Raw genomic sequence first — 55980 nt, forward strand, 5'->3', positions numbered from 1 at the left:
TGGTGCTTCGTGTGGAGACCGGGCCCATGGAGCTGGTGGCTGGGGTCGCGGCGCTCACGGAGTGGTGGGCGACCCAGGGCTGAGCCGGAGCCGTCGATGTTTCACGTGAAACATCGACGGCGCGGAGAACGAGAGGGGTGATGTTTCACGTGAAACATCACCCCTCCTTCCGTCGGCGCAGCAGCATCAGCGCGGTCGAGGCATAGAGCACGGCGACCAGAACGACGAGCGGGGCGGAGCGGCCGTCCGGCGGGAGCATCAGGGCCGCGACGGCGGCGGCGCCCACGAAGGCCACGTTGAACAGGACGTCGTAGAGCGAGAAGACCCGCCCGCGATAGGCGTCGTCGACCGACGTCTGCACGACGGTGTCCGTCGCGATCTTGGCGCCCTGGGTGGTGAGCCCGAGGATGAACGCCGCGACAAGCAGGGGAGCCTGCGCGAAGGGCAGCCCCAACGCGGGCACCAGGACAGCGGCCGAACCCGCGCACACGGCCATCCAGCGGAAGGCGCCGAGTCGCCCGATGGCCCAGGGGGAGATGACGGCGGCCGTGAAGAATCCGGCACCCGAGATGCCGACGGCCAGCCCCAGCAGCGCCAGCCCCTCCGCCTCCGTGGTGCTCCAGGCATAGCGGCAGAGCATCAGCACGGTCACCGTCAGCCCGCCGTAGCAGAAGCGCATCAAGGTCATCGCCGTCAGCGCACGAGCGGCGGGGCGCCGCTCGGCCAGATGGCGCAGGCCGTCCTTGAGGCCGCGGGCCGTCGATGCCAAGGCTGCTCCGAGCCGGGGCTGGATCATGTCCGGGTCGGGGCCGAGGAGGTCGCGGGCCATCCGAAGGGAGGCGAGAGCGGCACAGAGATAGAGGAGAGCGCCCAGCGCCACGACCGCGGCGTCGGATTCCTCGGAGATCAGCCGTACCCCGAAGGCCAGGCCGCCTCCCACCGTCGCCGCCACGGTGCCGGCGGTCGGAGAGAGGGAGTTGGCCACCACCAGACGGTCGGCGTCGACGACCCGGGGCAGGGCGGCGGAGAGTCCCGCGAGAACGAAGCGGTTGACTGCGGTCACCGAGAGGGCCGAGGCATAGAAGAGCCAGTCGGGCACGGAGGCCAGCATCAATACGGCCGTGCCGCAGGCGAGGAGCGTCCGCAGCAGATTCCCGTAGAGGAAGACCTGTCGTCGCTGCCAGCGGTCCAGAAGGACTCCGGCGAAGGGGCCGACGAGGGAGTACGGGAGCAGGAGCACGGCCATGGCCGAGGCGATGGCGGTGGGAGAGGTCTGTTTCTCGGGTGAGAAGACGACGTACGTGGCCAGCGCCACCTGGTAGACGCCGTCGGCGCACTGCGAGAGCAGCCGGACGGCGAGGAGGCGGCGGAAGTTCGTCAGGCGCAGGAGTACGCGCAGATCACGTACGACGGACATGGCAGCAAGACTCACATACGAAGAGGGCCCCCGGGCGAAAGACCGGGGACCCTCGATCGAAGAACTCGATCGGCGCCTTAGCGCTCGACCTCGCCCTTGATGAACTTCTCGACGTTGGCGAGGGCCTCGTCGTCGAAGTACTGAACCGGCGGGGACTTCATGAAGTACGAGGACGCGGAGAGGATCGGGCCACCGATGCCCCGGTCCTTGGCGATCTTCGCGGCGCGCAGGGCGTCGATGATGACACCGGCCGAGTTCGGGGAGTCCCACACCTCGAGCTTGTACTCCAGGTTCAGCGGAACGTCACCGAAGGCGCGACCCTCCAGGCGGACGTACGCCCACTTGCGGTCGTCCAGCCAGGCCACGTAGTCCGACGGACCGATGTGGACGTTCTTGTCGCCCAGCTCGCGGTCGGGGATCTGCGAGGTGACGGCCTGGGTCTTCGAGATCTTCTTCGACTCGAGGCGGTCGCGCTCGAGCATGTTCTTGAAGTCCATGTTGCCGCCGACGTTGAGCTGCATGGTGCGCTCAAGGCGGACACCGCGGTCCTCGAACAGCTTCGCCATCACGCGGTGCGTGATGGTGGCGCCGACCTGGGACTTGATGTCGTCACCGACGATCGGGACACCGGCCTCGGTGAACTTGTCCGCCCACTCCTTGGTGCCGGCGATGAAGACCGGAAGAGCGTTGACGAACGCGACCTTGGCGTCGATGGCGCACTGCGCGTAGAACTTCGCGGCGTCCTCGGAACCCACGGGCAGGTAGCAGACGAGCACGTCGACCTGCTTGTCCTTGAGGACCTGGACGACGTCCACGGGCGCCTCGGCGGACTCCTCGATGGTCTGGCGGTAGTACTTGCCGAGGCCGTCGAGGGTGTGACCGCGCTGGACCGTGACGCCCGAGTTCGGGACGTCGCAGATCTTGATGGTGTTGTTCTCGCTGGCGCCGATGGCGTCGGAGAGGTCGAGGCCGACCTTCTTGGCGTCGACGTCGAAGGCGGCGACGAACTCGACGTCACCGACGTGGTACTCGCCGAACTGGACGTGCATCAGGCCGGGCACCTTGGTCGCCGGGTCGGCGTCCTTGTAGTACTCGACGCCCTGCACCAGCGAGGCGGCGCAGTTGCCCACGCCGACGATGGCTACGCGAACCGAACCCATTCCGGTTGCTCCCTGTGTGATCGTGGAAGCCCTGCGAGGATGCAGGGTTTCACTTGGCGGTGTCGTCGGACGGATCCGGCCGGGTACTGCCCCCGTGCCGGGGCAGGCCGCCCGTTTCTCCAGAATCGTTGTCGTGCCGAGCGGCGCCCTCGGGGGCGTCGGGGCCGGATCGCTGATCCCGCCCCGCCCGCTCGCTCTCGATGAGCTCGTTCAGCCAGCGCACTTCGCGCTCCACGGACTCCATACCGTGGCGCTGCAGCTCGAGTGTGTAGTCGTCGAGGCGCTCGCGCGTCCGGGCCAGAGAGGCGCGCATCTTCTCCAGGCGCTCCTCCAGCCGACTGCGCCGGCCTTCCAGAACTCGCATCCGCACCTCGCGCTCGGTCTGACCGAAGAAGGCGAAGCGGGCGGCGAAGTGCTCGTCCTCCCAGGTGTCCGGGCCGGTGTGGGAGAGGAGCTCTTCGAAGTGCTCCTTACCTTCGGCCGTCAACCGGTAGACGATCTTGGCGCGGCGCCCTGCGAGTGAAGCGGCGAGAGCGTCCTCGGGGGCGCTTCCCGGCTCCTCGATCAACCAGCCGTTGGCGACCAGCGTCTTGAGGCAGGGATAGAGGGTCCCGTAGCTGAAGGCCCGGAAGATGCCCAGCGAGGTGTTGAGCCGCTTGCGCAGCTCGTAGCCGTGCATGGGTGCTTCTCGGAGCAGGCCGAGGACGGCGAACTCGAGGATTCCCGAGCGTCTGCTCATCCGCCGCCTCCTCCGCCTTCAGGGTCCTTATGCCGCACTGATGTATCGACTCGATACATCATGACGATAGAACGGACACTCTCCTGCGACAAGTGGGGCCACAGTGACCGGCATCACATCGTCAATTCACAGCAATTGACTTGCCTGATTTGGGGTGAACTTCGCCGCTAGGCAGGTTTTGACCGTGCGTAGTCTGTGCGGCATGCAGAGCACCGGGAACCGAGCGACGCCGCAGGGCGTCAGTGCTGCGGGTGACCGGCTGCGGTTCGGACGGGTCTTCGATGAGGCTCGGCCGTCCGCATTTCGGGGGGACCGGAACTCAACTGCCGCTTCCAGGCGTACGCGCCTGCCCGAGGAGTAGTCGTTCGATGAGCGAGCACCGTCGCAAAATGCCGCAGTCGCAGCCGCCCACTGGCGGCCGCGCGGCGGCGAGACGCGCTGCCCAGCAGCCCACGGGCCGCAGGTCGGCCCAGTCGCGGGACGTGAGTACGGGATCCCCTTCGTACGGGTACGAAGAGGAGCGAACCTACGGAGGGCGGGCCGAGGCCCGCCGCGCGGCACAGCGCGGCGGCGGCCGTCGGCGCGCCCCCGACGGAGGCGGCGCGGGCGGTCACGGAGGTGGCGGCCGGCGCGGTGGCGGCGGCGGAGGCCAGGGCGGCCCGGGCCGCGGTCGCGGTGGAGGCCGTCCGCCGGGCAAGAAGCGGATGATCGACTACCCGCGGTACGGCAAGTACGGCTGGCGCCGCTGGGTGCCCTCCTGGAAGCTCGTCACGGGACTCTGCCTGGCGTTCTTCGGCAGCCTGATGGGCGCGGCGACGATCGCGTACTCCCAGGTGGTGATCCCCGAGCCGGCGGACGCCGCGACGGCGCAGAACAACGTCTACTACTGGTCCGACGGCTCGCAGATGGCCGCGACCGGTGGCGAGGTCAACCGCCAGATCATCGACATCTCGAAGATCCCGGTGCACATGCAGAACGCGGTGATCGCGGCCGAGAACAAGACGTTCAAGGACGACTCGGGCATCGACCCGATGGGTATCGCCCGTGCCGTCTGGAACATGGCCAAGGGCGGGCAGACCCAGGGTGGCTCGACGATCACCCAGCAGTTCGTGAAGAACAACATGCTCAACGACCAGTCGCAGACGCTGACGCGAAAGGTCCAGGAGCTCTTCATCTCCATAAAGGTCGGTGCGGAGATGGAGAAGCCCGACATCATGGCGGGCTATCTGAACACCGCGTACTACGGTCGTGGCTCCTACGGCATCCAGGCCGCGGCCCGGACGTACTTCAACAAGGACGCCGAGGACCTCAACGTCAGCGAGTCCGCCTTCCTCGCCTCCCTGCTCAAGGGCGCCACCTACTTCGACCCCGCGGGCTCCACCGACATCGACACGAAGGCGACGGCCGAGGCGAACACGGCCCGTGCCACCGAGCGGTGGAAGTGGATCCTCAACGAGATGGTCAACGACGGCAGCCTCCCCGCCGCGGAGCGGGCGCAGTACCCGAACTTCCCCAAGGTGCAGCCGCCGAAGAAGAGCGCTCAGCTGACCGGCCAGATCGGCTATCTCGTCGCCACGGCCAAGGCCAACTTCATCAACAAGCACCCGGGGATGGACGCGAAGAAGCTGGCCGAGGGCGGATACCAGATCTACACGACCTTCGACAAGCACAAGGTCAAGGCTCTCGAGGACTCCATCAAGAAGATCTACGACGGGTACATCGACCCGAAGAAGCGGCCGAAGACGGACACGCACGTCCAGTTCGGCGGTGCGTCGGTCGACCCCAAGGACGGCGCGATCGTCGCCATCTACGGCGGCACCGACGCCACCAAGCACTTCACCAACAACGCGGACGAGACCGGTGCCAAGGTCGGATCGACCTTCAAGCCCTTCGTTCTCGCGGCCGCCATGACCGATGGTGTGCGCGACCCGAAGGACCCCTCCGTCCGGACCCCCGTCGACCCCGACAAGACCTTCTACAGCGGCGTGGACGACTACAAGGTCAAGAAGTACGACGGCTCGGTCTGGCTGGACGAGAACGACAAGCCGTGGCTCCAGAACAACGATGAGAACGCGAGCGTCAAGAAGGCCGACCTCCGGCTGGCGATGATCAAGTCCCTCAACTCGCCCTTCGTGCAGCTCGGCATGGACGTCGGCATCGAGAACGTCCGCCAGGCAGCACAGAAGGCGGGTCTCCTGGAGACCTCGCTGGTCAAGGGCGAGGTGCCGTCGTTCTCCCTCGGTATCTCCTCCCCGAGCGCGATCCGGATGGCCGGTTCCTACGCGACCTTCGCGAACAACGGCGAGCAGAACGACCCTTACTCCGTCAAGGAAGTGAAGCAGAAGGGTCAGACCATCTACACGCACAAGGCCAAGCCGGAGCGTGCCTTCTCCACCGCCGTGTCCAGCAACATCACCGACGTCCTCACGGACGTCGTCGAGAAGGGCACCGGTAAGAAGGCCAAGCTGGACGACCGGAAGGCCGCCGGCAAGACCGGTACGACCGACGGCAACGAGTCGGCGTGGTTCGTGGGCTACACCCCGCAGCTGTCGACGGCGATCGACATGTACCGCTTCGACGACGACGAGACCAAGAAGGGCCGCAAGTTCGAGGAGATGTACGGCACGGGTGACCAGCCGAAGATCCACGGTTCCTCGTTCCCGTCCCAGATCTGGCACGACTACATGACCGCCGCGCACAAGAACGCCCCGGTCAAGTCCTTCCCGGAGCCGGAGGACCTGGACCTCGACCCGGTCTTCGGCGGCGGTCTGACCAGCCCCACGCCGACGCCTTCGGAGACGCCGTCCGAGACGCCGTCCACCACCCCGTCGCAGACCCCGTCGACGAGGCCCAGCAACTCGCCGAAGCCCGGCAAGACCTGTGACGTCTGGAACTGGCCGTGTGACGACAACGGTGGCCAGGACGGTGGCGCCACCTCGGGCAACGACAGCGGCGGGGCCTCCGACGGCGGTCCGACCTCGACGCCCACGTCACCCTCGCCGACAGCCACCGACGACAGCGGTGGAGGCAGGCCCAACGGCGGAACATGGGGGCTGAGCGGCGGCTGACCCGCCCGCCGGACCCCACCCGGCACGGTCCTGAGGGCCGCCGTACCCGACACGTACCCCAGGTGCGTGGCCGGGTACGGCGGCCCTCACCGTTTCCTGGGAGACGTACGGCAGGATGTCCCCCATGCCGAGCCTCGACAAGACGAGTCCGTCCCAGGACCGCCCGCAGGGCACGCCGGTCGTGTGCCCGACCCAGCGCGACGAGGTCGCGGCGGCGGGCAGTGAACTGATCGGCGGGCCGATGGGCCGCCGGGCGCTCCTCGGCACGAGTGCCCTCACCCCTGTGCGGGTGATCGCATTGGTGGCCATCGGGATGTTTGCCCTCGGGATGGTGCAGAAGATCCCGTGTTACGACTGGGCCTGGTTCCGCGGCACCACGTCGCAGTACACGCACGCCTGCTACTCCGACATCCCGCACCTCTTCGCGGGGCGCGGGTTCGCCGACGGCATGGTGCCGTACTTCGACCGTCTGAACAGCGACATAGAGTTCCTGGAGTACCCGGTCCTGACCGGTCTGTTCATGCAGGTCGCCGCCTGGCTGACACCGGGCGGCAGCGACCTGATGCACCGTGAACAGATCTTCTGGATGGTCAACGCGGCCATGCTGATGGTCTGCGCCGTCGTGATGGCCGTCTGTGTCGCGCGCACCCACCGCCGTCGGCCCTGGGACGCTCTGCTCGTCGCCCTGGCGCCCGCGTTCGCACTCACCGCCACCATCAACTGGGACCTGCTGGCCGTCGCGCTGACCTGCGCCGCCGTCCTGATGTGGTCCCGCGGCCGGCCGCTCGCCTTCGGCATCCTGATCGGCCTGGCGACCGCCGCCAAGTTCTACCCGGCCCTCCTCCTCGGCCCGCTGCTGCTGTTGTGCTGGCGGGCCTGGCGGTGGCGGGAGTACGGGGCGGCGCTGCTCGGCGCCGCGGCGGCCTGGCTCGCGGTGAATCTGCCGATCATGCTGCTCGCCCCCGAGGGGTGGAAGCAGTTCTATACGTTCAGCACCGACCGAAACGTCGACTTCGGGTCGTTCTGGCTGCTGATCAGCCAGCGCAGTGGGGAGCCGATCGCGCCGAGCACGGCGAACACCTTCGCGATCCTGCTGATGCTCCTCGCCTGCGCGGGGCTCGCCGTCCTGACGCTGACGGCACCCCGGCGGCCCCGCTTCGTCCAGCTCGCGTTCCTGGTCGTGGCCGCGTTCGTCCTGACGAACAAGGTGTACTCGCCGCAGTACGTCCTCTGGCTCATTCCGCTCGCCGCGCTGGCCCGGCCGCGCTGGCGGGACTTCCTGATCTGGCAGGCGTGCGAGGTCATGTACTTCCTGGGCATCTGGATGTACCTGGCCTTCACCATGAGCGGCAACAAGCAGGGCCTGCCGACGGACGGCTACCACTTCGCCGTCGTTCTGCACCTCGTCGGCACGCTCTACCTGTGCGCCGTGATCGTGCGGGACATCCTGGCGCCCGAGCGGGACGTGGTGCGGCAGGACGGCTCGGACGACCCCTCAGGGGGCGTCCTGGACGGCGCCGAGGACGTCTTCGTGCGGGGCAGGGCCGCTCACCCCGCCCGGCACGCCGCGACGGCCGTGGAGGGCCCGCGGGTGGCGTGGGGAGCCCCGCAGGACCAGCGAGGGACTCCCGGGGGCTCCTAGGGGCCCCAGCGGGGCCCTGGGGCTCAGTGCTCGACGAGGCGGTCGTACTGCGTGGTGGTGTGCCGCAGGTGCGCCACCAGCTCGTCGCCGACCTTCGGCTCCTGGGCGTCGGCGGGGACGAACAGGATCGACACCTGCATGTGCGGCGGCTCGGCGAACCAGCGCTGCTTGCCGGCCCAGACGAAAGGCGAAAGGTTCCGGTTGACGGTCGCGAGGCCGGCGCGGGCCACGCCCTTGGCGCGCGGCATCACACCGTGCATGGCCTTCGGCGCCTCCAGGCCCACTCCGTGCGAGGTGCCGCCGGCGACGACCACCAGCCAGCCGTCGGAGGCGGCCTTCTGCTGGCGGTAGCCGAAGCGGTCGCCCTTGGCGACGCGGGTGACATCCAGGACGGCGCCGCGGTACTGGGTGGCCTCGTGGTCGCCCAGCCAGAGGCGGGTGCCGATCCGGGCGCGGAACCGGGTCTGCGGGAACTGCTGCTGGAGCCTGGCCTGCTCCTCGGCCCGCAGATGGCTCACGAACATGGTGTGCAGCGGCAGCCTTGCGGCCCGCAGGCGGTCCATCCAGGCGATGACCTCCTCGACCGCGTCGGTGCCGTCGGTGCGGTCCAGGGGCAGGTGGAGCGCGAAGCCCTCGAGCCGTACGTCCTCGATGGCGGCGTGCAGCCGGCCCAGCTCCTCCTCCAGGATGCCGTGGCGCTTCATCGAGCTCATGCACTCGATGACGACCCGTGCGCCCACGAGGGCGTGCACGCCGTCCACGGAGGACACCGAGCGGATCACCCGGTCCGGCAGCGGGACCGGCTCCTCGCCCCGCCGGAAGGGCGTGAGGACGAGCAGGTCGCCGCCGAACCAGTCCTTGATCTTCGCGGCCTCGTACGTGGTGCCGACGGCCAGCATGTCGGAGCCGAAGCGGGCCGCCTCGTCGGCGAGCCGCTCATGGCCGAAGCCGTAGCCGTTGCCCTTGCAGACCGGGATCAGACCGGGGAACTGGTCGATCACGGTCTTCTGGTGCGCCCGCCAGCGAGCGGTGTCGACGTAGAGGGAGAGCGCCATGGCCGGCCCGGAACCTTTCTGATGGCTGCGGTGTATCAAAGGTATGTACGAGACCTACGAGATTACGTACGAGACTACGCAACCGTCAGCGGCGCGACATGTAGATGTCGAGTGCCTTGTGCAGGAGCTTGTTGAGCGGGAAGTCCCATTCGCCGACGTACTCCACGGCTTCGCCGCCCGTGCCGACCTTGAACTGGATCAGGCCGAAGAGGTGGTCGGTCTCGTCGAGCGAGTCCGAGATGCCCCGCAGGTCGTAGACGGTCGCGCCCATCGCGTAGGCGTCGCGCAGCATCCGCCACTGCATCGCGTTCGAGGGCCGGACCTCGCGGCCGATGTTGTCCGAGGCGCCGTAGGAGTACCAGACGTGGCCGCCGACGACGAGCATGGTGGCCGCGGAGAGGTTCACGCCGTTGTGGCGGGCGAAGTACAGCCGCATGCGGTTGGGGTCCTCGCTGTTGAGGACGGTCCACATGCGCTGGAAGTACGAGAGCGGGCGCGGCCGGAAGTGGTCGCGCACGGCCGTGATCTCGTAGAGCCGCTGCCACTCGGCGAGGTCCTCGTAGCCACCCTGGACGACCTCGACACCGGCCTTGTCGGCCTTCTTGATGTTGCGGCGCCACAGCTGGTTGAAGCCCTTGAGGACGTCGTCGAGGGAGCGGTTCGCGAGCGGCACCTGGAAGACGTAGCGGGGCTGGACGTCGCCGAAGCCGGCGCCGCCGTCCTCACCCTGCTGCCAGCCCATCTTGCGCAGCCGGTCGGCGACTTCGAAGGCGCGCGGCTCGATGTGTGTGGCCTCGACGTCCTTCAGGCGCTTCACGTCCGGGTCCTGGATACCGGACTTGATGGCGGCGGAGTCCCAGCGGCGGATGACGACCGGCGGGCCCATCTTCACGGAGAAGGCGCCTTGCTGCTTCAGGTGCGCGAGCATCGGCTGCAGCCAGTCGTCGAGATTGGGGGCGTACCAGTTGATGACCGGGCCCTCGGGCAGATAGGCCAGGTAGCGCTTGATCTTCGGCAGCTGACGGTAGAGGACGAGGCCCGCGCCGACGAGTTCGCCGGACTTGTCGAACCAACCCAGGTTCTCCGAGCGCCACTCGGTCTTCACATCAGCCCACGCCGGGACCTGGCAGTGGCTCGCCGCGGGCTGGCTCTGGATGAATGCCAGATGCTGCTCACGGCTGATGGTCCTCAGGGTCAGGCTCATGCGGGGCGCTCCTCGGCAGGTGTGTTCCCCATCGGTACAGGGGCTCCGGCTCTCGCGCCGAAGCCTACTGTGACCGGGGAGCGCCCCGATTGTGCGTGTGTCCCTTGGCCGGTGGCCGGTTCGGGACGCCTCAGACGAGGCCCCCGTAGAACATGCCGAGATAGAAGCCGACGGCCGAGGCGCCGAGCCCGATGATCAATGCGAAGCGTTCCCTCGTGGTCACCGAGACGAACTGTCCGAACGCGCCCGTCATGATGCCGATCAGTCCGGCCCAGGAGGCCAGCACGTGCAGGCTGTGGAACTGCGCGGTGATGAAGGAGAGGACTCCGAGGAAGAGCGTCACCGCCATCAGCGTGTCCTGCAGCGGGTGGGGCTTGCCGTCGGTGGCGAGAAGGGAATGTCCGGGGTCGGGTCGCATTGCCTGTGCCATGGGGCACCTCCTGGCGTGGCTTCCGAGAAGGCGGCGCATCGTAGCGCCGCCGACATCCGTTGTGTACAGATTGCGTCCCCTCACCACCGGATTTCAACCGGAAGCCGGTGTGCGGGTAGTCTGTACGGTCTGCATCGGTGTCTGCCCAGGTCCACCCAGGACCCCGACGGCCTCCTCGCTCGCCGAGGGGATTGTCAGTGGCTGCCGATACCGTTGCTTACGCATCACGACCCTCCTGCCACGGAACGACCGTGGCCGCTGAGTCCAAAGGAGGTGGGTTCCACATGCGTCACTACGAGGTGATGGTCATCCTCGACCCCGATCTCGAGGAGCGCGCTGTCTCCCCGCTGATCGAGAACTTCCTCTCCGTCGTCCGTGAGGGCAACGGAAAGGTCGAGAAGGTCGACACCTGGGGCCGTCGTCGTCTCGCCTACGAGATCAAGAAGAAGCCCGAGGGCATCTACTCGGTCATCGACCTGCAGGCCGAGCCTGCGGTCGTCAAGGAGCTCGACCGCCAGATGAACCTGAACGAGTCGGTCCTCCGGACCAAGGTCCTCCGTCCCGAGACCCACTGAGCATCTAGCTCAGAGGTCATCGGGTTCGAGTAGCAGCAAGCAGCCAGAAGCAATCCCGCCGAGAGGTTCACCCAATGGCAGGCGAGACCGTCATCACGGTCGTCGGCAATCTTGTCGACGACCCCGAGCTGCGCTTCACCCCGTCCGGTGCGGCGGTCGCGAAGTTCCGTATCGCGTCCACCCCCCGCACCTTCGACCGTCAGACCAATGAGTGGAAGGACGGCGAGAGCCTGTTCCTGACCTGCTCGGTCTGGCGTCAGGCGGCGGAGAACGTCGCCGAGTCGCTTCAGCGAGGCATGCGCGTCGTCGTGCAGGGCCGGCTGAAGCAGCGGTCCTACGAGGACCGCGAGGGCGTCAAGCGCACGGTCTACGAGCTGGACGTCGAGGAAGTCGGCCCCAGCCTCAAGAACGCCACGGCCAAGGTCACCAAGACCACGGGTCGCGGTGGCCAGGGTGGCTACGGCGGCGGCGGCCAGCAGGGCGGCGGCAACTGGGGCGGAAGCTCCGGTGGTGGCCAGCAGGGTGGTGGCGGTGCTCCTGCCGACGACCCGTGGGCGACCAGCGCGCCGGCCGGCGGCGGCCAGCAGCAGGGCGGCGGAGGCGGCTGGGGTGGAAACTCCAGCGGCGGCGGCTACTCGGACGAGCCCCCCTTCTAGGACCTCCTGGAAGACAGCTCGTACCCAAACTTCTTGATCACACAGGAGAAACACCATGGCGAAGCCGCCTGTGCGCAAGCCTAAGAAGAAGGTCTGCGCGTTCTGCAAGGACAAGACCGCGTACGTGGACTACAAGGACACGAACATGCTGCGGAAGTTCATTTCCGACCGCGGCAAGATCCGTGCCCGCCGCGTGACCGGCAACTGCACGCAGCACCAGCGTGACGTCGCCACGGCCGTGAAGAACAGCCGTGAGATGGCGCTGCTGCCCTACACGTCCACCGCGCGATAAGGAAAGGGTGACCGACTAATGAAGATCATCCTGACCCACGAGGTCTCTGGCCTCGGTGCCGCCGGCGATGTCGTCGACGTCAAGGACGGTTACGCTCGCAACTACCTGGTCCCGCGTGGTTTCGCGATCCGCTGGACCAAGGGTGGCGAGAAGGACGTGGCGCAGATCCGCCGCGCCCGCAAGATCCACGAGATCGCGACCATCGAGCAGGCCAACGAGATCAAGGCCCAGCTCGAGGGCGTGAAGGTGAGCCTGGCCGTCCGCTCCGGCGACGCCGGCCGCCTCTTCGGCTCCGTGACCCCGGCCGACATCGCCACGGCGATCAAGTCCGCGGGTGGCCCCGACGTCGACAAGCGTCGCGTCGAGCTCGGTTCGCCGATCAAGACCCTGGGCTCGCACCAGGTGTCCGTGCGTCTGCACCCCGAGGTTGCCGCGAAGCTCGGCGTCGAGGTCGTCGCCGCGTAACGCTGCTCTCAGCAGTAAGGAAGGGCCGCACCCCTCGGGGTGCGGCCCTTCCGCCGTTTCACGTGAAACACCTCAGCGAGTGGCTCCGGTGACGATCCAGCGGCCGGAGCGGGCGCGCAGCCAGAGCGTCAGCATCCGGACGGTCATCATCAGCGTCATCGCCCACCACAGAGCCGTCAGCCCGCCGCCGAGGGCGGGGACCAGCAGCGCGACCGGCGCGAAGACGGCCAGGGTGAGCAGCATGGCCCAGGCCAGGTAGGGGCCGTCGCCCGCCCCCATCAGGACGCCGTCGAGGACGAACACCACTCCGGAGATCGGCTGGGACACGGCGACGACCAGCAGGGCCGGGAGCAGGGTGTCGTGGACCGTGGTGTCGCCGGTGAACAGCGGGATGAAGACGGGGCGTGCGACCACGATCAGTGCGCCCAGCACGATGCCGGAGACCACGCCCCACTGGATCATGCGTCGGCACACCTGTCGTGCTCCCTCGGCATCACCGGCGCCGAGGTAGCGGCCGATGATGGCCTGCCCAGCGATGGCGATCGCGTCGAGGGCGAAGGCCATCAGGCTCCACAGGGACAGGATGATCTGGTGGGCTGCGACCTCGGCGTCGCCCATCCGTGCCGCGACGGCCGTGGCGATCATCAGGACCGCCCGCAGGGAGAGGGTGCGGACGAGCAGGGGGACACCGGCCTGTGCGCTGGCGCGTATGCCGGCCGCGTCCGGACGGAGGGAGGCACCGTGGCGTCGCGCGCCCCGGACGACCACGACGAGATAGGCGACGGCCATGGCGCACTGGGCGATCACCGTGCCCCACGCGGAGCCCGCGACGCCCAGGCCGGCGCCGTAGACGAGGCCCACGTTGAGGAGCGCGTTGGCGGCGAAGCCGCCGACGGCCACGTACAGCGGTGTACGGGTGTCCTGGAGGCCGCGCAGGACACCGGTGGCGGCCAGCACGACGAGCATGGCGGGGATGCCGAGGCTGGAGATCCGCAGATAGGTGACGGCGTACGGGGCGGCGGTGTCGGAGGCGCCGAAGAGGTCGATCAGCCAGGGGGCGGTGGGCAGGGTGAGCGCGGCGACGGCTCCACCCAGGAGGAGCGCGAGCCAGATGCCGTCCATGCCCTGGCGGATGGCGGCCGGGACGTCACCGGCCCCTACACGGCGGGCGACGGCGGCCGTGGTGGCGTAGGCGAGGAAGACGAAGACGCTCACAGCGGTGGTGAGCAGGGCCGCCGCGATGGCCAGACCTGCCAGTTGCGGGGTGCCGAGATGGCCGACAATGGCGCTGTCGACCATGAGGAAGAGCGGCTCGGCGACGAGCGCGCCGAAGGCCGGGACGGCGAGCGAGATGATCTCTCGGTCGTGTTGCCGACGGGCGACCTTGGGGGTCGGAGGAGCCTGGGTCATGCAGCCCAATCTAATCTTCCACAGGTAAGAGATGCAATGTCCTTGCAGTCCTTACAAGGTATGTGGTCCGGCCTTCGACTGTGCGCCGTTTGTTCTGATCTTGATCCGGAGGGGAAAGTTTTTCTCCCCCACAGGCCGTGGATGGAAGAAGTGCAGGTCAGGGCGGTAGATCGGGGTCGGCTATGAGTTTGTCCACATGGCTGTCCCCCGGTCCGTGCACAGGTTCTGTGGAGTTCTCCACAGCATCTGGTCGTTCACCCACAGGCCCTGTGGATAACCAGATTGGCTGACGGTGCCCGCGGGCCTACCGTGGTCCGGCGCCCGACGCGCCAGAAGCGGAGTCAAAGCCTCTTGTTTGTCCGAGCCGTGGCGTAAGAAAGAGTGGCACGGCTAGGTCCGCGGAGCGGACGGGAGGAGGTGGCTTGATGAGCATTCCCGAGCCCCTGGACGACCCCTGGGCCGACAGCGGACCGAGTGACCGGCTGCCTGTCGCACGACCCCGCGGCGAGGGTCGTGCACGCGGACGGGGCCGTGAGGACCAGCACGACCGCGGCACCGACAGCGGTCCCTGGGACGGTGGTCTCTCCGGCTTCGAGCGGGTGCCCCCGCAGGACCTCGACGCCGAGCAGTCCGTGCTCGGCGGCATGTTGCTCTCCAAGGACGCCATCGCGGACGTCGTAGAGATCATCAAGGGCCACGACTTCTACAAGCCCGCCCACGAGACGGTCTACGCGGCCATTCTCGACCTCTACGCCAAGGGCGAGCCCGCCGACCCGATCACGGTCGGTGCCGAGCTCACCAAGCGCGGCGAGATCACGCGCGTCGGCGGTGCCTCGTATCTGCACACCCTCGTCCAGTCGGTGCCGACGGCGGCCAACGCCGCGTACTACGCGGAGATCGTCCACGAGCGGGCCGTGCTGCGACGGCTCGTGGAGGCCGGCACCAAGATCACGCAGATGGGATACGCGGCCGACGGCGACGTCGACGAGATCGTGAACTCGGCCCAGGCCGAGATCTACGCGGTCACCGAGCAGCGCACCACCGAGGACTATCTGCCGCTCGGCGACATCATGGAGGGCGCGCTCGACGAGATCGAGGCGATCGGCTCCCGTAGTGGCGAGATGACCGGTGTGCCGACCGGCTTCACCGACCTCGACCAACTCACCAACGGACTGCACCCGGGTCAGATGATCATCATCGCGGCTCGTCCCGCCATGGGTAAGTCGACCCTGGCCCTGGACTTCGCCCGGGCCTGCTCCATCAAGCACAACCTGCCCAGCGTCATCTTCTCCCTCGAAATGGGCCGCAACGAGATCGCCATGCGACTCCTCTCGGCGGAGGCCCGGGTCGCGCTGCACCACATGCGCTCCGGCACCATGACGGACGAGGACTGGACGCGGCTGGCCCGCCGGATGCCGGACGTCTCGCAGGCCCCGCTCTACATCGACGACTCCCCGAACCTGTCGATGATGGAGATCCGTGCCAAGTGCCGTCGGCTCAAGCAGCGTGCCGGCCTCAAGCTCGTGGTCATCGACTACCTCCAGCTGATGCAGTCGGGCGCCAAGCGTTCCGAGAGCCGCCAGCAGGAGGTCTCGGACATGTCGCGAAACCTGAAGCTCCTGGCGAAGGAGCTGGAGCTGCCGGTGATCGCGCTCTCGCAGCTGAACCGTGGCCCCGAGCAGCGCACCGACAAGAAGCCGATGGTCTCGGACCTGCGTGAGTCCGGCTCCATCGAGCAGGACGCGGACATGGTGATCCTGCTGCACCGCGAGGACGCGTACGAGAAGGAGTCGCCCCGCGCCGGCGAGGCGGACATCATCGTGGGCAAGCACCGTAACGGCCCCACGGCGACGATCACGGTGGCTTTCCAGGGGCACTACTCCCGCTTCGTCGACATGGCGCAGACCTGATGCCTCCCCAGAGCCCCGAGTGCGACGTGGAGATCGCGGAGCACTGCCCCTGAGGGCCCGATCGACACAGGGCAGGAGGTTGTTCGTCCGCCCCGCGTGAAATGTGGTCGACTCCGGCTGGGTGACGGCGTTGGATCGGGGCATGACTTCACCCTTCGACGTGCTCCTTCCCAGCACCGAACGAGCCCTGCTGCACCGCGTTGCCGTCGCCCAGTCCGAGGGGAGGTCGCCCTCCTTCGTGGGGGCGGTGGCCCGCGACGGGGTGATGGTCTGGAGCGGATCGCGCAGTTGTGTCGACGGCCATGCCCCGGACGCCGACACGCAGTACCGCATCGGCTCCCTCACCAAGGTGTTCACCGCGGTCCTGGTGATGCGTCTCCGGGACGAGGGACTGCTCGACCTGAACGACCCCTTGGAGAAGCACCTTTCGGGAACGGGCGTGGGTGAGGTGACCATCGCTCAGCTCCTCGGACACAGCGCCGGGCTCGCGGCCGAGACGCCGGCTCCGTGGTGGGAGCGGACCCCTGGAACCGTGCGGCCGGAGCTGGCCGACGTCCTGGGCGGTGAGCCCCTGGTCCACCCGGTGGGGCGCGTCCACCACTACTCCAACCCCGGTTACACCCTGCTGGGTTCGCTGGTCGAGGCGGTCCGTGGAGTGTCCTGGGAGGAGGCGCTGCGCGGCGAGATCCTGGAGCCCCTGGGGATGACGCGGACCAGCGCTCAGCCCGTCGCTCCCCACGCCGGCGGCTGGGCCGTGCACCCCTGGGCCGATGTGATGCTGCCCGAACCGTCCGAGGATCTGGGGGTGATGGCGCCCGCCGGACAGCTCTGGTCGACGGCCGAGGACCTCTGCCGCTTCGCCGGTTTTCTCGCCGAGGGCGACGACCGGGTGCTCAGCGGGGCCTCTGTCGAGGAGATGCGTACGCCGGCTGCGCCCCCGGGAGCCGGGGACTGGGACGGCGGCTATGGTCTCGGCGTCCAATTGCTGCGCAAGGATGGCCGGACGCTCGTCGGTCACACCGGCTCGTTGCCCGGCTTCGTCGCGTGTCTCTGGGTGAGTGTGGAGGACGGGGTGGCGGCGGTCGCTCTCGCCAACGCCACCTCGGGGCCGCAGACTCCGGTCGTGGCCGCTGATCTCGTCCGGATCGTGGCAGACGCCGAGCCGAGGTTCCCCGAGCCCTGGCGGCCCCTCCCGGCGGCCGAGGTCGACCAGGAGCTGTTGGAGCTGACCGGCCCTTGGTACTGGGGAACGTACGCGTATGGGCTGCGTCTGGGCTCGGACCGGAGTGTGATCCTCGAACCGCTGCGTGGGGCAGGTCGGCGCGCGACCTTCCGGGTGTTGCCCGAGGGTGGATGGGTCGGTCTGAACGGCTACTACGCGGGGGAGAGGCTGCGTGTGGTGCGACGGGCGGACGGCTCGGTGAGCCACCTCGATCTGGCGTCCTTCGTCTTCACACGGGAGCCGTACGAGCAGGGCGATGCCGTGCCCGGAGGGGTCGACGCGGCGGGCTGGCGCGGTCTCTGAGCGGGATGTTTCACGTGAAACAGGACGCCGAGGCAAATGCCCTCGGCGTCCTGTCGCGCTGCGATCGGCCGCCTCGACGGCCAGAGGTGTGGTCAGAGGCTCAGCTTGAAGCCGAGGTGCGAGGGCTCGAACCCGAGCCGCTCGTAGAAGCGGTGGGCGTCGGTGCGGGTGGCGTCGGAGGTCAGCTGCACCAGCCGGCAGTTCTGCCGGCGGGACTGCTCGATGGCCCACTCGATCAGCTGGGTGCCCAGGCCACTGCCTCGCTCCTCCGCGTGGACGCGGACGCCCTCGATGATCGACCGCGTGGAGCCACGCCGGGAGAGCCCGGGGATGATCGTGAGCTGAAGCGTCCCGACGACCTTGCCGCCGCGAGTGGCCACGACCAGGTTCTGGTTCGGGTCCGAGGCCAGTCGCTCGAAGGCCGCGGTGTACGGGGTGAGGTCGTCGGGGGACTCGCGCTGCGCGCCCAGGGGGTCGTCGGCGAGCATGGCGACGATGGCCGGGAGATCCTCGGCGGTGGCGGGCCGTATCTCAAGATCGCTCATGAGCCGCAGACTACGCTCCGGGCTCGCTCCGGCTACGCCGGAACCCACATCCCCTCGACGACGCGGACCAGGGGAGCGAGCTCGGGGTTCTTCGCGGCCTCGTCGAGCGCCTCGCGCAGCGCGCCGTCATTGGTGGGCCGTGCCTCTTCGAGCAACGCCATACCGGCTTCGGTGACATCGGTGTAGATGCCTCGGCGGTCGGTGGCGCAGAGATAGCGGGTGAGCAGCCCCCGGTCCTCCAGGCGGGTCACCAGGCGAGTGGTGGCACTCTGGCTGAGGACGACGGCGTCCGCGACCTGCTTCATCTGGAGATGGCCGCCGGGCCCGCTGTGCTGGCGGCTGAGGACGTCCAGCAGCGAGTACTCGCGCATGCTCAGACCGTGGTTGGCCTCCAGAGCGCGCTCGATGTGGGATTCGATCCTGCCGTGCAGCAACGAGAGGGCGCACCAGCCCTGGGAGAGGGCGGTGAGAGCCGGGTCTGTCGCGGTCATGATCTCTCCTCGGTCCGGAGCGGCTCCTCCCAGAGTAGACGATGACTGCAATAGCCCGCGTGTGCAATTACTTACGCTCGTTCCGCCCTCAGGGGTGCCCCGCCCGCTCCGCCGCGACCGTGACGCGCCCACCCTGCCGCGGCCGTGACGCGTCCACCCTGCCGTGACCGCGATGCCTCCACCCTGCCGTGACCGCGATGCCTCCACCCCGCCGTGACCGTGACGCGTCCACCCCGCCGGGATCGCGACCCGCTTATCCCGCCGCCACCGTGAGCGGGGCGAACCGGCGGCGCCAGTCGCCCGGGAGCCCGTCGAGCGAGCGCACCATGACCGCGTTGAACGCGATCGGGGCGAGGCCGTTCGTCTTGAGCCAGCGCAGCAGTGCCTCGTGGCGTACGTCGATGTCCGTGCGCAGGGGGCGGTCCGTGGTGTCGGCCAGGGAGGCGACGAGAGCCTGCGCCGTTGCCGTGTCCCGGGCGATCAGAGGGCCGATGACATGGGTGTCCATATTGGGCCAGGCCGCCGCGAAGCCGGTGATCTCGCCGTCGGCCTCCGTGACGCGGAGCTGATCGGCGAAGGCGGGCAGGCGGGTGATCATGTGGGTGCGGTCCAGGCCGAAGATCTCGGTGTCCAGGCGCACGATCGCCTGGAGGTCCTCCGCCGTGGCGGGCCGGGTCGGGATGTCCGGTGCCGGTTCCGTCGGAGTGAAGCGGCCCTTGACCATCTCCGCACGGCCCGTCTGGACGAAGCCCAGCTGCTCGTAGAGGGGCTGCCCGTTCGGGGTCGCGTGGAGCGTGAGAGGCGTGTCTCCCGCCTCTTCCAGCACATGGGCCATCAGCCGGCGTCCCACGCCCTGGCGGGCGTACCGCTCGGCGACCAGCACCATGCCGATCGCGGCGAGGCCCGGCCCGTACGGCGTGACCACGCAGGCCGTGACCAGGCCCTTGCCGGCCGGGTCGTCGATGCCGTAGCCCGTCCCGGCGGTGAGCAGGAGGGTCCACTTGTGCTCCTCGCGGGGCCAGCCCCGGTCCTCGGAGAGATCGGCGCAGGCGGTGAGGTCGTCCACCGTGAGGCGTCGAATCGGGAGCTGGTCCAGCGAGGGGAGCGAGGTCGGCATGGGCTCAGGCTGTCCGACGTAGTGATCGCCCGTCCACCGTTTTAGGAGAACTCGCGCGGGCCCGCAGGCGACGTCCTCTTCCGGTCAGCCCCCACGGCTTCAGGACCGAGACCGCCGTCATGAAGAGATAGGCCGTCGTCGACACCGTGGGTGCCGCCACCAGGCTGATGTCCCGTACACCTGCTGCCGCCGCCTGTTCGATCTCCGGCCGCAGGACGAAGACGGTCGCGGCCGCCGTGGCCATGGTGATCCAGAACTTGATCCAGACCCAGCGATGCCGGGCGAGACCCCAGGGCGTGCCCAGCGACAGCACCAGCCCGCTGACCAGGGTGACGAGGGCGACCGGAGCCAGGAGCCAGTCGGCGAAGACCTTCATCGCCCGGTAGGAAGCCTCCGTGAGGGAGTGATCGCCGGTCGTCCAGGCGGTGATCCCGAGCGCCAGCAGTCCCACGCTGAGCCCGAGCCACGCCACGGAAACGGCGACATGGAGGACGAGGAGAGCCCGCCGAGCGGGACGCTTGAGATGTTTCACGTGAAACACCGTGCCGCCCGGCCCTCATGTCCCGCGTCTGACCGTCGGAGTAATCGCCCGTACTAGCCTCGGCGTACATGAGGACTCTCCAGGGCCGAGGCAGGCTTCATCTCTTCGATCTCGACGGCACTCTGATCCGAGGCTCGGCCGCGGCAGTGGAGATCTCTCGGCAGCTCGGGCTCACCGAGGAGATCGCCGCCCTGGAGCGGGGATTTCTGCTGCAGGGGATGGCGCCGGACGAATTCGCCGTCCAGGCCCGCGAGCTCTGGTCCGCCCTCACCCCGGAGCAGGTCACCGCCGCCTTCGAGGGGGCGCCCTGGCTGATCGGCATTCGTGAGGTCTGGGCAGACATCCGGGCTCAAGGGGGCCACTGCGCGGTCATCTCGCTCTCGCCGGACTTCTTCGTGGAGCGCCTTCTCGACTGGGGTGTCGACTCGGCCCACGGTTCCCAGTGGCCCTCGGTTCCGTTCACGGCGCCCATTCACCGTCCGGGGATTCTCCACGCCAGGGCGAAAGTGACCATCGCCCAGAGCCTCTGTGCGGAGTACGGGATCGGGTTCGAGGACTGCGTGGCCTACGGCGACTCGATGTCCGACGCGGAACTCTTCGCGGTCGTTCCCATGACGGTGGCGGTGAACGCGGATCGTCACCTGGCCGGGCTCTCCCGTTATGCCTATACGGGAGGCGATCTACGAGAGGCGTACGAATTGGCCCGAAAGAGCACAGCCTAGTCCTACTCCTGGGGTTAATGCCCGGGAATTGCGCTTTCTGTCCGAACCGGTGGCCGAACCTGCCAAGCTGCGCCGACAAGAGCCGCTTGCGCGAGGCGAGGCACACGATGAAAGAGGCCGTGCACGACGACGGCGAAGAACCGCCCCGGATAGCTCCGGAACCATCCCCCGACGCGACCCTCGTCCGCCGCACCCTGGCCGAGATCGCTCCCGTCGCCGACAAGGTGACCTCGTACTTCTACGCCTTGCTCTTCGTCCGTCACCCTGAGCTGCGTGCGATGTTCCCGGCGTCGATGGACGCCCAGCGCGACCGCCTCCTCAAGGCGCTGCTGACGGCGGCCGAGCACATGGACGACGCCCCCGTGCTCACCGAGTACCTCCAGAACCTCGGCCGCGGCCACCGCAAGTACGGAACCCGGCCCGCGCACTACCCCGCCGTCGGCGAGGCCCTGATCGGCGCGTTGGTCCGGTACGCCACCCTGACCTGGAACGAGGAGTCCGAGGCCGCATGGGTACGGACGTACACGACCATCTCGCAGATCATGATCGACGCGGCCGCCGAGAACGAGCTCCACGCGCCCGCCTGGTGGCAGGCGGAGGTCGTCTCGCATGATCTGCGGACCCCGCACATCGCGGTGATCACCCTGCGGCCGGACCAGCCGTACTCCTTCCTCGCCGGCCAGTACACGACGCTGGAGACCCCCTGGTGGCCGCGCGTGTGGCGGCACTACTCCTTCGCGTCGGCGCCCCGGCCCGACGGGCTGCTCTCCCTGCACGTCAAGGCGGTGCCGGCAGGCTGGGTCTCCAATGCCCTGGTCCACCGCGCACGGCCGGGTGACGTCCTGCGCCTCGGTCCGCCGGCGGGGTCGATGACGGTCGACCACTCCACGGACAACGGACTGCTGTGCCTGGGCGGCGGCACGGGGATCGCACCCATCAAGGCGCTGGTCGAGGACGTCGCCGAGCACGGGGACCGGCGCCCCGTGGAGGTGTTCTACGGCGCGCGCAGCGGCCATGACCTGTACGACATCGACACGATGATGCGGCTCCAGAAGACCTACCCCTGGCTGTCGGTGCGCCCGGTCACCGAGGACCAGGCCCAGCTGCCGGACGCGGTCCGCCAGTACGGCCCGTGGAACGAGTACGAGGCGTACGTCTCCGGCCCGCCCGGCATGATCCGCAGCGGCGTGGCCACTCTGCGGGGCATCGGCATCCCCGCAGAACGGATCCGCCACGACCTCCTGACCGAGCTGGCGTCCTAGCCCGGGTCAGGAACCGGAGCTCGCGTCCCGGCCCAGGTCAGGAAACGGGGCGCCTCCTAGCCCCGGGCAGGAACCGGAGCTCGCCTCCTAGCCCAGGTCCGGGGCGTGCATCGCGCGGACGCCCTCGATGTTCCCGTCCAGGTAGTGACGCAGCGAGAGGGGGACGAGATGGACGGCGGCGATCCCGACCCGGCTGAACGGCACCCGGACGATCTCGTACTCGCCGCACGGCTCCTCGATCTCGGGGCCGTGTCGCAGCGAGTCGTCCATGGACTCGAGCCGGCAGACGAAGAAGTGCTGGACCTTCACGCCGGAGACACCGCCGTCGACGATGTGCTCGACGGTGTCGACGAAGCAGGGGACCACGTCGGTGACCTTGGCACCGAGCTCCTCGTGCACCTCACGGTGCAGCGCCTCGACGACGGTGGTGTCCGTGGGCTCGACCCCGCCCCCCGGCGTCACCCAGTACGGATCCACCCCCGGCTTGGTGCGCTTGATCAGGATCAGGTCGTTTCCATCGAGCAGGATGGCGCGTGCGGTGCGCTTGACCACAGGACGTTCGGTCATGGGAAGAAAATGGCCCGCCAGGGGTGTCCTGAAACTCACCAGTCCGTAGAGGCTCGCAGAAGCCGGTCGTGAGCCCGCGCGATGTGCGGGAGCGCCAGGGAGCCGGCGCGGACGACCAGGAAGTAGGTCCGTAACGGGGGGACCGGCGGGTCGAGCAGTGCCACGAGACGTCCCCGCTCCAGGGCGTCCTCGCACAGATAGCGGGGCAGCACCGCCAGGCCGGCCCCGGACGCCGCCGATTCCAGGACGGCCCGCAGATCGGGCGCTATGACGGTGGCCGCCGCGGCCGGCTTGGTCTCGAACACGGCCGCCCAGTAGCGGGAGACGAACGGCAGTGACTCGTGCACCTCCACCACGGGCAGCTGCTCCAGGACGACGGCGCCCTTGCGCAGCAGTACCTCGGGGGCGAGCCGAGCCGCCCATCGGGGGGCGGCGACCAGCACGTGCTCCTCGTCGCAGAGAGGAGTGGAGGTGAGCAGCCCGCCGCGTGGGCGGGCGGCGGCGATGGCCAGATCGTGGTGGCCGGCGGCGAGGCCGTCGAGGACCTCCTCCGTGTTGCCCGCGAAGGAGGCCCGGACGGTCAGCCCTTGAGAGACGAGGTGCGTGAGGGCGGGCAGGGCTCGCGTCGAGGTGAACTCGGGCGGCCCGGCGAGATGGAGGGTGCGGACTCCGCTCTCCTCGTCCACGCCCGTCTCCGCGATCTCGACGAGCGCGTCCAGATGCGGGGCCGCGCGGTGGGCGAGTTCGTCGCCGATGGTGGTGGGAGTGACACCACGGGCCTGTCTGAGGAAGAGCGGACGGCCCAGCTGCCGTTCCAGGGTGCGGATCTGGCTGGTGACGGCGGGCTGAGAGAGTCCGAGGAGTGCCGCGGCGCGGGTGAAGGAGCCGGCCCGGTGCACCGCGACGAATGTGCGCAGCAGGGCGAGATCCATGTCCGCCCCCTCCCGGCCGTGCGGCCGTTCGACTCAGGCGGTCGGCTGACGGCGCCCTCGGGACCGTCCAACTATAAATAAGTCGATAGGTCTCTGTCGCTACCGTGATTGGACACTGACGCAGAGTCAACTAGCCTTGGTCGGGCGGTTCTCCGCGCGTGGAACCGGGGCGTTCCGAGCCATGAGGGGGGAGGCTCGGAACGCCCCGCTCCGTGTGCCCTGCGCATCGGCGCGCGGGGTGCGTGCGTCTGCTGCGGGGCACACCATCACGCGTCAGCCGGCGGCCCGCTCCGCCGTGTCGAGGGTGCGCAGCACGTCCGCGATCAGGTCCTCCGGATCCTCCGCACCGACGGAGAAGCGGATGAAGCCCTCCGGCACGGAGTCGCCACCCCACCGTCCACGCCGCTCGGCCGTGGAGCGCACGCCGCCGAAGCTGGTGGCGTCGTCCACGAGCCGCAGTCCGTCCAGGAACCGCTCCGCCCAGGCCCGGTCGGGAAGGACGAAGGAGATCACGGCCCCGAAACGCCGCATCTGTGTCGCGGCGACCGCGTGCGAGGGGTCGCCGGGAAGTCCCGGATACCGCAGCCCGGTCACCTCGCCCCGCTGGGCGAGGGCCTCCGCGAGGGCGAGCGCCGAGGTGCATTGCCGGTCGATGCGGAGCTGGAGCGTGGCGAGGGAGCGGTGCGCGAGCCATGCCTCCATGGGGCCGGGGATGGCCCCGACGATCTTGCGCCAGCGCCGTACCTCCGCCGCGCGCCGCGGATCCCGGCAGCTGACATGGCCGAGCAGGATGTCGCCGTGTCCGGTCATGCCCTTGGTGTCGCTCGCGACGGAGAAGTCCGCCTCGAGTTCGAGGGGACGCTGGCCGAGGGGGGTGGCCAGGGTGTTGTCGACGGCGACGAGCGTCCCGCGTTCGTGCGCCGCGCGCACCAGGCGGCGGATGTCGCAGACGTCGAGCCCCGGGTTGGAGGGCGTCTCGATCCACAGCAGCCGGGCTCCGTCGAGGGCCGTGAGCTGGGCGTCGCCGCCGGTCGGCGCGGTGCGCACCTCGATCCCGTACGAGCGGAGCTGCTCGTGGACCAGGGGCAGCGCCTGGTAGCCGTCGTCCGGCATGACGACCGTGTCGCCCGCCGTGAGCTGGGAGAAGAGGACGGCGGAGATGGCGGCCATGCCCGAGGCGAAGACCAGCGTCTCGACACCCGGCTCCCCCGGTGCCTCCAGCTCGCCGATGGCGCGTTCCAGATGGGTCCAGGTCGGGTTCTCGTCCCGCCCGTAGGTGTAGGGGCCGCTGGGGTCGCCCGGCAGATGGAAGTGCGCGGCGAAGACCGGCCCCGGCAGGGTCGGTTCGTACTTGACCGGCTCGGGAAGTCCCGCGCGCACCGCCCGCGTCCCGTCGCCGATCGCGCCGAGAACCTCGGCGCCTCCGGACGTGTCCCCGCTCATGCCGTCCGCTCCTCCACGCTCTCACGTACCGCGGTGAGCAAGCCCTCGCTCGCGGCCTCCACCATCTCCAGGCACTCGTCGAAGCCTTCCGTCCCGCCGTAGTACGGGTCGGGCACGTCGAGTTCGTCGGCCGCCGGGTCGTACGAGCGCAGCAGTCGCACCTTCGCCACGTCCTCCGGGGTCGGGGCGAGCCGTCGGAGCTCCCGCAGATGGCTCTCGTCGAGAGCGATCACCAGGTCCAGCGCCGGGAACCACGAGGCGCGGAACTGGCGGGCGGTGTGGTCGGAACCGTAGCCGTGCTCCTCCAGGACGGCGACCGTGCGCGGATCGGCGGCGTGGCCCTCGTGCCATCCCCCGGTGCCCGCGCTGTCGACCTCCACCGCCTCCGCCAGGCCGGCCTCCTCGACGCGGGCGCGGAAGACGGACTCGGCCATGGGCGAGCGGCAGATGTTGCCGGTGCAGACGAAACAGACGCGGTACGTCATGGCCGCTCAGTCCCCGTCGGGGAGGACGACGTTCAGCGCCCAGGACACGACGGAGATGATCAGGCCGCCGAGCACGGCGGTCCAGAACCCCTCGACATGGAAGCTGAGATTGAGCTGGTCGGCCAGCCAGGAGGTGAGCAACAGCATCAGGGCGTTGATCACCAAGGTGATCAGGCCGAGGGTGAGAATGAACAGCGGAAGTGAGATCAGGTTGACGATCGGCTTCACCAGGAAGTTCACCAGACCGAAAACAAGAGCGACGAGGATCAGCGTCCAGGCCTTCTTGCCGGTGCTGTCGCCGGTCAGGGTGATGTCCTGGAGCAGCCAGATGGCGACTCCCAATGCGCCCGCGTTCGCGAGCGTCTTGACTACGAAATTCTTCATGTGTCTGATCGTGGCAGACATGATCGGGCCAATGGCAGGGGCGAACGCACGATGAAGGCATTCCGACTGGACGAGCTGGAGGCGGAGCGCGCCGCCAACGACGGCGCATATCTCCAGTTCCTGCGCGAGCGGAACATGTCGGTCGGTCTGTACGCGCTCGACGCGGGGGCGCTCGACCCGCAACAGCCTCACGGTCAGGACGAGGTGTACTTCGTCGTCAGCGGCCGGGCCGCGATCACGGTCGGGATGGAGACGACCCAGGTCGCGCGCGGCAGCGTGGTCTACGTCCCCGCCGGGGTGGCGCACAAGTTCCACCACATCACCGAGGACCTGCGGGTCATGGTGGTCTTCTCGCCGCCGGAGTCCTGATCTCCCCTAGGGGTCGGATCAGGGGACATCAAGGGCCACGAGGCCCCCGTCGCCCCCGTCGCCGCCCCTAGCATCGAGAGTGTCCGGCGCAGAGTGCGCGGAGCGAGTTCTTCGGGAGATGAGGTAAGCGCGATGGCGGTACGAGAGATCCTCGCGGGGATGCCCTGGTGGGTGAAGTGGGTGGCCATACCCCTCATCGCCCTGCTCGTCTTCGGCGGTCTGATCACCAGCGTCGCGATGTTCGTGATCGGTCTGCTCTTCAAGGTCCTGGTCTTCGTGGCCCTGGTCGGTGGACTGATCTACGTCGTACGGAAGTTCAGCTCCTCGTCGGCCTCGCGCGAGGATTGGTAGCACAAGCTACCTGCCGGTATGACCGGGCTGCCCGCTGTTAGCCCGGCCGAGGGATGCGGAGAAGGAAACCGCGACCGTGCCTGGGGGCTGCCATTAGAGTGGAAATCTCTGCCGCCCCCGGGGAAAACGGGCGTAGATCTCCGTGTTGACCTGCGAGTTCTTCATCTGTCCCGGGCGGGTCCCGCATCGGACTCCACCGGTTTCCCAGGCTGCGGCGGGCGCGCGGGGGCGGCCCCCGCGGGCGGGTGCGCGGCACCCGTCACCACGCCTGGGGGTGACCTTTGGCCACGGCTTCGCAGTCCGCCGTCCCTACCCTGATCGGCTCGGTGCAGCGGGCGCTGAGACTCCTGGAGGCCGTGGGCTCCCATGAGGACGGAGCTCCCGCCAAACAGCTCGCGCGCGAAGCGGGACTCCCGCTTCCCACCGCGTACCACCTGCTCCGCACCCTGACGCACGAAGGCTATCTGCGCCGCGAGAAGGGTGTCTTCGTCTTCGGCGACGCGGCCGGTCGACTGGCCGGCGGCGGAGCTCTGCAGAATCGTCGCACCAAGATCGAGGACTCGCTCGCGCACTGGCGCGACGCGATCGGCGTCCCCATCTACTTCGCGATCTACCGCGAGGGCGAGATCGAGCTCGTCGCCGTGGCCGACACCCCCTCCGCCCCCGCCGTGGACGAGTGGGCCGACTTCCGGGAGACCGGCCACGCCCATGCGATCGGCCAGTGTCTGCTCAGTCAACTGGATCTGAAGAGTCGTCAAGACCACCTCGACCGCCATCCGGTGGACGCCATCACTCCGTATACGGTGCGTAACCGTCGAGTCCTTTTGGAGCGTTTGGGCGGTATGGGGCGAATGGAACCCCTGGTGGAGCGTCAGGAATATGCACTGGGCACAGTTTGCGCGGCTATTCCTCTCACCGTGGGGTCCACGGCGGCCACCATGGCCATTTCCGTGCCCCTTCATCAGCAAGAACGGTTGCTCCCCGCAGTCGCTCGACTACAGAATGAGATCGGAAGGCTCTTCAGCTCCTTCGCTTTCTCTATCAGTATCTGAAAAATCACTCCTTGTGATCTGCTGGTGCTTACAGCACGATTGCGTCACCAAGGCCATGGGGATCATTCCTGGCCGTTCCGATCACAGCTTTCAGTAGCCGTCTGCACACAACTGCTTCATCTACTGCGGGGTACAAGATGCGAGAGTCGGTTCAGGCCGAGGTCCTGATGAGCTTCCTCGTCTCGGAGGAGCTCTCCTTCAGGATCCCGGTGGAACTCCGGTACGAGACCCGGGATCCCTACGCGGTGCGGATGACCTTCCATCTCCCCGGAGACGCGCCCGTGACCTGGGCCTTCGGGCGAGAACTGCTGCTGGACGGGATCAACCGACCGAGCGGCGACGGCGATGTCCACATCGCGCCGACCGACCCCGAGGCGCTGTCGGACGTCTCCATCCGGCTCCAGGTCGGAAGCGACCGCGCCCTGTTCCGGGCCAGCGCCCCGCCGCTCGTCGCCTTCCTCGACCGTACGGACAAGCTCGTCCCGCTCGGTCAGGAAAGGACGCTGGGCGACTTCGAGGACAACCTGGAAGCCGCGCTCGGCCGGATTCTGGCAGAGGAGAACGCCGGCTGAACGAGCACGGCGCCCCTTCGAGGGCCCCGTACCCGTCACTTCGCCCGACGTCGGCGTCCACCCCGGGATGAACGCTTCTCCGGATCGCCCGGCCGGTCGGCGGAGACCACCAGGGCGGCAAGCGCGGTCGTGACCGGCACCGAGGCCACCAGTCCGATCGATCCCACGAGCGTCCGGACGATCTCCTCCGCGACCAACTCGCTGTTCGCCACCGTCCCCACACTGCTCTGCGCGATGCTGAAGAGCAGCAACAGGGGCAGCGCCGCACCGGCATAGGCGAGGACCAGCGTGTTCACCACGGACGCGATGTGGTCGCGGCCGATCCGGATCCCGGCCCGGTACAAGGCCCGGGGCCCCATGCGCGGATCGGCCTGGTGGAGCTCCCACACCGCCGAGGTCTGGGTCACCGTCACATCGTCGAGGACGCCGAGCGAGCCGATGATGATGCCCGCGAGCAGCAGACCGGACATGTCGATGTCCGGATACAGACCGTGGATCAGTCCGGTGTTGTCGTCCGTGTTGCCGCTGAGCGACGCCCAGCTGATGAAGTACGAGCCGAGCAGCCCGATCAGCAGCAGCGAGATCAGCGTCCCGAGCACGGCGACCGAGGTGCGCGCCGACAGTCCATGACACATGTAGAGCGCGATGAGCATGATCGCGCTCGATCCGACCACCGCCACCACCAGCGGATTCGATCCCTGAAGGATCGCCGGGAGGATGAAGAAGGTCAGGATCAGGAAGCTGATGGCGAGCGAGATCAGGGCCATCACTCCGCGCATCCGGCCGACGAGGACGACCGCCACGGCGAAGATCAGCGCCAGGACCGTGAGCGGAACCTTGCGGTTCACATCCGTCACCGAGTACTGGAGGTCGCGCGGGGCGTCGGGGGCGTACGCCACCACCACGCCCTGCCCCTCGTCCAGTTGACGCGGTGCGTCCGGCTGCACGATCTCGACGAACGTACGGCCCTTGTCGGGGCCGTCGGTGACCTCGATCGTCGCTTTCTCGCACTGCCCCTGCTGGGCGTTGGCGGCCTCGCGGCCCTGCGGCGTCGAGGGGTCCGCGGTGGGCGGGACCTGCGCGGCGTTCACGTCCTTGCAGTCGATCTCCTCGACCGAGGTGACCTTGCCCGCGTAGGTCTGCCGGTCGAAGCCGACCCCGGTGCGCTCGTGCTCCGGCGCGCCACCCGGCCACAGCACGACCAGCCCGACCACCACGGCCGTGGCGAACGGGATCAGAACCGCCGCGATGACTCTGCGCAGATGCCGCGAGACCGGCGCGGCCGGGCCGTGACTGTGGGTGTGGCCGTGCCCGTGGTCGGCGTTCCCGCGGCCATCGGGTCCGTCGGGTTCGGGGGTCTGCTCGGAGGAAGTCACCGACAGATCATCGCAAGAACGGCGGGGGCCCACTGTTCAGCACGCCCGGGTTGACGCTAGCGTGGTGGCACCTTTGCACACGCGGGAGCTCGGAGCACCGGGCTGAGAGGGCGCTGATCACCGTACGCGCGTACTGGACGTACGTACGGGAGGAGGCTGCGCCGACCGCCGAACCTGTTACCGGGTAATGCCGGCGTAGGGAGATCGGTCTCATGACCATTCAGGATGCACGCACGCCTGCCACCAGCCAGGACGAGCGCAAGCCGGGCTGGCACAAGGGGTACGTCGAGGGCTCGCGCCCCGACCTCCGAGTGCCCGTCCGTCAGGTGCACCTCACCAACGGCAAGGACGTGACGCTGTACGACACGTCCGGCCCGTACACCGACCCCACCATCGACACCGACGTACGGCGGGGTCTTCCGCCGCTGCGCGAGAACTGGATCATCAGCCGCGGCGACACCGAGGAGTACGCGGGCCGTCCCGTCCGTCCCGAGGACGACGGCATCAAGCACACCTCGCCGCGCGGGGGCCTGAAGAACCTCGACGCGGTCTTCCCCGGCCGTCCCCGCCAGCCCCGCCGGGGCCGCGACGGGGCGGCCGTGACCCAGCTCGCGTACGCCCGCCGGGGTGAGATCACCCCGGAGATGGAGTACGTCGCGATCCGCGAGAACGTCTCCCCCGAGGTCGTCCGGGAGGAGATCGCCGCAGGTCGCGCGGTGCTCCCGGCCAACGTCAACCACCCGGAGATCGAGCCGATGATCATCGGCAAGCGGTTCCTGGTGAAGGTCAACGCCAACATCGGCAACTCCGCCGTCACCTCCTCCATCGAGGAGGAGGTGGAGAAGATGACGTGGGCGACCAAGTGGGGCGCCGACACGGTCATGGACCTCTCCACCGGCCGCAACATCCACACCACCCGCGAGTGGGTGCTGCGCAACTCCCCCGTGCCGATCGGCACCGTGCCGCTCTACCAGGCCCTGGAGAAGGTCGACGGCAAGGCCGAGGAGCTGACCTGGGAGATCTACAAGGACACGGTCATCGAGCAGGCCGAACAGGGCGTCGACTACATGACCGTCCACGCCGGCGTGCTGCTGCCGTACGTGCCGCTGACCGCCCGTCGCAAGACCGGCATCGTCTCGCGCGGTGGCTCGATCATGGCCGCCTGGTGCCTGGCGCACCACAAGGAGAACTTCCTCTACACGAACTTCGAGGAGCTCTGCGAGATCCTCGCGACGTACGACGTCACGTACTCGCTGGGTGACGGTCTGCGCCCCGGTTCGATCGCGGACGCCAACGACGCGGCGCAGTTCGCGGAGCTGAAGACGCTCGGCGAGCTCAACACGATCGCCAAGCGCCACAACGTGCAGACGATGATCGAGGGCCCGGGCCACGTCCCGATGCACAAGATCAAGGAAAACATCGACCTCCAGCAGGAGATCTGCGAAGAGGCGCCGTTCTACACGCTCGGTCCGCTGACCACGGACGTCGCGCCCGCCTACGACCACATCACGTCGGGCATCGGCGCCGCGATGATCGCCTGGTGGGGCACCGCGATGCTCTGCTACGTCACGCCCAAGGAGCACCTGGGCCTGCCCAACCGCGACGACGTGAAGACCGGTGTCATCACGTACAAGATCGCGGCGCACGCGGCCGACCTGGCCAAGGGGCACCCGGGGGCGCAGGAGTGGGACGACGCGCTCTCCGACGCGCGCTTCGAGTTCCGCTGGGAGGACCAGTTCAACCTGGCCCTCGACCCGGACACGGCGCGTGAGTTCCACGACGAGACGCTGCCGGCGGAGCCGGCGAAGACCGCGCACTTCTGCTCGATGTGCGGCCCGAAGTTCTGCTCGATGAAGATCTCGCAGGACATCCGCCGGGAGCACGGCGGAGACCTCGGGTCGGACGAGATCGCGGCCGGCATGGAGGAGAAGTCCAAGGAGTTCGCGGCCGCGGGCAACCGCGTGTACCTGCCGCTGGCGGAGTAGCGGCGCGCGGATACGTACGGCGGGTACGGACCGCACGGCCACGGGGGGTCGTGCGGGGCGTGCCCGCCGCGTCGATCCCCGGCTCACTCCGTGCGGTGCTCCGGGGGGCCGAACTCCGGGCTGGTGAAGTCCGGGCTGCTGTACCGGGGACGGCTGCCGGAGGCTCCCTCGCTCGGACTCGAGAAGTCCGGTCCGCTGTAGCCGATCTTCGGTATGCGGTCCGTACGCCCTGTGGGCTGCGGCGGCAGGGGTGGTGCCGGGTGGGCGACGGGATCGGCCAGGGCCTCGCGCAGGAACGGCAGGATGCCGCGTTCCAGCAGGGCGCGGCGCCAGGCGTCGCGCGCCCGGGACAGCTCGTCGTCCGGTTCACCGCCGGCCCCGGAGCCCGCGGCAACCTCGGTGGAGCGGTTGCGCAGGGCCGTCATGAGGAGGCCGACGGCCGCGCAGAGGAGTCCGGCGGCGGCGACGGCGCCGAAGAACGAGGCCGCCGTCAGGAGCGTGTCGGCGAAGACGAGGGTCGGTGCCAGCACCTTCAGCACGGCCCCGACCAGCAGGAAGATCACCGCAGCCGTGCCCGCGAGCACCGGTGCGAGGACCGTGAGGACCGCGACGATGCCCGCGCCGGGACCCGCGTTCGCACCGTCCCCGTCCGCGACGAGAACGGCGTCCATCACACTCGTCCCGCTCGTCGCGCGGCCTTCCGCGCGGATCTTGACGAAGTGGTCGTACTCCACCGCGGCGGCCGCGGTGATCAGGGCCGTCGCGCTCATGGCCATCGAGCGCAGTTGTTCCGGCGTGAGCCGCTTCCCGATCTCGGCCAGATCCGGACGGTCGTGTGCGGTACGCAGTGCGTCGCCGAGGATGCGCTCGTACTCGGCGCGGTCCTCGGTCAGCAGGTGCGGAGCCACGTTCATGTGCATCCCCCGATGCTCCGTAAGGCCTGGTTGACCGTGGGGAACGGGCAGTTGGGCGGAAACGGAGGAGAGCCTGCTACGGATGATCCGATGGTATTGCGGTTTCGGCACAGGGTGACAGGGGGTTTCCCGAAATCGCCTTCCCCGGATGCGCAGGGTTATGCGTCAGCCATGCAGGGGGAGTTGGACGACCAGCAGCTTTCCGGCCATGGTCACACCGCCGTCCATGGCGATCGCCAGACCGTCCGCGTACACGTGCGGACCGTCGACGACGGGACCCGATCCGTCCTCGCCGTCCTCGGTGCCGACCTGCCCGAGGAGGTACGGGATGGGGCTGTGACCGTGCACGATCCGGCGGCCGCCGTAGGTGCCGAGCAGCTCCTGGACCGCCTGCGGGCCCCCTTCGTCGCGGAAGGCGAAGCGCTTGGTGAACTTCCGGAAGAGGTCCCAGACCTCGTCGGCGTCATTGCGGTTGATGATCTCGTGGACGGTCTCGTTGACGTCCTCGATGGTGCTGCCGTACTCGAGGTAGGCGGTGGTGTCGGAGTGCATCAGCAGGTGCCCGTCCTCCTCCACCACGGCGTCGAGCCGGGACATCCACTGGAGGTGGACGTCCTGGAGGCGGTCCATGTCGACCTTCTGGCCGCCGTTGAGAAGCCAGGCCGCCTGGAAGGTGGCGGTGCCCGCCCCGGAATTGACGGGGGTGTCGCCGAAGCGCTTCGCGCCGATCAGGAGCAGTTCGTGGTTGCCCATCAGGGCCTTGCAGTAGCCGCCGGCGGCCGCGGCCTCCGCGGAGAGCCGCATGACGAGATCGATCACCCCGATGCCGTCGGGACCGCGGTCGGTGAAGTCGCCGAGGAACCACAGGCGGGCGTTTCCGGCGGACCAGGCGCCGTTCTCGTCGATGAGGCCCTGGGCGCGGAGGGCGGCGACGAGCTCGTCGAGATAGCCGTGGACGTCGCCGACGACGTAGAGCGGGCCGGGGCCGTCGGTGGTCGGGGCGGCCCCGGGGGCCGGCTCCGGGTCGACGCGGACCTGCACGGTGTCGCCCCGGTTGATGACCGGGAGGTCGCGCTCGGTGGGGGTGTAGCCGTCCGGCAGGGCCTCGTCGGGGAAGGCGTTCCCGGGGTGGCCGGTCGCGACGGCGACGATGGAGGACATGTCGCCGGCGAGGGGGAGCTGGAGCGTGGGAGCGAGCGATCCGACGGGCGCGACGGGTTCGTGGACGGCGCGCGGGTCCACGGGCACCCGGTGGGCGACCGGGGCGTCGGGTTCGAGGAGGGCGACGGGCTCGGGGGAGACACCGGTTCCGTGGAGCGCGCCCTGGTCGGGGAACGTGCCCGGCTCGGCAAAGGCACCGCCCGGGGTGCCGGTGGGAGGCTCGGTGGTGTGGCCCTGCACGGGCACGCGGGCGTACGGCGGTACGCGGAAGTCACGCAATGTCGCCGTGCGCACCACGGGTTCCTGCCCGGCCCCCTGAGTCATCGACCCCTCCACCACCGTCGCGATGCCCTGTACATCGCGGACCGGCCTGGTCGGGGTGGTCCGCGGTGTCGTGCGCCCATCATAGGAATGAGGGTCCGCCTGTGTGACGCACCAGGGGTGGTGAATCCGGGTCCACTCCGGGTTCATCGGTTGTTTCGCCCGAATTGAGAAGGTCCAGGCCAGGGTCGGGACCGGGCCGGGCTGGGTTTGGCTCCTGCCCGGCCCGGAATCCGACCGGTACTGAGGGGTTCGCTAGTCCTTCGAAGGTGACCGGGGCGGGCTGACCGTCGTACGCGGCGAACGCCTCTGGGAGGACGTCCGGACGATGAGCTCGGTCGGTATGACCTGCTCGACCGGTCCGTCGGTGTCGATCCCCTCGATGGCGTCGATGAGGAGCTGGACGACGGCCGTGCCGATCCTGCGGGGCTTGAGCGAGAGGGTCGTGATGGGCGGTTCGGTGTTGGCGTAGACGGTGGACTCGCTACAGCAGACCAGCAGCAGGTCGTCCGGGACGCGCAGTCCGTAGCGGCGGGCCGCCGCCAGCAGATCGGTTCCGTTGGGGTCGAAGAGTCCGTAGACGGCGTCGGGTCGGTCGGGGCGGGCGAGCAGCCGGTCGGCCGCGACGGCGCCCGCGCACGGATCGTGCGCCGGATAGGCCTCGTAGACGGGGTCCTGCCCGACCCGCTCGCACCAGTTGAGGTACGCGGTGGTGGACAGGCGGGTGTACGTGTCGGTGGTGGTGCCGGTGAGCAGGCCGATCCGGCGGGCGCCGGCGGCGGCGAGATGGTCGAGGAGGTCGAGGACGGCGGCTTCGTGGTCGTTGTCGACCCAGGCGGTCACCGGGAGCGTGCCGGCGGGGCGTCCGTCGGAGACGACGGGGAGGCCCTGGCGGACCAGTTCGGTGACCACCGGGTCGTGGTCGGAGGGGTCGATGACGACGGTGCCGTCGAGGGCGACGTTCGACCAGACGTCATGGCGGGAGGTGGCGGGCAGGATGACCAGCGCGTAGCCGCGCGCGAGCGCGGCCGATGTGGCGGCTCTGGCCATCTCCGCGAAGTACGCGAATTCGGTGAAGGTGAAAGGTTCATCCCCGTAGGTCGTCACGGTCAGGCCGATGAGGCCCGACTTGCCGGTACGGAGCGTGCGGGCCGCTGCGGATGGGCGGTAGCCCAGCCGGTCTGCGACCTCGCGGACGTGGCGGCGGGTGGCGTCCGGGAGCCGGCCCTTGCCGTTGAGCGCGTCGGAGACAGTCGTGATGGAGACCCCGGCGGCGGCGGCCACGTCCCGGATGCCCGCTCGTCCCTGCCGGCTTCCCCGGGTCTGTGCCCGGCTCACCTGGTGCTTCCCTGCTGCTGTCATGGCGAGCCGATAGTAGGGCGAGGGCGGGTGGTTGGGCCGGTCGCATATTCACTTGTTGACAGGCACGTTTCTGCATGGTCGAACCACGGTAACTGCCTTGGAAGTCAAGGGAGTTAGGGTCCCTTGGGTGTGATCTAAGGTTGTCGAATCGCATGAACCTGCCACAGGTCCGATGTCTCGAAGAGGTCTCAACTCACCTCTACGGGGGATGCGCGCCACGGCGCCCGCCACCGGCGCGCGCCACCCTTGTCCGCGCTCCCCCTGTTGTCCACAGCTTGTCCGACCCGTTGTCCACAGCCCATTCGCACCGGAGGCGAATCCTCATAAGGTGAGGAGTATTGGTGGTAGGACGGTCGAGGAGGACCACAGTGAGCTCAGTGAGCGAGACCGGCGGGACGAGCGCGGGCGGCCCGAGGCTGCGTGCCGTGCTGGACGGCATCCCCACGTACAAGCCGGGCAAGCCGGCCGCCGCGGGCGGCCCGGTCGCCTTCAAGCTGTCCTCCAACGAGAACCCGTACCCGCCGCTGCCGGGCGTGATGGAGCGCGCGCTGGCCGCGGCCTCCCACTTCAACCGGTACCCGGACATGGCCTGCACCGGCCTGATGACGGAGCTCGCCGACCGTTTCGGCGTCCCCGTCTCGCACCTGGCGACCGGCACCGGCTCGGTGGGCGTCGCGCAGTCGCTGCTCCAGGCCACCTCGGGCCCGGGTGACGAGGTCATCTACGCCTGGCGGTCCTTCGAGGCGTACCCGATCATCACGCAGATCAGCGGGGCCACGTCGGTGCAGGTGCCGCTGACCGACGGCGAGGTCCACGACCTCGACGCGATGGCCGCGGCGATCACCGACAGGACCCGGCTGATCTTCGTCTGCAATCCGAACAACCCCACGGGCACGGCGGTGCGCCGGGCCGAGCTGGAGCGGTTCCTGGACCGGGTGCCCTCCGACGTCCTGGTGGTGATCGACGAGGCGTACCGCGAGTTCGTCCGTGACGCCGACATCCCGGACGGCATCGAGCTCTACCGCGACCGCCCGAACGTCGCGGTGCTGCGGACGTTCTCCAAGGCGTACGGCCTGGCCGGCCTGCGGGTCGGTTTCGCGATCGCCCACGAGCCGGTGGCGGCGGCGCTGCGCAAGACGGCGGTGCCGTTCGGCGTGAGCCAGCTGGCGCAGGACGCGGCGGTCGCCTCGCTGCAGGCCGAGGACGAACTGCTGGGACGGGTCGGCTCGTTGGTGGCCGAGCGCGAGCGGGTCCACGCGGGGCTCGTGGCCCAGGGCTGGACCGTGCCGGACACCCAGGCGAACTTCGTCTGGCTGCGGCTCGGTGAGCGGACGATGGACTTCGCGGCGGAGTGCGAGCGGCACGGCGTGGTGGTGCGGCCGTTCGCGGGTGAGGGCGTGCGCGTCACGATCGGTGAGTGCGAGGCGAACGACCTGTTCCTGAAGACGACGGAGGGCTTCCGCAAGGAGGGCTGATCAGCCCGGTGGGAGGGGGAGTGGGTCGGGGGCGGCCGGTCAGCCCTCGACGCGCTCGACGCGGATCGGGTCGCCGTCCCTGACGGTGGCCAGGACGCGCGGATCACCGTCGAGCGAGCCCAGGAGGTTGCACGGGCTCGCGAGCCGGCATTCGGAGCCCCGGGAGATCGGGGTGGGGCCGTAGGGGAGCGCGAGCGCGTCGCCGTCGGTCCAGAAGGCGACCGTGCCCGGCTCCACCACCTGCTGCGCGTCGGACTCGACCGCGACGGAGACCGGAGTGTCGAAGTAGACCTCCTCGCCCCAGGTCCGGGCGGTGGACGAGATCGGGAGAGCCCCCACGAGCGCCTTGCTCGTGGGGGTTTCTTCGAGGGTGGCCGTGGTGTGTCCGGCCGGCCAGGAGATGCGGATCTGAAGGGTCATGCCCTGGATTCAACAATATGTTGAAGGCCGTGGGAAGGGGTGACCTTCGGTAGGGGTACCCCCCGGTCTTACGTACGGATTTCGCATGAGCCATAATGCTTGTGAATGTGAACGCGTTCACAAGCGTGTCCCGTTCGTGCCGGGATCGGTGGATTTGAAGGGGCAAACTGCCCCTGTGACCACGGCGACGTAAGGAGAAGACGACGTGGACCTAGCTCTGGCGCCAGAGACTCTGGCGCGGTGGCAGTTCGGCATCACCACCGTCTACCACTTTCTCTTCGTTCCCCTGACGATCTCCCTCGCCGCCCTCACCGCCGGCCTGCAGACAGCCTGGGTGCGCACGGAGAAGGAGAAGTACCTCAAGGCGACGAAGTTCTGGGGCAAGCTCTTCCTGATCAACATCGCGATGGGTGTCGTCACCGGCATCGTCCAGGAGTTCCAGTTCGGCATGAACTGGTCCGACTACTCGCGCTTCGTCGGAGACATCTTCGGTGCCCCGCTCGCCTTCGAGGCGCTGATCGCGTTCTTCTTCGAGTCCACGTTCATCGGGCTGTGGATCTTCGGCTGGGACAAGCTCCCCAAGAGGATCCACCTGGCCTGCATGTGGATGGTGTCGATCGGCACGATCCTCTCCGCGTACTTCATCCTGGCGGCCAACTCCTGGATGCAGCACCCGGTCGGCTACCGCATCAACGAGGAGCGGGGCCGGGCCGAGCTCACCGACTTCTGGCTGGTGCTCACCCAGAACACCGCCCTCACCCAGTTCTTCCACACCATGACGGCCGCATTCCTGGTCGGCGGCGCGTTCATGGTCGGCATCTCCGCCTTCCACCTGGCACGCAAGAAGCACGTCCCGGTGATGCGGACCTCCCTGCGGCTCGGCCTGATCACGCTGATCATCGCCGGACTCGGCACGGCCATCAGCGGCGACCTGCTCGGCAAGGTCATGTTCAAGCAGCAGCCGATGAAGATGGCCGCCGCGGAGGCGCTCTGGGACGGCGAGGCGCCGGCACCGTTCTCGATCTTCGCCTACGGCGATGTCGACGAGGGTCACAACAAGGTGGCCATAGAGATCCCGGGCCTGCTCTCCTTCCTCGCGAACGACGACTTCAGCTCGTACGTCCCGGGCATCAACGACATCAACAAGGCCGAGCAGGAGAAGTTCGGACCCGGTGACTACCGGCCCAACATCCCCGTCGCCTACTGGGGCTTCCGCTGGATGATCGGCTTCGGCATGGCCTCGCTGGCCATCGGTATGGTCGGCCTCTGGCTGACCCGCAAGAAGTTCATGCTGTCGCCGGGGATGCGGACCGGCGAGGACGAGGTGCCGAATCTGGTGCTGTTCAAGCGGAAGGCGCTCAGCCCCCGCCTGACCACGTGGTACTGGATCATCGCCCTCTGGACCATGGCCTTCCCGCTGATCGCCAACTCCTGGGGCTGGATCTTCACCGAGATGGGCCGGCAGCCCTGGGTCGTCTACGGCGTGCTGCGCACCAGGGACGCGGTCTCCCCCGGCACCTCCCAGGCCGAGGTGCTCACCTCGATGATCGTCTTCACCCTGCTCTACGCGGTCCTCGCGGTGATCGAGGTCAAGCTGCTGGTTAAGTACGTCAAGGCCGGACCTCCCGAGCTCACCGAGGACGACCTCAACCCGCCCACCAAGATCGGCGGGGACCACCGTGACCCCGACCGGCCCATGGCCTTCTCGTACTGAGGCTCAGGAGATCGAGGCATGGAACTCCACAACGTCTGGTTCGTACTCATCGCGGTCCTCTGGATCGGCTACTTCTTCCTCGAAGGCTTCGACTTCGGGATCGGCGTCCTGACCAAGGGGCTCGCTCGCAGCCGTGCGGAGAAGCGCGTCCTGATCAACACGATCGGTCCCGTCTGGGACGGCAACGAGGTGTGGCTGCTGACCGCCGGCGGCGCGACCTTCGCCGCCTTCCCCGAGTGGTACGCGACGCTCTTCTCCGGCTTCTACCTGCCGCTGCTGATCATCCTGGTCTGTCTGATCGTGCGCGGTGTCGCCTTCGAGTACCGGGCGAAGCGGCCCGAGGAGAACTGGCAGCGCAACTGGGAGGAGGCGATCTTCTGGACCTCCCTGATCCCGGCCGTGCTCTGGGGTGTCGCCTTCGGCAACATCGTGCGCGGGGTGAAGATCGACGCGGAGATGGAGTACGTCGGCACCTTCGGCGACCTGCTCAATCCGTACGCGATCCTGGGCGGTCTGGTCACGCTCGCCCTCTTCACCTTCCACGGGGCGGTCTTCGCGGCCCTCAAGACGGTCGGCGACATCCGGGTCCGGGCGAGGGCGTTCGCGCTGAAGCTGGGCCTCGCCGCGGCCGTCCTCGGGCTGGGCTTCATGGTCTGGACCCAGATGGACAAGGGCGACGGGGGCAGCCTCGCCGCCATGCTCGTCGCCGTGGTGGCGCTCGTCGGCGCGATCGGGGCGATCAAGGCGGGGCGCGAGGGCTGGTCGTTCGCGCTCTCGGGCATCACGATCGCCGCGGCGGTGGCGATGCTCTTCCTGACGCTCTTCCCCAACGTCATGCCGTCTTCACTCAACCCCGAGTGGAGTCTTACGGTGACGAACGCGTCGTCGAGCCCGTACACGCTGAAGATCATGACCTGGTGTGCGGCGGTCGCGACGCCCCTGGTGCTGCTCTACCAGAGCTGGACCTACTGGGTGTTCCGTAAGCGGATCGGCACGCAGCACATCGCCGACGCCGCTCACTAAGAGGGCCGCGCTCACCACGAGGGAATGTTTCACGTGAAACCGATCGATCCGCGTCTGCTCCGGTACGCCCGAGCCACTCGTCTCTTCCTCACGGCAGTGGTGGTGCTCGGCCTGGCCGGGGCGGCGCTGGTCGTCGCCCAGGCGATGCTCATCGCCGAGGTGGTGGTGGGGGCCTTCCAGAAGGGCCTCTCGGTCTCCGATCTGACCACGCCGCTGCTGTTGCTCGCCGCCGTCGCGGCGGGGCGGGGGCTGGTCTCCTGGCTGACCGAGCTGGCCGCCCATCGGGCGAGCGCGGCGGTCAAGTCCGAACTGCGCGGTCGGCTGTTGGCACAGGCGGCCGCGCTGGGGCCGGGATGGCTCAGTGGGCAGAAGGCCGGATCGCTGGCCGCCCTCGCCACCCGTGGGGTCGACGCGCTCGACGACTACTTCTCGCGCTACCTGCCGCAGCTGGGGCTCGCGGTGGTGGTCCCCGTGGCGGTCCTGGCGAGGATCGTCACCGAGGACTGGGTCTCGGCGGCGGTCATCGTCGTGACCCTGCCACTCATCCCCCTCTTCATGATCCTCATCGGCTGGTACACCCAGGCCCGGATGGACCGGCAGTGGAAGCTGCTGTCCCGGCTCTCGGGCCACTTCCTCGACGTGGTGGCCGGGCTGCCGACGCTCAAGGTGTTCGGTCGGGCGAAGGCGCAGGCCGACTCGATCCGCGCCATCACGTCGGAGTACCGGCAGGCGACGATGAAGACGCTGCGGATCGCTTTCCTGTCGTCCTTCGCCCTGGAGCTCCTGTCGACGCTGTCGGTGGCACTGGTCGCGGTCGGCATCGGCATGCGGCTGGTCCACGGGGACCTCGATCTCTACACCGGACTGGTCATTCTGGTGCTGGCGCCCGAGGCGTACCTGCCGATCCGGCAGGTGGGCGCGCAGTACCACGCGGCCGCGGAGGGGCTGGCCGCCGCGGAGGAGATCTTCGAGGTCCTCGAGACCCCGGCGAGGGAGCACGGCTCGGCGGCCGTGCCGTCGTCGGCGCGTATCGAGCTGGAGAACGTGACCGTGCGTCATGCCGGGCGGGTGGAGCCCTCGTTGGACGCGGCCTCACTCGTCGTGGAGCCGGGCGAGACGGTGGCGCTGGTGGGCCCCAGCGGGGTGGGCAAATCGACGCTGCTCGATGTGGTGCTGGGGTTCACGGCCCCCGAACAGGGTGGCTCGGTCCGCGTCGGGGGCGTGGAGCTCGGAGCCCTGGCCCCGGAGGACTGGCGGACGCGGATCGCCTGGGTGCCCCAGCGTCCGTACTTCTTCGCGGGCACCATCGCCGAGAACGTCCGGCTGGCCCGGCTGGACGCCACCGACGAAGCGGTGCGGGAGGCGTTGCGCGACGCGGGGGCCGACGCCTTCGTGGCCGGGCTCCCGGAGGGTGCGGAGACGCCACTGGGCGAGGACGGGGTCGGCCTCTCCGCGGGGCAGCGCCAGCGCCTCGCTCTGGCCCGCGCCTTCCTCGCCGACCGGCCGCTGCTGCTGCTGGACGAGCCCACGGCGGCGCTGGACGGCGAGACGGAGGCGGCCGTGGTGGACGCGGTCCGCCGTCTCGCGGCCGGTCGCACCGTGCTTCTGGTCGTCCACCGGCCGGCGCTGCTCGCGGTCGCGGACCGCGTGGTCGAGCTCCGGCGGACCGCCGTGGACGTGGTGGAGCCGGCCGGTGCCGACGAGCGACCGGAGGCGGCGACGGCCCCCGCCACCGCAGAGGCGACGGTCGTCGTGCCCGGTCAGGCCGCGCCGGGAACGGAGCCCGTACGGGCGGCGGGCATCGAGCCCGGGAACGGCGTCGGGCGGCCGGTGTTCAGGCGCGTCCGGGACATGGCGGGGGAACTGAAGGGCCGGATGGGGCTCGCCCTGCTGCTCGGGAGCCTGGCACTGGGTTCGGCCGTCGGGCTCATGGCGGTGTCCGGGTGGCTCATCTCGCGGGCGTCCGAACAGCCGCCCGTGCTGTATCTGATGGTGGCCGTCACGGCCACGCGGGCGTTCGGCATCGGACGGGCGGTGTTCCGGTACGCCGAGCGGCTCGTGTCCCATGACGCCGTGCTGCGGATGCTCGCCGAACTTCGGGTGTCGGTCTACCGCCGCTTGGAGCGCATCGCCCCCGCCGGGCTGCGCCGCACCCGCCGAGGCGACCTGCTCTCCCGGCTCGTCCAGGACGTCGACGCCCTCCAGGACTACTGGCTGCGGTGGCTGCTGCCCGCCGGCGCCGCGCTCGTGGTCGGGGTCGGCTCCGTCGGCTTCACCACCTGGCTGCTGCCTGAGGCCGGGGCCGTGCTCGCCGCGGGCCTGCTGACCGCCGGAGTGGCCGTCCCGCTGCTGAGCGGCACCCTGGCCCGCCGGGCCGAACGACGGCTCGCCCCCGCCCGTGGAGCTCTCGCCGTCACGGTCCTCGATCTGCTGCGCGGCTGCGCCGAACTGACCGTCGCCGGTGCGCTGAAGAACCGGGTCGAGCGGGCCGGGGCCGCCGACCGCACGCTCACCTCCATCGCCTCCCGGCAGGCCGCCGCGACCGCGGTCGGTGCCGGTCTGTCCGCGCTCGCCTGCGGAGTGACGGTCGCCGCCGCCGCGTTCGTCGGTGTCCAGGCCGTCCGCGACGGACGCCTCGACGGAGTGACGCTCGCCGTCGTCGTCCTCACCCCGCTCGCCGCCTTCGAGGCCGTCACCGGCCTCCCGCTGGCCGTGCAGTACCGCCAGCGTGTGAAGCGCAGCGCCGAGCGGGTGTACGAGGTGCTCGACGCGCCCGTCCCCGTACACGAGCCCGAGCGGCCCGCCGCAGCCCCGAGGAGTCCCTTCCCGCTGGAGCTCGACGGCCTCTCCGCCCGCCACGCGGGTCAGGAGCGGGACGCGCTCGGCGACTTCACGCTCAGGCTGGAGGCCGGGCGCAGGGTGGCCGTCGTCGGTGCGTCCGGATCGGGCAAGACCACCCTCGCCCAGGTGCTGCTGCGGTTCCTGGACGCCGGCGCCGGCTCGTACCGGCTCGGCGGGGTGGCGGCGGCGGAGCTCGACGGCGACGACGTCCGTCGCTTCGTCGGACTCTGCGCCCAGGACGCCCACACGTTCGACAGCACCATCCGGGAGAACCTGCGCCTGGCGCGCACCGGCGCCGACGACGAGGAGCTCCGGGCCGCCCTCGGCCGGGCGAGGCTCCTCGACTGGGTGGACGGTCTGCCGGACGGCCTCGACACACCGGTCGGCGAGCACGGTTCACGGCTCTCCGGCGGGCAGCGGCAACGTCTGGCGCTCGCCCGGGCGCTCCTCGCCGACTTCCCCGTCCTCGTCCTCGACGAGCCGGCCGAGCACCTGGACCTCGCCACGGCGGACGCGCTCACCGACGATCTGCTGCGGGCCACCGAGGGCCGGACCACCGTCCTGATCACCCACCGGCTGCACGGCCTCGACGCCGTCGACGAGGTGGTGGTCCTGGAGGAGGGCCGGACGGTGCAGCGCGGGCCCTACGCGGAGCTGGCGCGGGCCGACGGCCCCTTGCGCCGGATGCTGGAGCAGGAGCGGGAGACGGATCTCCTGCTCGCCACGGGCAGCGGCGCGGGCCACCCGACTTTTCTCGCCAAATAGGACTTACTAGGCTCAAGGTCATGACCGCCGCCGAGCCCGCCGTCCCGGACCCTCTGGAAGCCGCCACCCAGGCCACCCGCAGCCTCCAGGGCCTGTCGACCGAGCTCACGGCACGGGTGCCGCAGCTTCTGGAGGCGATGCGCTCGGTCGGGACCGGGCTCGAACTGCACTCGACGCTCGACCGGATCTGCGAGACGGCGGCCGAACTCGCCGACGCCCGCTACGCCGCGATCGGCGTCGTCGACGAGGAGGGCGAAGGGCTCTCGGACTTCGTCACCTTCGGTGTCGACGAGGCGGTCGCCCGCCGGATCGGGCGTCGCCCGGACGGGCACGCCGGGCTGCTCGGCGCGCTGATCCGCGAACCCGAGACGATCCGGCTGGCGGATCTGTCCAAGGACCCGCGCGCCGCCGGTTTCCCGCCGGGGCACCCTCCGATGCGGACCTTCCTCGGGGTTCCGATCCGGGTCCAGGGGGAGATCTTCGGCAACCTCTACCTGGCCGAGAAGAACGGCGGCGGCGAGTTCAACGACTACGACGTCCACATGGTCAGGGTCCTCGCCACCGAGGCCGGGATCGCCATCGGCAACGCCCGTCTCTACGAGGCCGCACGGCAGCGGGAGCGCTGGATCGACGGCTCGGTCGCGGTCACCACCGCCCTGCTCTCCGGCGGTGACGCGGACGACGCCCTCGCCGTGGTCGCCGAACAGGCCCGCATGCTCGCCGACGCGGCCGCCGGGATCGTGCTGCTGCCCGCCCAGGACGGCGGTCTGGAGATCGTCGCCGTCTCCGCGGACCGGCCGAGCAGCTCGCTGGGTGTGGTCATCCCGCCGGAGAGCCCCGTGGTGGAGCAACTGCTCGGCGGCGAGGCGGTCTTCGTGGACGACGCCTCAGGGGACCCGCGCATGATCAGCCGGCTGGCGTCCCAGTACGGGCCGAGCATGCTGCTGCCCCTGCACAGTGGCGGGAAGGTGCTCGGCGCGCTCGCCATGCCCAGGCTTCGGGGCGGCAGGCCCTTCACGGAGACGGAGCGGACCTTGGCCACGCAGTTCGCCTCCCAGGCGGCGCTGGCGCTGATGATGGCCGACGCCCAGCGTGACCGGGAGCGGCTCGCCGTCTTCGAGGACCGTGACCGGATCGCCCGTGACCTGCACGATCTCGTGATCCAGCGGCTGTTCGCCACGGGGATGATGCTGGAGAGCGCCCAGCGGAAGTCGATCGTGCCCGCGGTGCGCGAGGGTGTCGGCAAGGCCGTGGACGAGCTGGACGTGACGATCCAGGAGATCCGTACCGCGATCTTCGCCCTCCAGCAGGGGCCCACCGAGGCGCCGTCCGGGCTGCGCACCCGCGTGCTGCGGGAGATCAACATGGCGGCCGTGCCGCTGGGCTTCAAGCCCGCGCACCGGTTCCTGGGCGCGATCGACTCGACGGTCGGCGATCTCACCGGCAAGAACCTCATTGCCGCCCTGCGTGAGGCCCTCTCCAACGCGTTCCGGCATGCGGAGGCGACCCGGATCGAGGTCGTCGTCGACGCATCCGCCCGACTCCCCGACGGCGCCGCCGGGGTCCGGCTGTCGGTCGCGGACGACGGCGTCGGCATCCCGGAGGGCGGCCGGCGCAGCGGACTGCGCAACCTGGCGCGGCGCGCGGAGTCGCTGGGCGGGTCGAGCTGGTGCGGTCCGGGCCTAGGGGAGGACGGCGGCGGTACGACGGTGGTGTGGCAGGCGCCGCTCTAGGCGCGCCCGCTCCAGGCGCGCCCCGCTCCGGGTGCGCCCCTCTGAGGCGCGCCGCCCCGTTCCAGGCCCGCACCTCTGAGGCGCCCCGCCCCGCTCCAGGCGCGCCAAGCGCCCCGCTCCGGTTCTGGGGGCCGCTTCCGGGGGCCGCCGAGTCGGGTCCGGGTCCGCGGGGGGCGCCGCGCCTAGATCCGCGGTTCGTCGAGCGTGCCGGCGAGGATGCGCTCGATGACGACGGCGACGCCGTCCTCGTTGTTGGCGACGGTACGGCCGGAGGCGGCGGCGATCACGTCGGGGTGGGCGTTGCCCATCGCGTACGAGCGGCCCGCCCAGCTGAGCATCTCGATGTCGTTGGGCATGTCGCCGAAGGCGACGACCTCGTCGGCGGAGATGCCGCGCTCGGCGCAGCAGAGAGCCAGGGTGGACGCCTTGGAGACGCCGAGACCGCTGATCTCCAGGAGCGCGGTGGGGCTGGAGCGGGTGAACGAGGCGAGGTGTCCGGCGGCGGCGCGGGCGGTCGCCAGGAAGGCGTCGGGGTCGAGCTCCGGGTGCTGGGCGAGCAGCTTGATCACCGGGGCGGCCGCGCCGGGCTCCTCCTCGAAGAGCAGCTTCTCGGCGATCGCGACGGTGGCGCCCGGGTCGAGGAAGAAGGGCGGGTACAGGGGCTCGTAGTGGATGCCCGTGGTGAGCTCGACGGCGAAGGAGGTGCCCTCGGCGGCGGTGCGCAGCGCGGTCACGACGTCGAGCGCGACGCTCCGTTCCAGCGGTCGTACCTTCAGGAAGGTGCCACCCGCGTGCAGATCTACGACGGCCGCGCCGTTGGCGCAGATGGCGAGCCCGTGACCGTGGACATGCTCGCTGACGACGTCCATCCAGCGGGCCGGCCGCCCCGTGACGAAGAAGACCTCGATACCGGCCCGCTCGGCGGCGGCGAGCGCCGCGACCGTCCGCTCCGAGAGGGACTTGTCGTCTCGCAGCAGGGTGCCGTCGAGGTCGGTGGCGATCAGCCGGGGGGCCGGGGCGGCGGGGCGCGGAGCGTGGGGTGAGGTCACCGATCCATTCTTCCGCACCTCGTGCACGGGCGTGCGAGGGGGCGCACATCTGAGAGGACCGATTTCGTCAGCTCGCGTCCCGTCCGTAGACCCCGATCACCTCCCTGTTCGTCCACCCCATGCGCCCCGGTGCCGGGTGGGGTCGCGGGGTCCTCGCGCGTCGGGGAGCCGGTGCCGTCCGTGCCGGTGTGCGGGGCGGTCGTAGGCTCGTGGGTATGACCCTGCGCCTGAGCACCGTGATCCTTCCCGTCCACCGCTGGAACGAAGGCGGCCGTGACCGTTGGCGGCGAGCCGAGGAGCTGGGCTTTCATGCCGCGTACACCTACGACCACCTGTCCTGGCGGACCTTCCGTGACGGGCCCTGGTTCGGCGCCCTGCCCACGCTCACGGCGGCCGCGACGGCCACCGAGCGGCTGCGTCTGGGCACCCTGGTGACGTCGCCGAACTTCCGGCACCCGGTGACGCTCGCCAAGGAGCTGATCTCCCTGGACGACATCTCGGGCGGGCGCGTCACGCTCGGCATCGGCGCGGGCGGCAACGGGTTCGACGCCACCGCGCTCGGTCAGGACGCCTGGTCGCCCAAGGAGCGCGCGGACCGTTTCGGGGAGTTCCTGCCGCTGCTCGACCGGCTGCTCACCGAGGGGGCCGTCTCGCAGCGGGGCACGTTCTACTCGGCCGAGGAGGCCCGGAACATCCCCGGCTGCGCGCAGAGCCCGCGGCTGCCGTTCGCCGTCGCGGCGACCGGGCCGCGGGGGCTGAAGCTCGCCGCGCGCCACGGGCAGGCGTGGGTGACGACCGGGGACCCGAAGCTGTACGAGGAGGGCACGCCGGAGCAGTCGGTCGAGGCCCTCCGCAGCCAGATCGAGAAGCTCGGCAAGGCATGCGCGGAGATCGGCCGGGACGTGGACGAGCCGGACAAGATCCTGCTCACCGGGTTCACCCCGGATCGGGGCCGCCTGCTGGAGTCCGTGGACGCCTTCGTGGACTTCGCCGGCACCCACAGGGACCTCGGCTTCACGGAGATCGTGATCCACTGGCCGATCCCCGGCTCCGACTTCGCCGCCGATCAGGCCGTCTTCGAGAAGATCGCCATCGAGGCCGTCGCCCAGTTGGGCTGAGCGCGACCGATCGACGCACGGACGCGCGGACGTACGGAGGCACGAACGCGCGGACGCGCGGTGTCCGGGGCGCGGACCGCGCCCCGCGCACGGGCGCGCCGTGGACGCTGCGCGGGGGAGTTCAGCCGGGGAAGCGGAGGAACGCCGGCGGGACGGTGTCGGTCAGCCAGACCCCGTTGGCGCTGACGTGGAAGACGTACCCGGCGCGGTGCATCGCGCCGGCGTCCACGCTGAGGACGACGGGGCGGCCACGACGTGCGCCGACGCGGGTCGCGGTCTCGCGGTCGGGGGAGAGGTGGACATGGTGACGGGCCATCGGCCGCAGGCCCTCGTCCCGGATGGCGTCCAGGTGGGAGGCGACCGTACCGTGGTAGAGGTACGCGGGCGGTTCGGCGGGCGGAAGGTCCAGGTCCACGGTGACGGTGTGGCCCTGGCTGGCCCGGATCCGCGTTCCCTCGATCGCGAAGCGCTTCTTGTCGTTGGCGGCGACGACATGGTCCAGCTCGGCGCGGCTGATCGGGAAGCCGTGCTCGGCGGCTGCCCGCAGGAGGGTGTCGATCTCGGTCCAGCCGTTCGCGTCGAGGACCAGGCCGATCCGCTCGGGCTGGTGCCGCAGGTGTTTCGAGAGGTACTTCGACACCTTCACCGTGCGTCGCTCGTCACCGGCTCCTCGGCCGGGTCCTTCGTTGGATCTGTTCATGGCGTCAGGATGCCGGAGCTCTCCTCGGCCGGGCCATTGAATTGAGGCACGGATGTTTGATCCACAGTCAAGTCGAGTTATCCACAGGGGAATTGGCGATTCTGTGGACAACACCTCTTCCCTTTAGGGGTAATTGGGCTACTTAGTTTCCATGTGGGGGATTTGAGGCGAGCGTGTCCAATGTCCTTGTCTGTACCTCACGTTCGGCCGCGGCCGTGATGAATGCCGACACGTTCTCCACGCCAACGAGCCGCTGAACGGCCCGAATCGTTCCCGCCGGAAGCGCCACCGGGCGGGGCTCCTCGTCCCGCACCTTCGGAGGTTCGGCGGACAGGTGCTGCTGCAGATGACGAGTCGCGAACATCCGCATCGCACGGGCGAGTTCGGCGTCCACCGTCTGCTGGGCGAGCGGCCGGAGCCTGCGCACCATCGTCGCCGCCTCGGCCGCGTCCGCGTCCGTCGGCGGACGGTGCTCCAGATAGCGCGCGAAGACGTGCTCGGTGGTGAACTCCAGGAAACGCGAGGCGATGTGCTCGACCTGGACCCGAAGCTCCCTCAGATGACCGGAGATTGCCTGGAGCGGAACACCCGCCTCGTACAACTCCGCCGCCACCGCCAGCTCTTGGGGGCTCGGAACGAGGAACTCGTCCTCCCGGTCGGGCACCCGCTCCAGCACCCCGAGCTCGATCGCCTCCCGGATGGCGTCCTCGTCGGGCTTTCCGCCGAAGGTGGCGTCGAGCTCCGCCCGGGAGATCCGGTCGGCCTTCTCGTCGGTCCACGGACCGTCGACCTCGGCGACCAGACCCAGCACACCGCCCAGCCCGCGCCCGGCGTCCCACGCCTCCAGCAGCTCCTTGATGGAGGCCAGGGTGTAGCCGCGGTCCAGGAGGTCGGCGATCTGTCGCAGCCGGGCCAGATGCGTGTCCCCGTACACATTGGACCTGCCCCGGCGCTCCGGCCGGGGCAGCAGACCGCGATCCTGGTAGGCGCGGATCGTCCGGACCGTGGCGCCGCTGTGGTGGGCCAGGTCCTCGATCCGGTACTCCGACGGGGCCCGCCCGCCCCCGGACGACGGCCCGGCCGGCCCGGCCTGCCCCGAAGGCCCGGTCTGCCCCGCCTGTGCTGACTGCTCCGACAAACCCGCTCCCACCCGCTTGCTCCGGCTACGAGGGATGGTACGACCGCCGGCTCACGCCGGCGGCTCCAGCCGGGCTATCGCCCGCAGCGCCCTCGGCGCGAGCCGCGACAGGACGTGGGCGCCGCGTGCCTCAGGGGTGACGGGGACGACGGCCTGGTTGCGCACCACCGCCCGCAGGATCGCGTCCGCGACCTTCTCCGGCGGGTAGTTGCGCAGGCCGTAGAGGCGGGAGACCTTCTTCTGGCGGCGCTTCTGCTCCTCCTCGTCCGCTCCGGCGAACCGGGCCGTCGCGGTGATGTTGGTGTTCACGATGCCGGGGCATATCGCCGACACTCCGATGCCCTGGCCGGCCAGTTCGGCACGCAGGCACTCGCTCAGCATCAGCACCGCCGCCTTGGACGTGCTGTACGCGGGCAGGGCGCGCGAGGGCTGGAAGGCCGCGGCGGACGCGGTGTTGACGATGTGCCCGCCCTGGCCCCGCTCGGCCATCTGCCCGCCGAAGATCCGGCAGCCGTGGATGACACCCCAGAGATTGACGTCCAGGACCTTCTGCCACTCCTCCGTCGTCGTCTCGAAGAACGAGCCGGAGAGTCCGATGCCCGCGTTGTTGACCAGGACGTCGACGATTCCGTACTCGCTCGCCACCTTCGCGGCGAGCTTCTCCATGGCCTGCTCGTCGCTGACGTCGACGGTCTCGCCCCACGCCTCGGGCGCTCCGATCAGCCGTGACATCTCCGCCGTGCGCGCCGCGCCCTCACCGTCCCGGTCGACGGCGACGACCCGCGCCCCCGCCTCGGCGAAGGCGAAGGCCGTGGCGCGGCCGATGCCGCTGGCGGCGCCGGTCACCAGAACCAGCCGGCCGCCGAACCGCTCGGTGTACACCGGATCCGCCGGGCTCTGCGCCGCGGTCCTCGGTGCCTTGGTGGACGGATCCTCGTTCGCCCGGACGAACTCGCCGATCCATGAGGCCAACTGATCGGGCCGGGTGCGCGGGATCCAGTGCTTGCCCGGCAGGGAGCGCCGCGTCAGGTCCGGCACCCAGGTGGCGAGATCGTCGTAGAGACGCTCCGACAGGAAGGCGTCGCCGGTCGGCGTGATCAGCTGGACCGGCGCGTGCGCGTAGGCGTCGGCGCGCGGACGGCTCAGCCGCGCCCGGACGTTGTCCCGGTAGAGCCAGGCGCCGTTTGCCGCGTCATGGGGCAGCGAGGGCGTCGGATAGTCGCCCGCCGGGACCTTCTCGACCCGTTCGAGCAGCTTCGGCCACCGCTTGCCGAGCGGGCCCCGCCACGCGAGCTCGGGCAGGACGGGGGTGTGCAGCATGTACACGTACCAGGACTTGGCGCCCTGGCCGAGGAGCTGGCCGACCCTGCGCGGGGTGGGCCGGGTCATCCGCTGCTTGATCCAGTGGCCGAAGTGGTCCAGGGACGGGCCGGACATCGAGGTGAACGAGGCGATCCGGCCCTCGGTGCGCGGGACGGTCACGAACTCCCAGGACTGCACCGATCCCCAGTCGTGCCCCACCAGGTGGACGGGCCGGTCCGGGCTGACCGCGTCGGCGACCGCCAGGAAGTCGTCCGTCAGCTTCTCCAGGGTGAAGCCGCCGCGCAGGGGTGCGGGCGCCGTGGACCTGCCGTGGCCGCGGACGTCGTACAGCACCACGTGGAAACGCTCGGCCAGCCGGTGCGCGACCTCCGACCAGACCTCCTTGGAGTCCGGATAGCCGTGCACGAGCAGCACGGTCGGCCGGGTCTCGTCGCCCAGTTCGGCGACGCACAGCTCGATCCCGCCCGTACGGACCCAGCGCTCGCGCGCCCCCTTCAGCCCGGCCATCACACGTCCCTCCCGTTCCAGCGCCGCACGTGCGGCAGATCGTCGTCCAGCCAGAACGCGCTCTGCTCGGGGTCCTTGGAGTCGGTGACGACCAGGATCTCCTCGAACTTCGCGCCCGTACCCCGGAAGCCGAGGTGCGGCTCGACCGCCCACAGCCCCGGCCGGGGCGGATGGTCGGAGAACTTGTACGGCGACCACAGCGGCGACCAGCCGTCGCGATGGCCGTGTATCGCGTCGCTCGCGAGCCCCTTCAGCGACTGGGTGCCGAAGCCGAAGAGCGTGGGCGACCACCGGCGCTCCCTCACCCGGTCGATCTTGTGCGCGATCACGCCGAAGGGATAGGCGCGGTGCCGGTTGGCGTACCCCTGGCGGACCATGAGCCGGTCCACGTTCTCGTAGATCTCGCGCAGGGAGCGGCGCTCGCGCACCTCGCTCAGGATCAGCTCGCGGTGCGCCCGCAGATCGGTGAGGAGCTTGTCGTGGACCGGATTGAGGCCGAGACAGCCGGAGTACCCGATGTCCGCGGTGTAGCCCTTGTACACCGGGGCCATGTCGAGGATGAACGGCATCCCGGCCTCAAGGCGCCGGTTCGTGGGGAAGAACTGGAGCGGGATCCTGAAGTCGACGAAGGCGGTGCGGTCGCCGAACCAGGCGAAGGGCCGGTGGAACCAGTCCCGCACCCCCCGCTCGTGCAGCCAGTCCCGCTGCATCTTCGCGGCCTCGCGCTCGGTCACTCCCGGCTTCAGCTGGGCCGCGACGGCCTCCGCGCACTCGTAGGAGAGGCGCTGGACTTCCCTGAACCCCCGCAGCTCCGCGGTCGGTTCGCTTGTCACTGCAGAGGTCATGCCACCCGCCCGTCCGTGAGCGTATGCGTGCGCTACGCGGTCGTAACTTGACACTGATGAATGTGACAATGCTCGGCGGCTGCGTCAAGGGGTGTGCAGGACGCCTGTGGAAAACTCGGCGCGGAGGTCCGGCGAGCGACTTTGGTCGCGACTCCCTTACGGGTCCGTACACCTGGAGTCGGACAAAGAACGAGCCGTTGGGCTGACGACTGCTGTGGTGTGCGCCACTACCGTCTATGGCGTGACTGTGATCGCCACCGAAAGCCTCAGCAAGCGGTTCCCCCGGGTGACCGCTCTCGACCGGCTCTCCCTGGACATCGGGCCCGGTGTGACCGGACTGGTGGGTGCCAACGGAGCCGGCAAGTCCACGATGATCAAAATCCTGCTCGGACTGTCCCCCGCGACGGAGGGCCGCGCCGAAGTGCTCGGCCTGGACGTCGCCACCTCCGGCGCCCAGATCCGGGAACGCGTGGGATACATGCCCGAGCACGACTGCCTCCCGCCGGACGTCTCGGCGACCGAGCTCGTCGTCCACATGGCCCGGATGTCCGGCCTGCCCGCCTCCGCGGCGCGGGAGCGGACGGCCGACACCCTGCGCCACGTCGGTCTGTACGAGGAGCGGTACCGCCCCATCGGCGGCTACTCGACCGGTATGAAGCAGCGGGTGAAGCTGGCCCAGGCACTGGTCCACGACCCGCAGCTGGTCCTCCTCGACGAGCCGACCAACGGTCTCGACCCGGTGGGCCGCGACGAGATGCTCGGCCTGATCCGGCGGGTCTGGACGGACTTCGGCATCTCGGTGCTCGTCACCTCCCACCTCCTCGGCGAGCTCGAACGCACCTGTGACCACGTCGTCGTCATCGACGGCGGAAAGCTGCTGCGCTCCAGCTCCACCAGCGACTTCACGCAGATCACCACGACCCTCGCGGTCGAGGTCACCGACTCCGACACCCACCCCGACGGTGCCCAGGCCGTGCGCGCCGCGCTCGCCGCCGCGGGCGTCACCCTCCACGAGGGCGTCGAGGACGGGCTGCCCGGCGCCGGCCACATCCTCCTGGTGGAGGCCGAGGGCGAGGACACGTACGACCTCGTCCGCGACACCGTCGCCGACCTCGGCCTCGGACTCGTACGGATGGAGCAGCGGCGGCACCACATCGCCGAGGTCTTCCGCCCCGACGCCAAGCAGGAGGAGGTGCCGGCGCGATGAGCTCCCAGGCCCCCGAGACCACACAGATCCACAACATCGGCTACCGCAACTACGACGGGGTGCGCCTCGGCCGCGCGTACGCGCGCCGGTCGCTGTACTCGCAGTCGCTGAGGGGCGCGTACGGACTGGGCCGCAGCGCCAAGTCCAAGGTGCTGCCGATGCTGCTGTTCGCGGTGATGTGCGTGCCCGCGCTGATCATCGTCGCCGTCGCGGTCGTCACCAAGTCGTCGAAGCTGCCGATCGAGTACACCCAGTACGCGATCTTCCTCCAGATGGTGATCGCCATCTTCCTGGCCTCGCAGGCGCCGCAGTCGGTCTCCCGCGATCTGCGGTTCCGGACGATGCCGCTCTACTTCGCCCGTCCCATCGAGCGCGTGGACTACGTGCTCGCCAAGTACGGTGCGATGGCCTCCGCGATGTTCATCCTCACCGTCGCCCCGCTGCTGATCCTCTGGGTCGGCGCGCTCCTCGCCAAGATGGACTTCGCCGAGCAGACGAAGATGCTGGGCCAGGGCCTCGTCTCCGTGACGCTCCTCTCGCTGCTCTTCGGCGGCATCGGCCTCGTCATGGCCGCGCTCACCCCGCGCCGCGGCTTCGGCGTCGCCGCCGTCATCGCGGTCCTGGTGATCTCGTACGGCGCGGTCTCCACCCTCCAGGGCATCGCCTACGGCACGGACAACGTCGGCGCCGTCAAGTGGATCGGCCTGTTCTCGCCGATCACCCTCATCGGCGGCGTGCAGGACGTCTTCCTCGGTGCGCCCACCGCCGCCCCCGGCGGGGAGGCCGCCACGCCCGGCACCGGGGTCGGCGTGCTCTACCTGCTGGTCGTCCTCGCGCTGATCGCCGGCTCGTACGGAGTCCTGATGCGCCGCTACCGAAAGGTCGGGCTGTGAGCACGATCAACATCGACCACACCTCGCGGTGGTTCGGCAACGTCGTGGCCGTCAACGACATCACGATGACCATCGGCCCGGGCGTCACCGGCCTCCTCGGCCCCAACGGCGCGGGGAAGTCCACCCTCATCAACATGATGGGCGGCTTCCTGGAGCCCTCGACGGGCACGGTCACCCTCGACGGCGAGGCGATCTGGCGCAACGAGTCGGTCTACCGGCACATCGGCGTGGTGCCCGAGCGGGAGGCGATGTACGACTTCCTCACCGGGCGCGAGTTCGTCGTCGCGAACGCCGAGTTGCACGGCCTCGGCGCCAAGGAGGCCCAGCACGCGCTCGCCACCGTGGAGATGGAGTACGCGCAGGACCGCAAGATCGCGACGTACAGCAAGGGCATGCGGCAGCGCGTGAAGATGGCCTCCGCCCTCGTCCACGACCCGTCCGTCCTCCTGCTCGACGAGCCCTTCAACGGCATGGACCCGCGTCAGCGGATGCAGCTGATGGAGCTGCTCCGCCGGATGGGCTCCGCCGGCCGTACCGTCCTCTTCTCCTCGCACATCCTGGAGGAGGTCGAGCAGCTCGCCTCGCACATCGAGGTGATCGTGGCCGGGCGGCACGCCGCCTCCGGCGACTTCCGCAAGATCCGTCGGCTCATGACGGACCGGCCGCACCGCTATCTCGTCCGGTCCAGCGACGACCGGGCGCTCGCGGCCGCGCTCATCGCCGACCCGTCCACGGCCGGCATCGAGGTCGACCTCGCCGAAGGCGCCCTGCGCATCCAGGCGGTGGACTTCGGTCGCTTCACGGAACTGCTGCCCCGGGTCGCCCGGGAGCAGGGGATCCGGCTGCTGACGGTCTCGCCCTCGGACGAGTCCCTCGAATCGGTCTTCTCGTACCTCGTCTCGGCCTGAAAGGAGCCTGACCGATGTACAACCCCACAGTCGCCCGGCTCACCTATCGGGCCCTGCTCGGCCGCCGGCGGGCGCTGATCCTCTTCGCGCTGCCCGCTCTCCTGCTTCTGATCGCCGCCGCGGTACGGGCGTTCAACGGCGCCGACGACCAGGTCGCGGCCGACGTACTCGGCGGGTTCGCGCTCGCCACGATGGTGCCGCTGATCGGCGTCATCGCCGGAACGGGCGCGATCGGCCCGGAGATCGACGACGGCTCGATCGTCTATCTGCTGTCGAAGCCCGTGAAGCGGCCCTCGATCATCTTCACGAAGCTGATCGTCGCGATCGCGGTGACCATGGTCTTCTCCGCGGTGCCCACCTTCATCGCGGGCATGATCCTCAACGGCAACGGCCAGCAGGTGGCGGTGGCCTACACCGTCGCGGCGCTGGTCGCCTCCATCGCGTACAGCGCGCTCTTCCTGCTGCTCGGCACGGTCAGCCGCCACGCGGTGGTCATCGGACTGGTCTACGCGCTGGTCTGGGAGGCCCTGTTCGGCTCGCTGATCTCCGGGGCGAAGACGCTCAGCGTGCAGCAGTGGGCGCTCGCGGTCGCCCAGAAGGTCAGCGGTGAGGGCCTGGTCACCTCGGACGTCGGCCTGACGACGGCGGTGGCGCTGCTGGTCGGCGTGACGGTCCTCGCGACCTGGTACGCGGGCCAGAAGCTGCGGACGCTGAAGCTGGCGGGCGAGGAGTAGGAACGAGCAGGTGTCGTGAACCCGTGGCCGGGACCCGAACCGGGGCCCGCCCCCGGGGGCCGGCGGCGGCCCCCCCCCCCCCCGGCC

General features: G+C 69.5%; 51 protein-coding genes and 1 riboswitch. Of the genes, 25 read left to right on the forward strand and 26 right to left on the reverse strand.

Translation table 11 applies throughout. The features are described from left to right. Positions 1–157: 157 nt before the first annotated feature. The 3 genes from AB0D99_RS30075 to AB0D99_RS30085 form a co-directional block, all read right to left on the reverse strand. A complete protein-coding gene (locus tag AB0D99_RS30075; protein WP_362369196.1) occupies positions 158–1417 on the reverse strand; it encodes an MFS transporter in 1260 nt (419 codons plus the stop codon). Positions 1418–1494: 77 nt separating this feature from the next. Then, the gene (locus AB0D99_RS30080; protein ID WP_362369199.1) at positions 1495–2577 is read right to left on the reverse strand and encodes an inositol-3-phosphate synthase; all 1083 of its coding nucleotides are present in this window, start codon (positions 2575–2577) and stop codon (positions 1495–1497) included. Positions 2578–2626: 49 nt separating this feature from the next. Next, positions 2627–3316 carry a helix-turn-helix transcriptional regulator gene (locus tag AB0D99_RS30085; protein WP_329118437.1) on the reverse strand — a complete coding sequence of 230 codons (690 nt, stop codon included), beginning with the start codon at positions 3314–3316 and terminating at the stop codon, positions 2627–2629. 368 nt (positions 3317–3684) lie between these two features. Between AB0D99_RS30085 and AB0D99_RS30090 the strand changes: the two genes are divergently transcribed. Further along, positions 3685–6384: a transglycosylase domain-containing protein gene (locus tag AB0D99_RS30090; protein WP_362369202.1), complete on the forward strand. Its 2700-nt coding sequence runs from the start codon at positions 3685–3687 to the stop codon at positions 6382–6384. Between the two features lie 124 nt (positions 6385–6508). After that, on the forward strand, positions 6509–8026 hold the full coding sequence (locus AB0D99_RS30095) for a glycosyltransferase 87 family protein (protein ID WP_362369205.1): 1518 nt from the start codon (positions 6509–6511) through the stop codon (positions 8024–8026). Between the two features lie 23 nt (positions 8027–8049). Here AB0D99_RS30095 and AB0D99_RS30100 read toward each other — a convergent pair whose 3' ends face one another. The 3 genes from AB0D99_RS30100 to AB0D99_RS30110 form a co-directional block, all read right to left on the reverse strand. Beyond that, positions 8050–9081 (reverse strand): alanine racemase, encoded by a 1032-nt coding sequence (locus AB0D99_RS30100; RefSeq protein WP_362369208.1) that lies wholly within the window; start codon positions 9079–9081, stop codon positions 8050–8052. Between the two features lie 85 nt (positions 9082–9166). After that, positions 9167–10285, reverse strand: coding sequence for a peptidoglycan bridge formation glycyltransferase FemA/FemB family protein (locus AB0D99_RS30105; protein ID WP_362369211.1), 1119 nt, complete (start codon positions 10283–10285; stop codon positions 9167–9169). Positions 10286–10415: 130 nt separating this feature from the next. Then, complete coding sequence (locus AB0D99_RS30110; protein WP_362369214.1) at positions 10416–10715, reverse strand: hypothetical protein; 300 nt, start codon at positions 10713–10715, stop codon at positions 10416–10418. A 284-nt stretch (positions 10716–10999) separates the two neighbouring features. On the opposite strand from AB0D99_RS30110, the gene rpsF reads away from it, so the two are divergent. From rpsF to rplI, 4 genes are all read left to right on the forward strand, one after another. Continuing rightward, positions 11000–11290, forward strand: coding sequence for a 30S ribosomal protein S6 (gene rpsF / locus AB0D99_RS30115; protein WP_004950685.1), 291 nt, complete (start codon positions 11000–11002; stop codon positions 11288–11290). Positions 11291–11364: 74 nt separating this feature from the next. Then, the gene (locus AB0D99_RS30120) at positions 11365–11946 is read left to right on the forward strand and encodes a single-stranded DNA-binding protein (RefSeq protein WP_362369217.1); all 582 of its coding nucleotides are present in this window, start codon (positions 11365–11367) and stop codon (positions 11944–11946) included. A 55-nt stretch (positions 11947–12001) separates the two neighbouring features. Further along, positions 12002–12238, forward strand: a complete 237-nt coding sequence (gene rpsR, locus AB0D99_RS30125) for a 30S ribosomal protein S18 (protein ID WP_005315025.1) — start codon at positions 12002–12004, stop codon at positions 12236–12238. Between the two features lie 18 nt (positions 12239–12256). Further along, positions 12257–12703, forward strand: coding sequence for a 50S ribosomal protein L9 (rplI, locus tag AB0D99_RS30130; RefSeq protein WP_362369220.1), 447 nt, complete (start codon positions 12257–12259; stop codon positions 12701–12703). 72 nt (positions 12704–12775) lie between these two features. Here the strand turns inward: rplI and AB0D99_RS30135 are convergent, their stop codons facing one another. Continuing rightward, a complete protein-coding gene (locus tag AB0D99_RS30135; RefSeq protein ID WP_362369223.1) occupies positions 12776–14113 on the reverse strand; it encodes an MATE family efflux transporter in 1338 nt (445 codons plus the stop codon). Between the two features lie 425 nt (positions 14114–14538). Here AB0D99_RS30135 and dnaB point away from each other — a divergent pair, with 425 nt between their 5' ends. Further along, positions 14539–16023: a replicative DNA helicase gene (gene dnaB, locus AB0D99_RS30140; RefSeq protein ID WP_362369226.1), complete on the forward strand. Its 1485-nt coding sequence runs from the start codon at positions 14539–14541 to the stop codon at positions 16021–16023. 142 nt (positions 16024–16165) lie between these two features. Beyond that, a complete protein-coding gene (locus AB0D99_RS30145) occupies positions 16166–17548 on the forward strand; it encodes a serine hydrolase domain-containing protein (RefSeq protein ID WP_362369229.1) in 1383 nt (460 codons plus the stop codon). A 92-nt stretch (positions 17549–17640) separates the two neighbouring features. On the opposite strand, the gene AB0D99_RS30150 is transcribed toward AB0D99_RS30145, so the two are convergent. The 4 genes from AB0D99_RS30150 to AB0D99_RS30165 all read right to left on the reverse strand — a co-directional run bounded on the left by AB0D99_RS30150 (position 17641) and on the right by AB0D99_RS30165 (position 20233). Then, positions 17641–18093, reverse strand: a complete 453-nt coding sequence (locus AB0D99_RS30150) for a GNAT family N-acetyltransferase (protein ID WP_362369233.1) — start codon at positions 18091–18093, stop codon at positions 17641–17643. Positions 18094–18125: 32 nt separating this feature from the next. Next, positions 18126–18584, reverse strand: a complete 459-nt coding sequence (locus tag AB0D99_RS30155) for a MarR family transcriptional regulator (protein WP_362369236.1) — start codon at positions 18582–18584, stop codon at positions 18126–18128. A gap of 253 nt (positions 18585–18837) precedes the next feature. Continuing rightward, positions 18838–19701, reverse strand: coding sequence for a GNAT family N-acetyltransferase (locus AB0D99_RS30160; RefSeq protein ID WP_362369239.1), 864 nt, complete (start codon positions 19699–19701; stop codon positions 18838–18840). 4 nt (positions 19702–19705) lie between these two features. After that, positions 19706–20233, reverse strand: coding sequence for a DUF2269 domain-containing protein (locus tag AB0D99_RS30165; RefSeq protein WP_362369242.1), 528 nt, complete (start codon positions 20231–20233; stop codon positions 19706–19708). A 77-nt stretch (positions 20234–20310) separates the two neighbouring features. Here AB0D99_RS30165 and AB0D99_RS30170 point away from each other — a divergent pair, with 77 nt between their 5' ends. Both AB0D99_RS30170 and AB0D99_RS30175 read left to right on the forward strand, forming a co-directional pair. Next, on the forward strand, positions 20311–20964 hold the full coding sequence (locus AB0D99_RS30170; RefSeq protein ID WP_362369245.1) for an HAD-IB family phosphatase: 654 nt from the start codon (positions 20311–20313) through the stop codon (positions 20962–20964). A 107-nt stretch (positions 20965–21071) separates the two neighbouring features. Next, the gene (locus AB0D99_RS30175; RefSeq protein ID WP_362369248.1) at positions 21072–22226 is read left to right on the forward strand and encodes a globin domain-containing protein; all 1155 of its coding nucleotides are present in this window, start codon (positions 21072–21074) and stop codon (positions 22224–22226) included. Positions 22227–22313: 87 nt separating this feature from the next. Here the strand turns inward: AB0D99_RS30175 and AB0D99_RS30180 are convergent, their stop codons facing one another. The 5 genes from AB0D99_RS30180 to AB0D99_RS30200 form a co-directional block, all read right to left on the reverse strand. Then, positions 22314–22793 (reverse strand): NUDIX hydrolase, encoded by a 480-nt coding sequence (locus AB0D99_RS30180; protein ID WP_362369251.1) that lies wholly within the window; start codon positions 22791–22793, stop codon positions 22314–22316. Between the two features lie 35 nt (positions 22794–22828). Continuing rightward, positions 22829–23725 (reverse strand): LysR family transcriptional regulator, encoded by an 897-nt coding sequence (locus tag AB0D99_RS30185; RefSeq protein ID WP_362369254.1) that lies wholly within the window; start codon positions 23723–23725, stop codon positions 22829–22831. A 273-nt stretch (positions 23726–23998) separates the two neighbouring features. After that, the gene (locus tag AB0D99_RS30190; RefSeq protein WP_362369257.1) at positions 23999–25168 is read right to left on the reverse strand and encodes a cystathionine gamma-lyase; all 1170 of its coding nucleotides are present in this window, start codon (positions 25166–25168) and stop codon (positions 23999–24001) included. Beyond that, positions 25165–25653 (reverse strand): low molecular weight protein-tyrosine-phosphatase, encoded by a 489-nt coding sequence (locus tag AB0D99_RS30195; protein WP_362369260.1) that lies wholly within the window; start codon positions 25651–25653, stop codon positions 25165–25167. The genes AB0D99_RS30190 and AB0D99_RS30195 overlap by 4 nt, the downstream gene beginning before the upstream one ends. A 6-nt stretch (positions 25654–25659) precedes the next feature. Beyond that, a complete protein-coding gene (locus tag AB0D99_RS30200) occupies positions 25660–26037 on the reverse strand; it encodes a phage holin family protein (RefSeq protein WP_362369263.1) in 378 nt (125 codons plus the stop codon). A gap of 51 nt (positions 26038–26088) precedes the next feature. On the opposite strand from AB0D99_RS30200, the gene AB0D99_RS30205 reads away from it, so the two are divergent. The 4 genes from AB0D99_RS30205 (at position 26089) to AB0D99_RS30220 (ending at position 28381) form a co-directional block, all read left to right on the forward strand. Then, on the forward strand, positions 26089–26406 hold the full coding sequence (locus AB0D99_RS30205; RefSeq protein ID WP_329118392.1) for a cupin domain-containing protein: 318 nt from the start codon (positions 26089–26091) through the stop codon (positions 26404–26406). 132 nt (positions 26407–26538) lie between these two features. Continuing rightward, complete coding sequence (locus AB0D99_RS30210; RefSeq protein WP_362369268.1) at positions 26539–26757, forward strand: DUF5326 family protein; 219 nt, start codon at positions 26539–26541, stop codon at positions 26755–26757. Between the two features lie 281 nt (positions 26758–27038). Continuing rightward, entirely contained in the window at positions 27039–27809 is a 771-nt protein-coding gene (locus tag AB0D99_RS30215; protein WP_362369271.1) for a helix-turn-helix domain-containing protein, read from the forward strand. Positions 27810–27946: 137 nt separating this feature from the next. Beyond that, positions 27947–28381, forward strand: coding sequence for an SsgA family sporulation/cell division regulator (locus AB0D99_RS30220; protein WP_362369274.1), 435 nt, complete (start codon positions 27947–27949; stop codon positions 28379–28381). A gap of 35 nt (positions 28382–28416) precedes the next feature. Here AB0D99_RS30220 and AB0D99_RS30225 read toward each other — a convergent pair whose 3' ends face one another. Beyond that, positions 28417–29790, reverse strand: a complete 1374-nt coding sequence (locus AB0D99_RS30225) for a YibE/F family protein (protein WP_362369277.1) — start codon at positions 29788–29790, stop codon at positions 28417–28419. A gap of 38 nt (positions 29791–29828) precedes the next feature. Then, a riboswitch (TPP riboswitch) is annotated at positions 29829–29976 on the forward strand. On the opposite strand from AB0D99_RS30225, the gene thiC reads away from it, so the two are divergent. Continuing rightward, on the forward strand, positions 29970–31742 hold the full coding sequence (gene thiC / locus AB0D99_RS30230) for a phosphomethylpyrimidine synthase ThiC (RefSeq protein ID WP_362369280.1): 1773 nt from the start codon (positions 29970–29972) through the stop codon (positions 31740–31742). Its footprint overlaps the riboswitch before it by 7 nt. A gap of 83 nt (positions 31743–31825) precedes the next feature. Here thiC and AB0D99_RS30235 read toward each other — a convergent pair whose 3' ends face one another. The 3 genes from AB0D99_RS30235 to AB0D99_RS30245 all read right to left on the reverse strand — a co-directional run bounded on the left by AB0D99_RS30235 (position 31826) and on the right by AB0D99_RS30245 (position 35500). Further along, entirely contained in the window at positions 31826–32662 is an 837-nt protein-coding gene (locus AB0D99_RS30235) for a hypothetical protein (protein ID WP_362369283.1), read from the reverse strand. A 159-nt stretch (positions 32663–32821) separates the two neighbouring features. Next, entirely contained in the window at positions 32822–34156 is a 1335-nt protein-coding gene (locus tag AB0D99_RS30240) for a metallophosphoesterase (RefSeq protein ID WP_362369286.1), read from the reverse strand. Between the two features lie 237 nt (positions 34157–34393). Continuing rightward, complete coding sequence (locus tag AB0D99_RS30245) at positions 34394–35500, reverse strand: LacI family DNA-binding transcriptional regulator (protein WP_351658196.1); 1107 nt, start codon at positions 35498–35500, stop codon at positions 34394–34396. Between the two features lie 377 nt (positions 35501–35877). On the opposite strand from AB0D99_RS30245, the gene hisC reads away from it, so the two are divergent. Continuing rightward, a complete protein-coding gene (hisC, locus tag AB0D99_RS30250) occupies positions 35878–36975 on the forward strand; it encodes a histidinol-phosphate transaminase (RefSeq protein WP_362369328.1) in 1098 nt (365 codons plus the stop codon). Between the two features lie 39 nt (positions 36976–37014). On the opposite strand, the gene AB0D99_RS30255 is transcribed toward hisC, so the two are convergent. Then, positions 37015–37395, reverse strand: coding sequence for a cyclophilin-like fold protein (locus AB0D99_RS30255; protein ID WP_362369290.1), 381 nt, complete (start codon positions 37393–37395; stop codon positions 37015–37017). Positions 37396–37600: 205 nt separating this feature from the next. On the opposite strand from AB0D99_RS30255, the gene AB0D99_RS30260 reads away from it, so the two are divergent. The 4 genes from AB0D99_RS30260 to AB0D99_RS30275 are packed head-to-tail and all read left to right on the forward strand — an operon-like array spanning position 37601 to position 45471. Continuing rightward, a complete protein-coding gene (locus tag AB0D99_RS30260; RefSeq protein ID WP_362369293.1) occupies positions 37601–39109 on the forward strand; it encodes a cytochrome ubiquinol oxidase subunit I in 1509 nt (502 codons plus the stop codon). A gap of 18 nt (positions 39110–39127) precedes the next feature. Continuing rightward, the gene (gene cydB, locus AB0D99_RS30265; protein WP_362369296.1) at positions 39128–40132 is read left to right on the forward strand and encodes a cytochrome d ubiquinol oxidase subunit II; all 1005 of its coding nucleotides are present in this window, start codon (positions 39128–39130) and stop codon (positions 40130–40132) included. A 24-nt stretch (positions 40133–40156) separates the two neighbouring features. Further along, a complete protein-coding gene (cydD, locus tag AB0D99_RS30270) occupies positions 40157–43738 on the forward strand; it encodes a thiol reductant ABC exporter subunit CydD (protein ID WP_362369299.1) in 3582 nt (1193 codons plus the stop codon). A gap of 20 nt (positions 43739–43758) precedes the next feature. Next, complete coding sequence (locus tag AB0D99_RS30275) at positions 43759–45471, forward strand: GAF domain-containing protein (protein WP_362369302.1); 1713 nt, start codon at positions 43759–43761, stop codon at positions 45469–45471. Positions 45472–45653: 182 nt separating this feature from the next. Here AB0D99_RS30275 and AB0D99_RS30280 read toward each other — a convergent pair whose 3' ends face one another. Continuing rightward, positions 45654–46520: a Cof-type HAD-IIB family hydrolase gene (locus tag AB0D99_RS30280; protein ID WP_362369305.1), complete on the reverse strand. Its 867-nt coding sequence runs from the start codon at positions 46518–46520 to the stop codon at positions 45654–45656. A gap of 215 nt (positions 46521–46735) precedes the next feature. On the opposite strand from AB0D99_RS30280, the gene AB0D99_RS30285 reads away from it, so the two are divergent. Continuing rightward, complete coding sequence (locus tag AB0D99_RS30285; protein WP_362369308.1) at positions 46736–47638, forward strand: LLM class flavin-dependent oxidoreductase; 903 nt, start codon at positions 46736–46738, stop codon at positions 47636–47638. Positions 47639–47759: 121 nt separating this feature from the next. Here the strand turns inward: AB0D99_RS30285 and AB0D99_RS30290 are convergent, their stop codons facing one another. The 4 genes from AB0D99_RS30290 to AB0D99_RS30305 all read right to left on the reverse strand — a co-directional run bounded on the left by AB0D99_RS30290 (position 47760) and on the right by AB0D99_RS30305 (position 52151). Next, positions 47760–48338, reverse strand: coding sequence for an RNA 2'-phosphotransferase (locus AB0D99_RS30290; RefSeq protein ID WP_362369310.1), 579 nt, complete (start codon positions 48336–48338; stop codon positions 47760–47762). A 142-nt stretch (positions 48339–48480) separates the two neighbouring features. Further along, on the reverse strand, positions 48481–49374 hold the full coding sequence (locus tag AB0D99_RS30295; protein WP_362369331.1) for a MerR family transcriptional regulator: 894 nt from the start codon (positions 49372–49374) through the stop codon (positions 48481–48483). A 153-nt stretch (positions 49375–49527) separates the two neighbouring features. After that, positions 49528–51306 (reverse strand): SDR family oxidoreductase, encoded by a 1779-nt coding sequence (locus AB0D99_RS30300; protein WP_362369313.1) that lies wholly within the window; start codon positions 51304–51306, stop codon positions 49528–49530. Next, positions 51306–52151: a M24 family metallopeptidase gene (locus AB0D99_RS30305; protein ID WP_362369316.1), complete on the reverse strand. Its 846-nt coding sequence runs from the start codon at positions 52149–52151 to the stop codon at positions 51306–51308. Before AB0D99_RS30305 ends, AB0D99_RS30300 begins: the two co-directional genes overlap by 1 nt. Before the next feature lie 247 nt (positions 52152–52398). On the opposite strand from AB0D99_RS30305, the gene AB0D99_RS30310 reads away from it, so the two are divergent. The 4 genes from AB0D99_RS30310 to AB0D99_RS30325 are packed head-to-tail and all read left to right on the forward strand — an operon-like array spanning position 52399 to position 55893. Continuing rightward, positions 52399–53358 (forward strand): ABC transporter ATP-binding protein, encoded by a 960-nt coding sequence (locus AB0D99_RS30310; protein ID WP_362369334.1) that lies wholly within the window; start codon positions 52399–52401, stop codon positions 53356–53358. Then, complete coding sequence (locus tag AB0D99_RS30315; protein ID WP_362369319.1) at positions 53355–54251, forward strand: ABC transporter permease; 897 nt, start codon at positions 53355–53357, stop codon at positions 54249–54251. The genes AB0D99_RS30310 and AB0D99_RS30315 overlap by 4 nt, the downstream gene beginning before the upstream one ends. Then, positions 54248–55159, forward strand: a complete 912-nt coding sequence (locus AB0D99_RS30320) for an ABC transporter ATP-binding protein (protein ID WP_362369322.1) — start codon at positions 54248–54250, stop codon at positions 55157–55159. The genes AB0D99_RS30315 and AB0D99_RS30320 overlap by 4 nt, the downstream gene beginning before the upstream one ends. Positions 55160–55173: 14 nt before the next feature. Beyond that, positions 55174–55893, forward strand: coding sequence for an ABC transporter permease (locus tag AB0D99_RS30325; protein ID WP_362369325.1), 720 nt, complete (start codon positions 55174–55176; stop codon positions 55891–55893). Positions 55894–55980 lie beyond the last annotated feature (87 nt).

Source organism: Streptomyces sp. NPDC047971 (genome assembly GCF_040653355.1).
Classification (GTDB): Bacteria; Actinomycetota; Actinomycetes; order Streptomycetales; family Streptomycetaceae; genus Streptomyces.

What these genes read in the sequence shown, in the direction of transcription:
- AB0D99_RS30075 (WP_362369196.1), bottom strand. Translation starts at nt 1,417, where the DNA reads ATGTCCGTCGTACGTGATCTGCGCGTACTCCTGCGCCTGACGAACTTC.
- AB0D99_RS30080 (WP_362369199.1), bottom strand. Translation starts at nt 2,577, where the DNA reads ATGGGTTCGGTTCGCGTAGCCATCGTCGGCGTGGGCAACTGCGCCGCC.
- AB0D99_RS30085 (WP_329118437.1), bottom strand. Translation starts at nt 3,316, where the DNA reads ATGAGCAGACGCTCGGGAATCCTCGAGTTCGCCGTCCTCGGCCTGCTC.
- AB0D99_RS30090 (WP_362369202.1), top strand. Translation starts at nt 3,685, where the DNA reads ATGAGCGAGCACCGTCGCAAAATGCCGCAGTCGCAGCCGCCCACTGGC.
- AB0D99_RS30095 (WP_362369205.1), top strand. Translation starts at nt 6,509, where the DNA reads ATGCCGAGCCTCGACAAGACGAGTCCGTCCCAGGACCGCCCGCAGGGC.
- AB0D99_RS30100 (WP_362369208.1), bottom strand. Translation starts at nt 9,081, where the DNA reads ATGGCGCTCTCCCTCTACGTCGACACCGCTCGCTGGCGGGCGCACCAG.
- AB0D99_RS30105 (WP_362369211.1), bottom strand. Translation starts at nt 10,285, where the DNA reads ATGAGCCTGACCCTGAGGACCATCAGCCGTGAGCAGCATCTGGCATTC.
- AB0D99_RS30110 (WP_362369214.1), bottom strand. Translation starts at nt 10,715, where the DNA reads ATGGCACAGGCAATGCGACCCGACCCCGGACATTCCCTTCTCGCCACC.
- rpsF (WP_004950685.1), top strand. Translation starts at nt 11,000, where the DNA reads ATGCGTCACTACGAGGTGATGGTCATCCTCGACCCCGATCTCGAGGAG.
- AB0D99_RS30120 (WP_362369217.1), top strand. Translation starts at nt 11,365, where the DNA reads ATGGCAGGCGAGACCGTCATCACGGTCGTCGGCAATCTTGTCGACGAC.
- rpsR (WP_005315025.1), top strand. Translation starts at nt 12,002, where the DNA reads ATGGCGAAGCCGCCTGTGCGCAAGCCTAAGAAGAAGGTCTGCGCGTTC.
- rplI (WP_362369220.1), top strand. Translation starts at nt 12,257, where the DNA reads ATGAAGATCATCCTGACCCACGAGGTCTCTGGCCTCGGTGCCGCCGGC.
- AB0D99_RS30135 (WP_362369223.1), bottom strand. Translation starts at nt 14,113, where the DNA reads ATGACCCAGGCTCCTCCGACCCCCAAGGTCGCCCGTCGGCAACACGAC.
- dnaB (WP_362369226.1), top strand. Translation starts at nt 14,539, where the DNA reads ATGAGCATTCCCGAGCCCCTGGACGACCCCTGGGCCGACAGCGGACCG.
- AB0D99_RS30145 (WP_362369229.1), top strand. Translation starts at nt 16,166, where the DNA reads ATGACTTCACCCTTCGACGTGCTCCTTCCCAGCACCGAACGAGCCCTG.
- AB0D99_RS30150 (WP_362369233.1), bottom strand. Translation starts at nt 18,093, where the DNA reads ATGAGCGATCTTGAGATACGGCCCGCCACCGCCGAGGATCTCCCGGCC.
- AB0D99_RS30155 (WP_362369236.1), bottom strand. Translation starts at nt 18,584, where the DNA reads ATGACCGCGACAGACCCGGCTCTCACCGCCCTCTCCCAGGGCTGGTGC.
- AB0D99_RS30160 (WP_362369239.1), bottom strand. Translation starts at nt 19,701, where the DNA reads ATGCCGACCTCGCTCCCCTCGCTGGACCAGCTCCCGATTCGACGCCTC.
- AB0D99_RS30170 (WP_362369245.1), top strand. Translation starts at nt 20,311, where the DNA reads ATGAGGACTCTCCAGGGCCGAGGCAGGCTTCATCTCTTCGATCTCGAC.
- AB0D99_RS30175 (WP_362369248.1), top strand. Translation starts at nt 21,072, where the DNA reads ATGAAAGAGGCCGTGCACGACGACGGCGAAGAACCGCCCCGGATAGCT.
- AB0D99_RS30180 (WP_362369251.1), bottom strand. Translation starts at nt 22,793, where the DNA reads ATGACCGAACGTCCTGTGGTCAAGCGCACCGCACGCGCCATCCTGCTC.
- AB0D99_RS30185 (WP_362369254.1), bottom strand. Translation starts at nt 23,725, where the DNA reads ATGGATCTCGCCCTGCTGCGCACATTCGTCGCGGTGCACCGGGCCGGC.
- AB0D99_RS30190 (WP_362369257.1), bottom strand. Translation starts at nt 25,168, where the DNA reads ATGAGCGGGGACACGTCCGGAGGCGCCGAGGTTCTCGGCGCGATCGGC.
- AB0D99_RS30195 (WP_362369260.1), bottom strand. Translation starts at nt 25,653, where the DNA reads ATGACGTACCGCGTCTGTTTCGTCTGCACCGGCAACATCTGCCGCTCG.
- AB0D99_RS30200 (WP_362369263.1), bottom strand. Translation starts at nt 26,037, where the DNA reads ATGAAGAATTTCGTAGTCAAGACGCTCGCGAACGCGGGCGCATTGGGA.
- AB0D99_RS30205 (WP_329118392.1), top strand. Translation starts at nt 26,089, where the DNA reads ATGAAGGCATTCCGACTGGACGAGCTGGAGGCGGAGCGCGCCGCCAAC.
- AB0D99_RS30210 (WP_362369268.1), top strand. Translation starts at nt 26,539, where the DNA reads ATGGCGGTACGAGAGATCCTCGCGGGGATGCCCTGGTGGGTGAAGTGG.
- AB0D99_RS30220 (WP_362369274.1), top strand. Translation starts at nt 27,947, where the DNA reads ATGCGAGAGTCGGTTCAGGCCGAGGTCCTGATGAGCTTCCTCGTCTCG.
- thiC (WP_362369280.1), top strand. Translation starts at nt 29,970, where the DNA reads ATGACCATTCAGGATGCACGCACGCCTGCCACCAGCCAGGACGAGCGC.
- AB0D99_RS30235 (WP_362369283.1), bottom strand. Translation starts at nt 32,662, where the DNA reads ATGCACATGAACGTGGCTCCGCACCTGCTGACCGAGGACCGCGCCGAG.
- AB0D99_RS30245 (WP_351658196.1), bottom strand. Translation starts at nt 35,500, where the DNA reads ATGACAGCAGCAGGGAAGCACCAGGTGAGCCGGGCACAGACCCGGGGA.
- AB0D99_RS30255 (WP_362369290.1), bottom strand. Translation starts at nt 37,395, where the DNA reads ATGACCCTTCAGATCCGCATCTCCTGGCCGGCCGGACACACCACGGCC.
- cydB (WP_362369296.1), top strand. Translation starts at nt 39,128, where the DNA reads ATGGAACTCCACAACGTCTGGTTCGTACTCATCGCGGTCCTCTGGATC.
- cydD (WP_362369299.1), top strand. Translation starts at nt 40,157, where the DNA reads ATGTTTCACGTGAAACCGATCGATCCGCGTCTGCTCCGGTACGCCCGA.
- AB0D99_RS30275 (WP_362369302.1), top strand. Translation starts at nt 43,759, where the DNA reads ATGACCGCCGCCGAGCCCGCCGTCCCGGACCCTCTGGAAGCCGCCACC.
- AB0D99_RS30285 (WP_362369308.1), top strand. Translation starts at nt 46,736, where the DNA reads ATGACCCTGCGCCTGAGCACCGTGATCCTTCCCGTCCACCGCTGGAAC.
- AB0D99_RS30290 (WP_362369310.1), bottom strand. Translation starts at nt 48,338, where the DNA reads ATGAACAGATCCAACGAAGGACCCGGCCGAGGAGCCGGTGACGAGCGA.
- AB0D99_RS30300 (WP_362369313.1), bottom strand. Translation starts at nt 51,306, where the DNA reads ATGGCCGGGCTGAAGGGGGCGCGCGAGCGCTGGGTCCGTACGGGCGGG.
- AB0D99_RS30305 (WP_362369316.1), bottom strand. Translation starts at nt 52,151, where the DNA reads ATGACCTCTGCAGTGACAAGCGAACCGACCGCGGAGCTGCGGGGGTTC.
- AB0D99_RS30315 (WP_362369319.1), top strand. Translation starts at nt 53,355, where the DNA reads ATGAGCTCCCAGGCCCCCGAGACCACACAGATCCACAACATCGGCTAC.
- AB0D99_RS30325 (WP_362369325.1), top strand. Translation starts at nt 55,174, where the DNA reads ATGTACAACCCCACAGTCGCCCGGCTCACCTATCGGGCCCTGCTCGGC.